This window comes from Lentzea sp. JNUCC 0626 (assembly GCF_043632865.1).
Taxonomy (GTDB): Bacteria; Actinomycetota; Actinomycetes; order Mycobacteriales; family Pseudonocardiaceae; genus Lentzea.
Map to the genome: position 1 here is coordinate 4,945,001 of NZ_CP171635.1, position 56,751 is coordinate 5,001,751.

56 protein-coding genes and 1 pseudogene (2 of these 57 only partly in view) are annotated in these 56,751 nt (G+C 69.2%); 29 read left to right on the forward strand and 28 right to left on the reverse strand.

Annotated features, from left to right (window positions below; genetic code table 11):
- The 5 genes from JNUCC0626_RS21820 to JNUCC0626_RS21840 all read right to left on the reverse strand — a co-directional run.
- Positions 1-19 carry the 5' end (the start) of a response regulator transcription factor gene (locus JNUCC0626_RS21820; protein ID WP_285647383.1) on the reverse strand. 665 nt of this gene lie to the left of the window's left edge, so only the first 19 of its 684 coding nucleotides appear in the window; the start codon lies at positions 17-19; the stop codon falls past the left edge of the window.
- Between the two features lie 63 nt (positions 20-82).
- Positions 83-724 (reverse strand): slipin family protein, encoded by a 642-nt coding sequence (locus JNUCC0626_RS21825; protein WP_394621631.1) that lies wholly within the window; start codon positions 722-724, stop codon positions 83-85.
- Between the two features lie 230 nt (positions 725-954).
- Positions 955-2,859 (reverse strand): 1-deoxy-D-xylulose-5-phosphate synthase, encoded by a 1,905-nt coding sequence (gene dxs, locus JNUCC0626_RS21830; RefSeq protein ID WP_394621632.1) that lies wholly within the window; start codon positions 2,857-2,859, stop codon positions 955-957.
- 62 nt (positions 2,860-2,921) lie between these two features.
- Positions 2,922-4,127 carry a class I SAM-dependent RNA methyltransferase gene (locus JNUCC0626_RS21835; RefSeq protein WP_394621633.1) on the reverse strand — a complete coding sequence of 402 codons (1,206 nt, stop codon included), beginning with the start codon at positions 4,125-4,127 and terminating at the stop codon, positions 2,922-2,924.
- Positions 4,124-6,109 carry an APC family permease gene (locus JNUCC0626_RS21840; protein ID WP_394621634.1) on the reverse strand — a complete coding sequence of 662 codons (1,986 nt, stop codon included), beginning with the start codon at positions 6,107-6,109 and terminating at the stop codon, positions 4,124-4,126. The genes JNUCC0626_RS21835 and JNUCC0626_RS21840 overlap by 4 nt, the downstream gene beginning before the upstream one ends.
- A gap of 82 nt (positions 6,110-6,191) precedes the next feature.
- Between JNUCC0626_RS21840 and JNUCC0626_RS21845 the strand changes: the two genes are divergently transcribed.
- From JNUCC0626_RS21845 to JNUCC0626_RS21865, 5 genes and pseudogenes are all read left to right on the forward strand, one after another.
- The gene (locus tag JNUCC0626_RS21845; RefSeq protein ID WP_394621635.1) at positions 6,192-6,854 is read left to right on the forward strand and encodes a potassium channel family protein; all 663 of its coding nucleotides are present in this window, start codon (positions 6,192-6,194) and stop codon (positions 6,852-6,854) included.
- Complete coding sequence (locus JNUCC0626_RS21850; protein WP_394621636.1) at positions 6,854-7,510, forward strand: potassium channel family protein; 657 nt, start codon at positions 6,854-6,856, stop codon at positions 7,508-7,510. Before JNUCC0626_RS21845 ends, JNUCC0626_RS21850 begins: the two co-directional genes overlap by 1 nt.
- An 85-nt stretch (positions 7,511-7,595) precedes the next feature.
- Entirely contained in the window at positions 7,596-10,139 is a 2,544-nt protein-coding gene (locus tag JNUCC0626_RS21855) for an AAA family ATPase (protein WP_394621637.1), read from the forward strand.
- Positions 10,140-10,143: 4 nt separating this feature from the next.
- A pseudogene (locus JNUCC0626_RS21860) lies at positions 10,144-10,491 on the forward strand (ATP-binding protein); the annotation flags it as partial.
- Between the two features lie 267 nt (positions 10,492-10,758).
- On the forward strand, positions 10,759-12,732 hold the full coding sequence (locus JNUCC0626_RS21865) for a helix-turn-helix transcriptional regulator (RefSeq protein ID WP_394622074.1): 1,974 nt from the start codon (positions 10,759-10,761) through the stop codon (positions 12,730-12,732).
- 55 nt (positions 12,733-12,787) lie between these two features.
- On the opposite strand, the gene JNUCC0626_RS21870 is transcribed toward JNUCC0626_RS21865, so the two are convergent.
- Entirely contained in the window at positions 12,788-13,552 is a 765-nt protein-coding gene (locus JNUCC0626_RS21870) for a DUF3159 domain-containing protein (protein WP_394621638.1), read from the reverse strand.
- The gene (locus JNUCC0626_RS21875) at positions 13,549-13,929 is read right to left on the reverse strand and encodes an OB-fold nucleic acid binding domain-containing protein (protein WP_030474780.1); all 381 of its coding nucleotides are present in this window, start codon (positions 13,927-13,929) and stop codon (positions 13,549-13,551) included. Before JNUCC0626_RS21875 ends, JNUCC0626_RS21870 begins: the two co-directional genes overlap by 4 nt.
- A 69-nt stretch (positions 13,930-13,998) precedes the next feature.
- Between JNUCC0626_RS21875 and JNUCC0626_RS21880 the strand changes: the two genes are divergently transcribed.
- Positions 13,999-14,658 carry an alpha/beta fold hydrolase gene (locus tag JNUCC0626_RS21880; protein ID WP_394621639.1) on the forward strand — a complete coding sequence of 220 codons (660 nt, stop codon included), beginning with the start codon at positions 13,999-14,001 and terminating at the stop codon, positions 14,656-14,658.
- On the opposite strand, the gene JNUCC0626_RS21885 is transcribed toward JNUCC0626_RS21880, so the two are convergent.
- Together JNUCC0626_RS21885 and dut are read right to left on the reverse strand one after the other, a co-directional pair.
- Positions 14,655-15,269 (reverse strand): DUF3710 domain-containing protein, encoded by a 615-nt coding sequence (locus JNUCC0626_RS21885; protein ID WP_394621640.1) that lies wholly within the window; start codon positions 15,267-15,269, stop codon positions 14,655-14,657. The two genes, JNUCC0626_RS21880 and JNUCC0626_RS21885, sit on opposite strands and share 4 nt — an antisense overlap.
- Positions 15,270-15,273: 4 nt before the next feature.
- On the reverse strand, positions 15,274-15,747 hold the full coding sequence (dut, locus tag JNUCC0626_RS21890) for a dUTP diphosphatase (RefSeq protein WP_382444324.1): 474 nt from the start codon (positions 15,745-15,747) through the stop codon (positions 15,274-15,276).
- Positions 15,748-15,771: 24 nt separating this feature from the next.
- Here dut and JNUCC0626_RS21895 point away from each other — a divergent pair, with 24 nt between their 5' ends.
- The gene (locus tag JNUCC0626_RS21895; protein WP_394621641.1) at positions 15,772-16,233 is read left to right on the forward strand and encodes a DUF3093 domain-containing protein; all 462 of its coding nucleotides are present in this window, start codon (positions 15,772-15,774) and stop codon (positions 16,231-16,233) included.
- Between the two features lie 124 nt (positions 16,234-16,357).
- Here the strand turns inward: JNUCC0626_RS21895 and JNUCC0626_RS21900 are convergent, their stop codons facing one another.
- Positions 16,358-16,657 carry a DUF4193 domain-containing protein gene (locus JNUCC0626_RS21900; protein ID WP_030474775.1) on the reverse strand — a complete coding sequence of 100 codons (300 nt, stop codon included), beginning with the start codon at positions 16,655-16,657 and terminating at the stop codon, positions 16,358-16,360.
- A gap of 422 nt (positions 16,658-17,079) precedes the next feature.
- Between JNUCC0626_RS21900 and cei the strand changes: the two genes are divergently transcribed.
- Both cei and JNUCC0626_RS21910 read left to right on the forward strand, forming a co-directional pair.
- A complete protein-coding gene (cei, locus tag JNUCC0626_RS21905) occupies positions 17,080-17,796 on the forward strand; it encodes an envelope integrity protein Cei (RefSeq protein WP_394621642.1) in 717 nt (238 codons plus the stop codon).
- 42 nt (positions 17,797-17,838) lie between these two features.
- On the forward strand, positions 17,839-18,375 hold the full coding sequence (locus tag JNUCC0626_RS21910; protein ID WP_394621643.1) for a hypothetical protein: 537 nt from the start codon (positions 17,839-17,841) through the stop codon (positions 18,373-18,375).
- A 119-nt stretch (positions 18,376-18,494) separates the two neighbouring features.
- Here the strand turns inward: JNUCC0626_RS21910 and JNUCC0626_RS21915 are convergent, their stop codons facing one another.
- Positions 18,495-19,289: an inositol monophosphatase family protein gene (locus JNUCC0626_RS21915; protein ID WP_394621644.1), complete on the reverse strand. Its 795-nt coding sequence runs from the start codon at positions 19,287-19,289 to the stop codon at positions 18,495-18,497.
- 116 nt (positions 19,290-19,405) lie between these two features.
- On the opposite strand from JNUCC0626_RS21915, the gene ppgK reads away from it, so the two are divergent.
- From ppgK to JNUCC0626_RS21935, 4 genes are all read left to right on the forward strand, one after another.
- Positions 19,406-20,167 carry a polyphosphate--glucose phosphotransferase gene (gene ppgK, locus JNUCC0626_RS21920; RefSeq protein WP_382444329.1) on the forward strand — a complete coding sequence of 254 codons (762 nt, stop codon included), beginning with the start codon at positions 19,406-19,408 and terminating at the stop codon, positions 20,165-20,167.
- A gap of 219 nt (positions 20,168-20,386) precedes the next feature.
- Positions 20,387-21,697 carry an RNA polymerase sigma factor gene (locus tag JNUCC0626_RS21925; RefSeq protein ID WP_394621645.1) on the forward strand — a complete coding sequence of 437 codons (1,311 nt, stop codon included), beginning with the start codon at positions 20,387-20,389 and terminating at the stop codon, positions 21,695-21,697.
- A gap of 148 nt (positions 21,698-21,845) precedes the next feature.
- Positions 21,846-22,388 (forward strand): helix-turn-helix domain-containing protein, encoded by a 543-nt coding sequence (locus JNUCC0626_RS21930; RefSeq protein WP_394621646.1) that lies wholly within the window; start codon positions 21,846-21,848, stop codon positions 22,386-22,388.
- 427 nt (positions 22,389-22,815) lie between these two features.
- Complete coding sequence (locus JNUCC0626_RS21935; RefSeq protein WP_231642793.1) at positions 22,816-22,995, forward strand: DUF7455 domain-containing protein; 180 nt, start codon at positions 22,816-22,818, stop codon at positions 22,993-22,995.
- A gap of 82 nt (positions 22,996-23,077) precedes the next feature.
- Here the strand turns inward: JNUCC0626_RS21935 and JNUCC0626_RS21940 are convergent, their stop codons facing one another.
- The 4 genes from JNUCC0626_RS21940 to JNUCC0626_RS21955 form a co-directional block, all read right to left on the reverse strand.
- On the reverse strand, positions 23,078-24,232 hold the full coding sequence (locus tag JNUCC0626_RS21940) for an ROK family protein (protein ID WP_394621647.1): 1,155 nt from the start codon (positions 24,230-24,232) through the stop codon (positions 23,078-23,080).
- A gap of 4 nt (positions 24,233-24,236) precedes the next feature.
- Positions 24,237-25,664, reverse strand: coding sequence for a sugar ABC transporter permease (locus JNUCC0626_RS21945; RefSeq protein WP_394621648.1), 1,428 nt, complete (start codon positions 25,662-25,664; stop codon positions 24,237-24,239).
- Positions 25,665-25,687: 23 nt separating this feature from the next.
- The gene (locus JNUCC0626_RS21950; protein WP_394621649.1) at positions 25,688-26,461 is read right to left on the reverse strand and encodes an ATP-binding cassette domain-containing protein; all 774 of its coding nucleotides are present in this window, start codon (positions 26,459-26,461) and stop codon (positions 25,688-25,690) included.
- Between the two features lie 76 nt (positions 26,462-26,537).
- Positions 26,538-27,665, reverse strand: coding sequence for a sugar ABC transporter substrate-binding protein (locus JNUCC0626_RS21955; protein ID WP_394621650.1), 1,128 nt, complete (start codon positions 27,663-27,665; stop codon positions 26,538-26,540).
- Between the two features lie 247 nt (positions 27,666-27,912).
- Here JNUCC0626_RS21955 and JNUCC0626_RS21960 point away from each other — a divergent pair, with 247 nt between their 5' ends.
- Entirely contained in the window at positions 27,913-28,713 is an 801-nt protein-coding gene (locus tag JNUCC0626_RS21960) for a class I SAM-dependent methyltransferase (protein ID WP_394621651.1), read from the forward strand.
- Between the two features lie 17 nt (positions 28,714-28,730).
- Here JNUCC0626_RS21960 and JNUCC0626_RS21965 read toward each other — a convergent pair whose 3' ends face one another.
- Positions 28,731-30,416, reverse strand: coding sequence for a DEAD/DEAH box helicase (locus JNUCC0626_RS21965; RefSeq protein ID WP_394621652.1), 1,686 nt, complete (start codon positions 30,414-30,416; stop codon positions 28,731-28,733).
- A 153-nt stretch (positions 30,417-30,569) separates the two neighbouring features.
- On the opposite strand from JNUCC0626_RS21965, the gene JNUCC0626_RS21970 reads away from it, so the two are divergent.
- The gene (locus tag JNUCC0626_RS21970) at positions 30,570-31,679 is read left to right on the forward strand and encodes a YihY/virulence factor BrkB family protein (RefSeq protein WP_394621653.1); all 1,110 of its coding nucleotides are present in this window, start codon (positions 30,570-30,572) and stop codon (positions 31,677-31,679) included.
- A 117-nt stretch (positions 31,680-31,796) separates the two neighbouring features.
- On the opposite strand, the gene JNUCC0626_RS21975 is transcribed toward JNUCC0626_RS21970, so the two are convergent.
- Complete coding sequence (locus tag JNUCC0626_RS21975) at positions 31,797-32,045, reverse strand: DUF3039 domain-containing protein (protein ID WP_355302211.1); 249 nt, start codon at positions 32,043-32,045, stop codon at positions 31,797-31,799.
- Positions 32,046-32,076: 31 nt separating this feature from the next.
- Between JNUCC0626_RS21975 and JNUCC0626_RS21980 the strand changes: the two genes are divergently transcribed.
- Positions 32,077-32,967 carry a pseudouridine-5'-phosphate glycosidase gene (locus JNUCC0626_RS21980; RefSeq protein WP_394621654.1) on the forward strand — a complete coding sequence of 297 codons (891 nt, stop codon included), beginning with the start codon at positions 32,077-32,079 and terminating at the stop codon, positions 32,965-32,967.
- On the forward strand, positions 32,964-33,842 hold the full coding sequence (locus JNUCC0626_RS21985; RefSeq protein WP_394621655.1) for a carbohydrate kinase family protein: 879 nt from the start codon (positions 32,964-32,966) through the stop codon (positions 33,840-33,842). Before JNUCC0626_RS21980 ends, JNUCC0626_RS21985 begins: the two co-directional genes overlap by 4 nt.
- Positions 33,843-33,893: 51 nt before the next feature.
- On the opposite strand, the gene JNUCC0626_RS21990 is transcribed toward JNUCC0626_RS21985, so the two are convergent.
- Positions 33,894-34,208, reverse strand: coding sequence for a DUF3099 domain-containing protein (locus JNUCC0626_RS21990; protein WP_394621656.1), 315 nt, complete (start codon positions 34,206-34,208; stop codon positions 33,894-33,896).
- Between the two features lie 76 nt (positions 34,209-34,284).
- Here JNUCC0626_RS21990 and JNUCC0626_RS21995 point away from each other — a divergent pair, with 76 nt between their 5' ends.
- The 6 genes from JNUCC0626_RS21995 (at position 34,285) to JNUCC0626_RS22020 (ending at position 41,465) form a co-directional block, all read left to right on the forward strand.
- Positions 34,285-35,769 carry a PucR family transcriptional regulator gene (locus JNUCC0626_RS21995; RefSeq protein ID WP_394621657.1) on the forward strand — a complete coding sequence of 495 codons (1,485 nt, stop codon included), beginning with the start codon at positions 34,285-34,287 and terminating at the stop codon, positions 35,767-35,769.
- 213 nt (positions 35,770-35,982) lie between these two features.
- On the forward strand, positions 35,983-37,455 hold the full coding sequence (locus tag JNUCC0626_RS22000) for a DUF7059 domain-containing protein (RefSeq protein ID WP_394621658.1): 1,473 nt from the start codon (positions 35,983-35,985) through the stop codon (positions 37,453-37,455).
- The gene (gene dtd / locus JNUCC0626_RS22005; protein WP_394621659.1) at positions 37,452-37,877 is read left to right on the forward strand and encodes a D-aminoacyl-tRNA deacylase; all 426 of its coding nucleotides are present in this window, start codon (positions 37,452-37,454) and stop codon (positions 37,875-37,877) included. The genes JNUCC0626_RS22000 and dtd overlap by 4 nt, the downstream gene beginning before the upstream one ends.
- A 250-nt stretch (positions 37,878-38,127) precedes the next feature.
- Positions 38,128-39,117, forward strand: a complete 990-nt coding sequence (locus JNUCC0626_RS22010) for a sigma-70 family RNA polymerase sigma factor (protein ID WP_394621660.1) — start codon at positions 38,128-38,130, stop codon at positions 39,115-39,117.
- Positions 39,118-39,356: 239 nt separating this feature from the next.
- Positions 39,357-41,021, forward strand: coding sequence for a fumarate hydratase (locus JNUCC0626_RS22015; RefSeq protein ID WP_394621661.1), 1,665 nt, complete (start codon positions 39,357-39,359; stop codon positions 41,019-41,021).
- 87 nt (positions 41,022-41,108) lie between these two features.
- The gene (locus JNUCC0626_RS22020) at positions 41,109-41,465 is read left to right on the forward strand and encodes a glyoxalase (protein WP_394621662.1); all 357 of its coding nucleotides are present in this window, start codon (positions 41,109-41,111) and stop codon (positions 41,463-41,465) included.
- A 6-nt stretch (positions 41,466-41,471) separates the two neighbouring features.
- Here the strand turns inward: JNUCC0626_RS22020 and JNUCC0626_RS22025 are convergent, their stop codons facing one another.
- The 8 genes from JNUCC0626_RS22025 to JNUCC0626_RS22060 form a co-directional block, all read right to left on the reverse strand.
- A complete protein-coding gene (locus JNUCC0626_RS22025) occupies positions 41,472-42,008 on the reverse strand; it encodes a hypothetical protein (RefSeq protein WP_394621663.1) in 537 nt (178 codons plus the stop codon).
- A 148-nt stretch (positions 42,009-42,156) separates the two neighbouring features.
- Complete coding sequence (locus JNUCC0626_RS22030; protein ID WP_394621664.1) at positions 42,157-42,447, reverse strand: hypothetical protein; 291 nt, start codon at positions 42,445-42,447, stop codon at positions 42,157-42,159.
- Positions 42,448-42,713: 266 nt separating this feature from the next.
- Positions 42,714-43,841: a hypothetical protein gene (locus JNUCC0626_RS22035; protein WP_394621665.1), complete on the reverse strand. Its 1,128-nt coding sequence runs from the start codon at positions 43,839-43,841 to the stop codon at positions 42,714-42,716.
- Positions 43,838-45,097 carry a glucarate dehydratase family protein gene (locus JNUCC0626_RS22040; RefSeq protein ID WP_394621666.1) on the reverse strand — a complete coding sequence of 420 codons (1,260 nt, stop codon included), beginning with the start codon at positions 45,095-45,097 and terminating at the stop codon, positions 43,838-43,840. The genes JNUCC0626_RS22035 and JNUCC0626_RS22040 overlap by 4 nt, the downstream gene beginning before the upstream one ends.
- A 13-nt stretch (positions 45,098-45,110) precedes the next feature.
- Positions 45,111-46,013, reverse strand: coding sequence for a 5-dehydro-4-deoxyglucarate dehydratase (locus JNUCC0626_RS22045; protein WP_394621667.1), 903 nt, complete (start codon positions 46,011-46,013; stop codon positions 45,111-45,113).
- Between the two features lie 8 nt (positions 46,014-46,021).
- Positions 46,022-46,903 (reverse strand): carbohydrate ABC transporter permease, encoded by an 882-nt coding sequence (locus JNUCC0626_RS22050; protein WP_394621668.1) that lies wholly within the window; start codon positions 46,901-46,903, stop codon positions 46,022-46,024.
- Entirely contained in the window at positions 46,900-47,790 is an 891-nt protein-coding gene (locus tag JNUCC0626_RS22055; protein WP_394621669.1) for a carbohydrate ABC transporter permease, read from the reverse strand. Before JNUCC0626_RS22055 ends, JNUCC0626_RS22050 begins: the two co-directional genes overlap by 4 nt.
- 77 nt (positions 47,791-47,867) lie before the next feature.
- On the reverse strand, positions 47,868-49,190 hold the full coding sequence (locus tag JNUCC0626_RS22060; RefSeq protein WP_394621670.1) for an ABC transporter substrate-binding protein: 1,323 nt from the start codon (positions 49,188-49,190) through the stop codon (positions 47,868-47,870).
- A 126-nt stretch (positions 49,191-49,316) separates the two neighbouring features.
- Between JNUCC0626_RS22060 and JNUCC0626_RS22065 the strand changes: the two genes are divergently transcribed.
- The 4 genes from JNUCC0626_RS22065 (at position 49,317) to JNUCC0626_RS22080 (ending at position 53,553) form a co-directional block, all read left to right on the forward strand.
- Positions 49,317-50,105 carry an IclR family transcriptional regulator gene (locus tag JNUCC0626_RS22065; RefSeq protein WP_394621671.1) on the forward strand — a complete coding sequence of 263 codons (789 nt, stop codon included), beginning with the start codon at positions 49,317-49,319 and terminating at the stop codon, positions 50,103-50,105.
- Positions 50,106-50,145: 40 nt separating this feature from the next.
- Positions 50,146-50,973 (forward strand): NAD-dependent epimerase/dehydratase family protein, encoded by an 828-nt coding sequence (locus JNUCC0626_RS22070; RefSeq protein WP_394621672.1) that lies wholly within the window; start codon positions 50,146-50,148, stop codon positions 50,971-50,973.
- A complete protein-coding gene (locus tag JNUCC0626_RS22075) occupies positions 50,970-52,472 on the forward strand; it encodes an aldehyde dehydrogenase (NADP(+)) (protein ID WP_394621673.1) in 1,503 nt (500 codons plus the stop codon). The genes JNUCC0626_RS22070 and JNUCC0626_RS22075 overlap by 4 nt, the downstream gene beginning before the upstream one ends.
- 286 nt (positions 52,473-52,758) lie before the next feature.
- Complete coding sequence (locus JNUCC0626_RS22080; protein WP_394621674.1) at positions 52,759-53,553, forward strand: radical SAM protein; 795 nt, start codon at positions 52,759-52,761, stop codon at positions 53,551-53,553.
- On the opposite strand, the gene cpt is transcribed toward JNUCC0626_RS22080, so the two are convergent.
- Together cpt and JNUCC0626_RS22090 are read right to left on the reverse strand one after the other, a co-directional pair.
- Positions 53,550-54,098, reverse strand: a complete 549-nt coding sequence (gene cpt / locus JNUCC0626_RS22085; protein ID WP_394621675.1) for a chloramphenicol phosphotransferase CPT — start codon at positions 54,096-54,098, stop codon at positions 53,550-53,552. The two genes, JNUCC0626_RS22080 and cpt, sit on opposite strands and share 4 nt — an antisense overlap.
- 39 nt (positions 54,099-54,137) lie before the next feature.
- Complete coding sequence (locus tag JNUCC0626_RS22090) at positions 54,138-55,457, reverse strand: flavin-containing monooxygenase (protein ID WP_394621676.1); 1,320 nt, start codon at positions 55,455-55,457, stop codon at positions 54,138-54,140.
- Positions 55,458-55,566: 109 nt separating this feature from the next.
- Here JNUCC0626_RS22090 and JNUCC0626_RS22095 point away from each other — a divergent pair, with 109 nt between their 5' ends.
- Both JNUCC0626_RS22095 and JNUCC0626_RS22100 read left to right on the forward strand, forming a co-directional pair.
- Entirely contained in the window at positions 55,567-56,535 is a 969-nt protein-coding gene (locus JNUCC0626_RS22095) for an ATP-binding cassette domain-containing protein (protein ID WP_394621677.1), read from the forward strand.
- Positions 56,532-56,751, forward strand: partial view of an ABC transporter permease gene (locus JNUCC0626_RS22100; RefSeq protein WP_394621678.1) — the start only. 581 nt of this gene lie beyond the right edge of the window; the window shows 220 of its 801 coding nt (coding positions 1-220); it begins with the start codon at positions 56,532-56,534; its stop codon lies beyond the right edge, outside the window. Before JNUCC0626_RS22095 ends, JNUCC0626_RS22100 begins: the two co-directional genes overlap by 4 nt.

The window sequence follows — 56,751 nt, forward strand, 5'->3', positions numbered from 1 at the left end:
CGACTACCAAAATCCGCACGACGTCAAAGGTGCCACACGCACCTGAGAAAGCACTTAACGACACCTTCACAAGCGCTGTCGGTCACGACTTGCGCGCGGGCCGATCGACGACGACGGTCGTGGCGGACTGGAGCGCGCGCAGTTCCAGCAACGCCGGGTGCTCCTCGGCCAGGCGTGCCGCGTTGAGCAACGACCGCAGCGCCGCCGTCTCCCCACGGGCCCGCTCCAGCGCCGCACGTCCTTCGGACGCCGCCACCAGCTCGGCGAGTGCGGCCCGGCGCAGCTCACCCGGCATGACGACGTCGCGCACCGCCACCTCGGACACGGAAATGCCGAGCTCAGCGGCCCGCGCACCGACGGCGGCCAGCACCTCGGCCGAGATGGCCTCACGCTCGGGATCGACGGCGGTGTGTGCGCGCGTGACCACCGCACCGCGCAGTGCGAGCTGCACGGCCGTGTAGAGCTCAGCTTCAGGAGCGGCTGATTCGACGATGAACTTGGTCGCGGACGACACCGCCCACCGGACCACGACCGTCACACGCACGAGGATGCCGTTAGCGGTCGGCACGTCCTGTGCGGCCGGGGTCATCGTGCGCGGGCGGATGTCGACGTGGTGCAGGACAGTGCGCATCGGCACCCGATGACGTCCGGGGCCGAGCTCCCCCACCAGCACGCCGCGGTAGAACCGGACACCGCGTTCCCACGGGTACAACGTCTTCTTCATCGTCTCCACCCCCTCGCCCGGACAGGCCACGACCCCGGCAGGCGAGGCGGGGAACGGGAGTCCACAAGGGACTCGCAGAGCTCCCCGCCCCCGTGTGCGGCCGGGGTCGTGGCGTCAGGGTTCGAACCTGGTCTTTACAGAACCAACGCGCTCGCCCGATGTGCGGGACCCGGTCAGGAAGACCTGCCGGGCCGCAGGCGCGAACGCTCTCGAGGGCAGAGGTTAGCCGACTACTTCTCCACCGGCGCCTGGATTTCGACGGGCAGGCACTCCAGGCGAGCCGCCCACTCCGTCACGCGCCGTGCGACGTCCTGCGCGGTGATGCCGCACAACGCCAGCACCTCTCCTCGCGAGCCGTGGTCGTGGAACTGCTGCGGCAACGCGATGTCGCGCAACGGCACGTCGATGTCGGCGTCGCGCAACGCGGCCGCGAACGACGACCCGAAGCCACCGTGGCGGCCACCGTCCTCGACGGTCACGACGAGCTTGTGCGACGCGGCCATCTCCACGAGGTCCACGGACATCGGGTAGATCCACCGCGGGTCGACGACCGTCACGCCGATGCCCTGGTCCTCGAGCCGTTGCGCGGCCTCGACACCAAGTTCACCCAACGCGCCGACGGTCACCAACAGCACGTCGGAACCCGACCGCCGAAGAACGTCCACGGACCCGACGCGCTCCAACGCGGGCAGGTCCGGTCCGACCGCCGCCTTGGGGTAGCGGATCACCGTGGGCGCGTCCGAGATCGCCACTGCCTCGCGCAGTTCCTCGGTCAACGTGCCCGCGTCGCGCGGTGCGGCGACGTGGATGCCGGGGACGACACCGCAGATGGACATGTCCCACATGCCGTGGTGCGACGCGCCGTCCGGGCCGGTGACGCCCGAGCGGTCCAGCACGATCGTGACGCCCTGCTTGTGCAGCGCGACGTCCATGAGCAGCTGGTCGAACGCCCGGTTGAGGAACGTCGCGTAGACGGCGACGACCGGGTGCAGGCCGCCGATGGCGAGACCGGCGGCGGACGTCATCGCGTGCTGCTCGGCGATGCCGACGTCGTAGAAGCGCTCCGGGAACGCCTTGGCGAACGCGTCGAGGCCGGTCGGGCCCTGCATCGCGGCGGTGATCGCCACGACGTCGGACCGTTCGCGGCCGATCTCCACGAGCGAGTCGGAGAAGACGTGCGTCCACGTGCGTCCGGCGGGCTTCACGTCCTCACCGGTGATCGGGTCGATGACGCCGGTGGCGTGCATCTGGTCGGCCTGGTGGTTCTCGGCCGGCGCGAACCCCATGCCCTTGCGGGTGACGGCGTGCACGATCACCGGGCCGCCGAAGGACTTCGCGCGCTGCAAAGCAGACTCGAGCGTCGCCATGTCGTGGCCGTCGACCGGGCCGATGTACTTGAGGCCGAGGTCCTCGAACATCGCCTGCGGCGCCAGCGCGTCCTTGATGCCGCGCTTGGCGGCGTGCAGGGCGGCGTACAGCGGCTTGCCGAAGAACGGCGTCTGCTGCAGCGCGCTCTTGCCCTTCTCCAGCACCCGCTCGTAGCCGGGGCGCAGGCGCAACGACGACAGGTGGTCGGCGAGACCACCGATCGTCGGCGAGTAGGAGCGGCCGTTGTCGTTGACGACGATCACGACCGGACGGTTCTTGTCCGACGCGATGTTGTTCAACGCCTCCCAGCACATACCGCCGGTCAGCGCGCCATCTCCGACGACGGCGACCACGTGGCCGTGCGCGCCGTTGATCTGCTTCGCCTTAGCGAGACCGTCCGCGTAGGACAGCGCCGTCGAGGCGTGCGAGCTCTCCTGCACGTCGTGCTCGGACTCCGACCGCGACGGGTAGCCCGACATGCCGTCCTTCTGACGGAGCCGGTCGAAGCCGTCGCGACGGCCCGTGACGATCTTGTGGACGTACGACTGGTGACCGGTGTCGAACACGATCGGGTCCTGCGGCGAGTCGAAGACCCGGTGCAGCGCCACGGTCAGCTCGACGACCCCCAGGTTCGGGCCCAGGTGCCCGCCCGTCTTGGACACCTTGTCGACCAGAAAACGACGGATCTCCTCACACAGCCGCGACAGCTGCGCCTCGTCCATCCGTTTCAGATCAGCTGGTCCGTGCACGGACTCCAGCAGGGTCACCACGCCCACCTCACTCCTGAAGACTTCGGCTCAGTCTACGGAGACGCCACTGAGACGCCTTGTCAGCCGGTCTCAGGAACGAGCAGCGCGATGCACTCCATGTGGTGGGTCATCGGGAACGCGTCGAAGGCCCGGAGATCGGCGAGCCGGTACCCCTGAACTGTGAATTCGGCCAGGTCGCGGGCCAGTGCGGCCGGGTCGCAGGCGACGTAGACGACCCGTTCCGGACGGCGCCGTGCGACTTCAGCCACAACGACCTTGCCCGCCCCCTTGCGAGGGGGGTCGAGCACCACGACGTGAGGGTCCTCAACGGGCAGACGACGCCCTACGGCGCGTTCGACCTTGTCCACCACGAACTCGACCTGGGACATGCGGCGGAGGTTGCGCCGACCGTCTTCCACCGCGCCTGGAAACGACTCCACGACCAGCACGGAACCGGTCTCGCCGACCTGCCGTGCGAGCACCGAAGCGAAGAGGCCCGCACCGCCGTAGAGGTCCCACGCGCGTTGACCGGGTTGCGCCGCCGCCCACTCCCCCACGACCGTCGCGAACGTGTCCGCGGCGGCGGGGTGGACCTGCCAGAAGCCGTCCGCGGAAATTCGCCACTTTCGGTTGGCGGCGGTCTCGACGGCCGTACCGGTTCCGGCGCGGCGCGCGGTGTGTCGGCCGCGCACCTCACCCACATGACGGTTGCCGTCACCGTCCTGGACGATCGTGAGCTCCTGGGCCCGCCACGTTCGGTCGGTCACGGCCTCGACCATGCCCGGCCGGGAGATCACACAGTGGTCGATCGGGATCACATCGTGGGAACGGGTGCCGCGGAAACCCGGTCGTCCGTCGCGGTCGACGGCCATCCGGATGCGGGTCCGCCACTCCAGCGGACCGCCCGGCAGCGCCTCGACGACGACGTCCCGGTCGATCTTCGCCAGGCGGGTCAGCTGCTCGCGGACGACCTGGGCCTTGAACTCCCGTTGCGCGTCCCACGACACGTGCTGGAAGTCGCAGCCGCCGCACATGCCGGGGCCGCTGAACGGGCACGGTGCCTCGACCCGGTCCGGCGACGGCTCCAGGATCTCGATGGCGTCCGCACGGCAGAACGACCCGCCGTTGTCCTCGTACACCGACGCCACGACGCGCTCGCCGGGCAGTGCGTGGCGCACGAACAGAACGCGCCCCTCGTGCCGTGCGACGAAGTGCCCGCCGTGCGCGACGGGTCCTACCTCGACCTCGACCTTGCGGCCGGTCCAGTCTTCTTTGACAGTGCTCATCGGTCGTCAAGTCCCCTTCGGACAGCGCCGGGCGCGATGACGTCCTTGTCCTTGACCTTGACCGAAGACTCGAGCTGCCACGGCACGCTCGTCACCATCACACCCGGCTGGAACAGCAGCCTTCCCTTGAGCCGCAACGCGCTCTGGTTGTGCAGCAGTTGCTCCCACCAGTGGCCGACGACGTACTCGGGGATGAACACCGTAACAACGTCGCGCGGGTTGTCCGTCCTGACTCTCTTGACGTAGTCGAGAACGGGCTTGGTGATCTCCCGATAGGGGGACTCGATGACCTTGAGCGGGATCTTGAAGTTCTCCTTCTCCCACTCGGCGACGAGCTTGCGGGTGTCGCCGTCGTCGACGTTGACCGTCACAGCTTCCAGGACGTCCGGCCGGGTGGCCTTCGCGTAGGACAACGCGCGCAGCGTCGGCATGTGCAGTTTGGACACGAGCACCATCGCGTGGTTGCGCGCGGGCATGGTCCGTACGCGCTCCTGCTTGCGGAGCTCCTCCGCGACCGTGTCGTAGTGCTTCCTGATAGCGGTCATCAACGCGTAGATGGCGGCCATCGCGGCGATGGCGATCCACGCGCCCTTGGTGAACTTCGTGATGAGCACGATGATCAGCACGGTCGCGGTCAGCGCCAGACCGAACGTGTTGATGGCCTGCGAGCGCCGCATCCGGGTGCGCGCCTGGGCGTCGGTCTCGCTCTTGAGTAGCCGCTGCCAGTGCTTGATCATGCCGAGCTGGCTCAGCGTGAACGACACGAAAACGCCGACGATGTAGAGCTGGATGAGCCGCGTCACCTCGGCGTCGAACGCGATCACCAGCACGACCGCGAACCCGGCGAGGAACAGGATGCCGTTGGAGAACGCGAGCCGGTCGCCGCGCGTGTGCAACTGGCGCGGCAGGTAGCGGTCCTGGGCGAGGATCGAGCCGAGCACCGGGAAGCCGTTGAACGCGGTGTTGGCGGCGAGCACGAGGATGAGCGCGGTGACGCCGGCGATGAAGTAGAAGCCGGGCGGGAAGTTGTCGAACACGGCGTGCGCGATCTGCGCGACCATCGTCTTCTGCTCGTAGCCGTCGGGCGCGTTGGAGATCTGGTCCTTGGGGAACTCGGCCATCCGCACGTCGGTCAGCTGGGCGAGGATGATCAGGCCCATCAGCATGACCACCGAGATGGTGCCCATCAGCAGCAGCGTCGTGGCCGCGTTGCGTGACTTCGGCTTGCGGAAAGCGGGCACACCGTTGCTGATGGCCTCCACGCCCGTGAGTGCCGCACAGCCCGAAGAGAACGCACGCAGGACGAGGAACACGAACGCGAGGCCCATCAGGTGGTCCGACTCGGCGTGGATCTCCAGGCCGGAGCTCTCCGCGCGCATGTCGTCGCCCAGCACGAACCCGCGGAACAGGCCCCAGCCGATCAGGCCGAAGACGCCGATCATGAACGCGTAGACGGGGACGGCGAACGCGCTGCCGGACTCGCGGATGCCGCGCAGGTTCACCGCCGTCAGCAGCACGATGGCCGCGACCGCGAACTCCGCCTTGTGCGTCGCGACGAACGGGATCGCGGACCCGATGTTCGCCGCCGCCGCCGAGATCGACACCGCGACCGTGAGGATGTAGTCGACGAGCAGGGCGCTCGCCACCGTGAGCCCCGCTCTGCGCCCGAGGTTGACCGTCGCGACCTCGTAGTCGCCGCCGCCGGACGGGTACGCGTGCACGTTCTGGCGGTAGCTGGCCACCACGGTGAGCATGACCACGACGACCGCGACACCCACCCACGGCGCCATTGCATAGGCGCTCAAGCCGGCCACCGACAGCATCAGGAAAATCTCTTCCGGCGCGTACGCGACCGACGACATGGCGTCGGAGGCGAAGACCGGCAAGGCGATGCGTTTGGGCAGCAGGGTGTGAGCGAGGCGATCGCTGCGGAACGGCCGTCCGACCAGGAGGCGTTTGGCGGCGGTGGCGAGCTTGGACACGGCCAGAGCGTAAGGGGTCCGCTCACCGGGACGGGCTAATGCTCGGTAGGTTCTGCGCAAGGTTCGCCTGAGGAGGCATGTCGTGCACGTGGTGATCATGGGCTGTGGCCGGGTGGGGGCGTCCCTGGCCAGGGCTCTGGAGCGACTCGACCACCAGGTCGCCGTGATCGACAAGGACGCGCAGTCGTTCCGCAGGCTGGGCAGCGACTTCCACGGACAGCAGGTCGTCGGCAACGGTTTCGACCGCAATGTCCTGATCGAGGCCGGAATCGAGCGCGCGGGCGCGTTCGCGGCGGTCTCCAGCGGCGACAACTCGAACATCATCTCGGCGCGGGTCGCGCGGGAGACGTTCGGTGTCGAGCACGTCGTCGCGCGCATCTACGACCACAAGCGCGCGGCCGTGTACGAGCGCCTGGGCATTCCGACGGTGGCGACGGTGCCGTGGTCGACCGACAGGTTCCTGCGGATGCTGCTGCCCGAGGGCGCGTCGACGGCGTGGCGCGACCCGTCCGGCACGGTGGCGGTGCTGCCGATCGAGGTCGCCGAAGAGTGGGTCGGGCGGCCGATGCGCGAGCTCGAGGAGGCGATCGGCGCGCGCGTGGCGTTCGTGATGCGGTTCGGCACGGGGGTGCTGCCGGACGCGAAGACCATGGTGCAGGCCGACGACACCATCTACGTGGCGGCGCTGTCCGGCACGATCACCGACGTCGCCGCCGCGGCGTTGCAGGCACCGGAGGAGAGCTGATGCGGGTCGCGATCGCTGGTGCGGGAGCGGTGGGGCGGTCCATCGCGCAGGAGCTCGTCTCGGACGGGCACCAGGTCATGCTGATCGAACGGGACCGGGCGCACTTCGACCCGAACTCCGTGGAGCAGGCCGAGTGGGTGCAGGCCGACGCGTGCGAATTGTCCTCTTTGGAGGACGCGGGCATGCACCTGTGCGACGTGGTGATCGCCGCGACCGGTGACGACAAGGTCAACCTCGTGGTGTCGCTGCTGGCGAAGACGGAGTTCGCGGTCCGTCGCGTCATCGCGCGCGTGAACGACCCCACGAACGAATGGCTGTTCACCGAGTCGTGGGGTGTCGACGTGGCCGTGTCGACGCCACGGCTGTTGGCCGCCATGGTCGAGGAGTCCGTGACGATCGGTGACGTCGTGCGGTTGCTGACGTTGCGGCAGGGGCAGGCGAACCTCGTGGAGATCACGCTCGACGAGGCGACGCCGTTCGCGGGCCGGGCGGTGTCGGAGCTGACGCTGCCGCGCGACGCCGCGCTGGTGACGATCCTGCGCGGCGGGCGGGTCATCGTGCCGCAGCCGGACGACACCCTCGAAGGTGGCGACGAGCTGCTGTTCGTGACGACGGCCGCGGTCGAGCAGGAGATCAAGACCGCGCTCGGGTATTAGCCGGATCGGGTGGTTGCCGCCGCGATGACCTCACGGCGGCACCTTTGTCCGGTATCTGCGGAACGGATGCGGGCACTTACCACCCGTGAGCGATCAGCTGCCCCTGGTCGGGCGCGAGAGAGAGTTGCGGACCGCGCTGCGGGCGTTGGCCGTGGATGGCGCCGTACTGCTGTCCGGCCCTCCCGGCGTGGGGAAGACACGGCTGGCCGCCGAGGCGCTGCTGGCCGTGCCGCATCCGGTCGTGCGTTGTTATGCCACGGTCGCGACATCGCGTATTCCACTCGGTGCGTTCGCATCGCTCGTGCCTTCGGATCTGCCTTCCGCTCGGGGGCTGCTGCCGTCGTCGTCTGTGCGGGCGGCGGCTGAGCATCTCTCTCGTGGCGGGCAACGGGTGTTGTCGGTCGATGACGCCCATCTGCTCGACGACGCGTCGTTGTTGGTGTTGCAACACCTTGTGCGCCATCGGCTGATGCGGGTCATGTGCACCGCACGGCCGTGTTGGGGCATCGAGGGACTGACCGTCGTCGCGGTCGAGGCGCTGGACCAGGAACGGGCGGACGCGTTGCTCGCGGCCGCGCTGGGCGGGCCCGCGGACGCCTCGACGCGGCACCTGGTGTGGGCGAACAGCCAGGGCAATCCGTTGTACCTCAAGGAACTCGTGGCGGCCGGACGGCACTCGGGCGCGTTGACCGAGACCGAGGGCGGGTGGAGCTGGACCGGGCCGCTGGAGCTGTCCGGGCGGCTCGCCGAGCTCGTGGACCTGACGCTGGGACGGCTCGCGGAGCCGCAGCGACGGGCGCTGGAGCTGCTGGCGTACGGGGAACCGCTGGAACCGTCGTTGATGCCCGTGCCGCGGGATTTGGTGGACATGGGGTTCGTGCGAGTCGGTGACGACGGACGCGCGCGCGTTGCGCATCCCTTGTACAGCGCGCGCCTGCGGGCCACTTGTCCGACGTTGCGTGCACGGGCGCACAGGCGTTTGTTGGCGGACAGGCTCGAAACCGCCGGTGTGGAACGACCTGGTGATGCGGTGCGCCTCGCGACGTGGCGGCTCGACAGCGGGACGGCGGACTCACCGGACGTTCTGGCGCGTGCGGCCGAACATGCACTGTCCGCACAGGACTGGGAGCTCGCCGAACGACTCTCGCGTGCGGCCGTTGCCCGTGGGATGACACCGCGCGTTGGGCTCGTGCTGGGTCTTGTGCTGATGTACCAACGACAGTGCGATGAAGCCGAGTCCGTGTTCGCGTCGGCCATGGCGTCGTGCGCCGACATGGCGACGTTGATTCAGGTCGGCTGTGCGCGCTCGTTCAACCTGTTCTTCGGTGTGGGTGACGACGTCGCCGCTGTGGCCGTGCTGGATCAGGTGGCCGAACGGGAGCTGCCCGCCGAGCTCGAGCAGGCGGTGTTGTTCTTCTCGCTGATGTTCGCGCTGGAGGCGGCACCGGTGCGGATCGCGCGGCTGGGCGGGGAACTGCTGGTCGCCGAGGGCGGCTGGGCGGAGACGGCGGGACGGCAGGTGCTGGCGTTCGCGGACCAGTTCGCCGGGTGCTACCCCGAGGCGATCGCGCGGGTGCGGGAGAACGAGCCGGCGGTGCTGGCGGCGGCCGGGCGGTTCCCGACGCTGGTCGCGGCGGCGCGGGGTGTGCGCAACGAGAGCATGCTGCGCGGCGGTGACCTGGTGCAGGCCGAGAAGCGGGCGGCGCGGGCGCTGGCCGAGGTGATCGAGGAGAGCCGCTGGTCGGTGACGCAGGTGCCGCCGCGGGTGCTGCTGAGCCAGAGCGCCCGGATGCGCGGGAAGGCCGCGGCCGCCGTGCGCATCACGGCCGAGGGCGTGACCGAACCAGGGACGGTCCCGATGATGTGGGACGTGCTGCTGCTGGCCGAGTTCGCGGCCGGAGCGGCGCTGCACGGGCAGTCTGATCGCGCGTTCCGTGCGTTGGCGCGCGCCGAAGCCGGGTTGCGGCCCTCGTGGCGTATCGCGGAGTTCGCCGTGGGAGCCGCACGGTCGTGGGTGCTCGCGGGAGCCGGGCGGGTCAACGAAGCCATGCAGGCCGCGTTGAGCAACGCCGCGTTGGCCGGGGAGCACGGCGCGCACGCGGACGAGATCGTGTCGCTGCACGACGCCGCACGGTTCGGTGCGGATACATCGCCGCGTTTGCTGGAACTCGCCAAGACTCGGCGTGACGCTCTGACGACCGCGTACGCCTCGCACGCTCAGGCGCGCGCGTTGCGTGACCCGGCGGGGCTGGAGGAGGTGGCGGCGGCGTTCTTGGCGTGCGGCGTCACGTTGTACGCGGCCGAGGCTCTCGCGGAGGCCAGCAGGCTGTCGCGGTTGCACGACCGGCCTCGGGACGCGGATCGCCTGGAGAAGAAGGCGTCGGCGCTCATGGAGTCGTTCGACGGCGCGAGCACGCCCGGTCTGGCGGTGACGAGCACGTTGGTCGCGTTGACACCGCGTCAGCTGGAGATCGCACGTCTGGCCGTGGCGGGGCTGACGAACGTGGAGATCGCCGCACGGCTCGCCATCGCCAAACGCACCGTGGACAACCACCTGCACACGACGTACGCCGCCGTCGGTGTGACCGGACGGGGTGGCTTGCGCGCGTTGTTCGGCCTCGGGGCGTAAATCGATGTGCGCGGTGAGCCGGGACTTGGGCACACTGCGAGACGTGTGGCCGTTCGTGGGCAGGGCGCGGGAACTCGAGGACGTGGTGTCCGCGCTGACGTCCGAGTCCGGCGCGGCGCTCGTCGGGCCCGCCGGTGTGGGCAAGACCCGGCTCACGGACGAGGTCGTCACACGGCTCGAACGCACCGGCGTGGTGGTGCGGCGCTGCTATGCGACCGTGGCGACGTCATCCATTCCGTTCGGTGCCATGGCCGCCATGCTGCCTGCCGACCTGCGCACGGCGAATCCGCTCGGTCGCGCCGTGGAGCACCTGGTGGCGTTGCCACGGCCGTTGGTGATCGTGGTGGATGACGCGCATCTGCTCGATGATGCCTCCATTGCGTTGCTGCACCACGTGATCCGGCATGGGCACGCACGCGTTCTGGTGACCTCACGCCCTGGCGAACACACCGAGCTGTGGCAGGAGGGTCTGCTGCGCCGGGTGACGGTGGGCGACCTGTCCCGCGGCGAGTCCGACCTGCTCCTCGAACGCGCCCTGGGCGGGCCGGTAGACACGCGGTCCGCGTCGGTGCTGTGGTCGGCCAGCGCCGGAAACCCGTTATATCTGAGGGAACTCGTCGTGTCTGGACGCGCCGTGGGGTCGTTGCGCGCCGACGACGGCATCTGGTCGTGGCACGGCGCGATCGAACTCGACGGCCGCCTCGCCGAACTCGTGCGGTCGAACCTGGGCCGCCTCGATCCCGCGCACCGGCACGCGTTGGAACTCCTCGCCTACTCCGAACCCGTCGAGCTCGACCTGCTGGCGCCGCTGGTTCAGGAAGAAGCGTTGGACGACCTCGAAACGCGCGGTTTGATCCGTGTCGCGTCATCGGATCGTCGCGCGGTCGTGCGCCTAGGACACCCTCTCTACGGCAGCCTGCTCCGTGCCACATGCCCGACGTTGCGCGCGCGAGCCCACCAACGCGCGTTGGCCACCGCTCTCGAGGAAACCGGCGGCCGCCGCCGCGAAGACCTCATGCGCATCGCCACCTGGCGGCTCGACAGCGGTGCGCCGACCTCGGTCGACCTGCTGGTCGCGGCCGCCGAGCAGGCATGGGCCGCCCAGGACGTGACACTCGCCGAACGCCTCTGCCGTGGCGCCGTGGCGGCAGGCGGCCTGAACCGCGTGGGTCACGTGTTCGGTCAGGTCCTGATGCACGGCCGGGCGCCGTCCGAGGCCGAGGCGATCCTCGCCGACGTGATGTCCGGCCCGTTGTCCGCCGAGGACCTGAGCCGCCTCGGCGCCACCCGTGCGATGAACCTGCACTTCGGTCTGGGCGACATCGAGTTGGCCGACGCCGTCCTCGGCAGCGTCGATGTTCCTTCCCTGCCCACCGATCTGCGTGACTGGCTGCGGGTTGTGCGCGTCATCTCCGCTGCGCAGCACTCCCACGTGACGTCGGTGCTCGAACGCACCCATCAGCCCGTGGCGCCCCATCTGTCCGTCCACATGCAACGCACCAGGGCGCTCTGCCTCCTGCACGCGGGCCGCTACAGCGAGGTGCTGCACGAAATCGACGTCTACTCGTCTGCGGCTGAACCCGACGACGGGGCTTTGCGCATGCGCAGCTTCGCCTTGGCGTTCGCCGGGCACCTCGCCGAGGCTGAGGCGTTGGCGCTGACGATGCACACCCGCTCGTTCGACGAACTCGCCTTCACCGGCGCGACGTCCCTCTACAGCGTGTTGTCCTTCTGCGCGCGCATGCGAGGCAACGGCTCCCAAGCGCTCCGCCTGGCCCGCGAGGGCACCCCGAAACCTGGCCCCGGTGCCGTCACGCCGCCGTTGATCTTCGACGCCATCGCCCTGGCCAACCTGGCCTTCGCCGCCGCCCTCACCGGCGACACCGCCCTCGCCCAGGACTCCCTGGCCCGAGCCGAGACCGCCCGCCGACCGGCGTGGCGCCTGGCCGGGCTCACCGTGTCCTTGGCCCGTTCGTGGGTCCTGGCCGCAACGGGCGACCTCCCCGCCGCCACCGCTGCGGCTCTCGGTGCCGCCGACGAGTGCGCCTCGCTCGGCGCCCACGGCAGCGAAGCCATGGCCCTGCACGACGCGGCCCGCCTGGGCGCCGACACCTCCCGGCGCCTGACCGACCTAACGTCCACCATGACCGACCCGCTCACCAGTGCCTACGCGGCGCACGCCACCGCACTGGCCGAAGCCTCCCCGGCGCTCCTGGAGTCCACCGCGACCGCCTTCCACCGGCTCGGCGCGACCCTGCACGCCGCCGAGGCCCTGGCCGCCGCCACCCGTCTGCACCGAACCCAGGGCAACCCGCGCGCCGCCTCCCAGACATCCGCCCGCCAGGCGTTGCTGACCCGCGACTTCGACGCCGCGCACACCCCGGCCCTGCGCACCGACGACCCGTGCCGGACCCGGCTGACCCGGCGGCAGACCGAGGTCGCCCGGCTGGCCACGTCCGGGCTCACCAACCAGCAGATCGCCGCGCAGCTCCACACGTCCAAGCGCACCGTCGACAACCACCTGCACGCGATCTACGGCGTTCTCGGCGTGACGGGCCGCGACGCGTTGCGCGCGATCCTCGGCCCGCCCTGAAACGACCACGGCCGGCGCCCCGAAGCGGGGTGCCGGCCGTGTGGCGTGGTGCGGGTCAGTCTCTGGACTTGTCGCGGGACTCGGCGTCGACGACGCGCTTGAGTTCGTCCATGTCCGGGGTGAGCAGGTCGTCCGCCGTGCGGGCGAGCACCTCGTTCTCCTCGGCCTCCTTGGCGACCTTGGCCTCGGCGGCCTCCTCGGCCGCCTTGAGGCGCTTGTCGGCGCGGCGGACCGCCCAGACCGTCGCCAGCAGGGCGATGGCCATCAGCGGGTAGCCCATGCCGAGGCGGGCCACGGCGAGCCAGCCGACCTGGTCCTCGTCGTAGAGCCAGCGCTGCACGACGAAGCGGGCGAAGAAGACCAGGGCCCACACGAACGTCGCGATGTCGTAGTCGCGGACCGTGGCCTTGTCTTCGCGCCACGAGCGGTCTCTGCCGTTGAGGAACGTCCAGATCACGCCGGCGAGCGGCCAGCGCAGGATGATCGACAGCAGGAACGCGCTGCCGTACACGACGCTCTGCCAGATGCCGAAGAGGAAGAAACCCTTCGCCTCGCCCGTCTTGTAGGCGATGAAGGCCGCGATGCCGACGCCGAAGACGGCGGAGATCGCGGGCTGGATGGTCCCCTTGCGCACGGCCAGGATGACGCCGATGACGACGGCGGCGGCGAGGGAGCTGATGATCGCGGCCATGAGGTTCTTGGTCGCGAAGTTGATGATCACGAAGACGAGCACGGGCAGCGACGAGTAGAGCATTCCGCTCACGCCGCCCATCTGCTCGAGGACGGTGGGCTGCTTTTCTTCGGTCTCAGCTGAGGTCATGAAGCGTTCTGCAACTCGTAATAGGGGTTGTAGAGCACCTTGCGCCCGTCGCGCACGGCGATGCGGCCCCGAGCCTTGATCGTCCGACCAGGCTCGATTCCCGCGATGCGACGGCGGCCGAGCCAGACGAGGGTGACGCCCTCGGTGCCGTCGTAGAGCTCCGCTTCCAGGGTGGCGGCCGCGTCCCGGGGGCAGAGCTCCACGCTGCGGAGCCTTCCGAGGACGGTGACCTCCTCACCGGACTTGCAGTCGCAGGCCTTCACCGCGCCGACGGCCTCCGCTTTTCGCGACAGGTCGTCCGCGTCGAGCTCGGTCACGTCACTGGTCAAGCGACGTACCAAGCGGCGCCAATAGCCGCTCATCCCCGACTCCTGCATTGCTCTGGTGGCCCCGTGGTGTGGGCCGTCTGACAGTGAGGGTACGCACGGGCGACGACAATCCTCGGCGTGCCTGCCGAGACCGTCGTCCTGCTGCCCGGAACCGCCTCCGACGAGGTGTTCGTCCGGTCTGTCTTCACCGAGCCGTTGTCGCAGGTCGGTGCCGTTCTCCACGCCCCAACCGTTCGCACACTCAGTGAACGGTTGACGGCGCTCGAAAATGCCCCGGCAGGCCACCCGATCGTGGTGGGTGGTGTCTCGCTGGGCGCGCATGTGGCGGCGCGGTGGGCGGCGCACAACCCGGAGCGGTGCGCGGGGCTCGTGCTGGCGTTGCCGGCGTGGATCGGCGCACCCGAGGACGCACCCGCCGCGCAGGCCGCGAAGGCAAGTGCCGAGATCGTCCGGACCCGAGGCCTGGCAACGGCTCTGGCCGGCACGACCGGGTGGTTGCACGACGAGTTGTCGCGGGCCTGGCACAACTACGGCGACCAGCTCGTGCCGCACTTCGAGGAAGCCGCCGAGTCGCTCGCGCCGACGCTCGAGGAGTTGAAGTCGCTGGACGTGCCGACCGGGATCCTCGGGTGCACCGACGATCCGGTGCACCCGATCGAGATCGCCCGGCAGTGGGCGGAGGCGATGCCCCGCGCCGTGCTCCTCACGACCACGCTGGACGCCTACCCGCACGCGCTCGGGCGTGCGGTGGAGGCGTGGCAGCAGGCGAAGCTCTAGCCCTGCTGCTGGATGTGCCGGGCGATCGCCTCGGGCAGTTCGACCGGCAGCGGGGTGCGGGGCGGCATGGGCTGCTCGCCGCGCACGACCACGGTGCCGCGCAGCATTTCGCGCAACGCCGCGGAGTTCTGCTCGAAGTGCTCCTCGGGACCGGCCGCGACGCCGCGCAGCATCCAGCGCGGGCCGTCGACGCCGACGAAGAGGATCTGCACGCCCTGGTTGCGCGCGGTGATCTCCTCGCCCCACTCGCCGTTCTCGCGGTTGATGCGGGCGCCGTCCTCCTTGAGGCCGTCGATCAGCTCGGCGCCGACCTCCCGCCACAGGCCGCCGGACTTCGGCGCGGCGAACGCGCTGACCGTCAGCTGGCCGACCGAGGTGAGGACGTGCACGGCGCGCACGGAGCCGTTCTGCTGGTCCATCTCGACCTGCAGCTGGGCCTCGTCCGGCATCGGCAGCTGCACCGATCCCAGGTCGAGCCGCTGCACGTCGTCGTGGGGCGCGACCGTGGAGTCCCACGGGCCGTCGACCTCGTCGAACGACTCGTCGTGCTCCTGACCGGTGTCGACGGCCCCTGAGGAGTGACGACCGCGCTTGCGGCGCCTTCCGAACATGCCCCTACCCCTCCGCATTCGTACGGGCGAGCACCACGTGCCCGCCGGTCGAGCCATAGCCTCCCGCACCGCGCTCCGTCTCCGGGAGCTCGGTGACCTCGCGGAACACCGCGTGCTCGACGCGTTGCACGACGAGCTGGGCGATCCGGTCGCCGCGTGACAGCGCGATCGGCTCACGAAGATCATGGTTCACGAGACAAACGCGGATCTCACCGCGGTAGCCGGAATCGATCGTCCCGGGAGTGTTCACCACGCTCAGGCCGACCCTCGCCGCGAGGCCCGACCGCGGGTGGACGAACCCCGCGAACCCGTCCGGCAGCGCGATCGCGACACCGGTGCCGACCACGGCGCGCTCGCCTGGTGGAATGACCACGTCCGACGTGGTGACCAGATCAGCGCCCGCGTCGCCATGACGGGCGTAGGCGGGCACGGGAACCCCCGGATCGAGCCGGGTCAGCAACACCTCGACGCTGGACACGGCGGCCGAGATTACCCTGACGACGTGAGTGAGACTGCCGTGACCGCCACTACGACCTTCCGCGAGCGCCTGTACGTGACGTGGTGGATCTGGCCCCTGCCGCTGCTCGCGGCCGCGTTGCTGGCCGCCGAGGTGCACATGGGCTTCCCCGGCGTCCGGTCCTGGCTGCCGTACGTGATCCTGCTGCCCCTGACCGCCGTGCTCATCGCGAAGATGGGGTCCACGAAGGTCGAGGTGGCGGACGGCGAACTGCGCGCCGGTGACGCGCACATCCCGCTGGGGCTGCTCGGCGAGGTCGAGATCATCTCCGCCGAGGACCGCCGCCGGACCATGGGTCGCGACCTCGACCCGGCGGCGTTCGTCGTGCACCGGGGCTGGGTCAAGCCGCTCGTGCGGGTGCACGTGAACGACCCGAAGGACCCGACCCCCTACTGGGTGATCAGCACCCGGCGGCCCGAAGAGCTCGCCGCCGCGATCAAGTCCTGAAACACAACTGGGCGCCACCCGTGAGGGTGAGCGCCCAGTTCTTTCGGCGGACTTCGCTGATCTGTTGACGCCCTGCGGTCAGGGCGCTGGTTTCAGACGCTGGTCAGGTGCCGTGCGTCGAACATCAGGCGCAGTCGCGGCAGATGTACGTGCCGCCGTTGTCCTCGGCGAGCCTGCTGCGGTGGTGCACCAGGAAGCACTTCGAGCACGTGAACTCGTCGGCCTGCTTCGGCAGGACCTTGAACGTGAGCTCCTCGCCGGACAGATCGGCGCCGGGCAGCTCGAAGTTCTCAGCGCTCGCGTCCTCGTCGACGTCGACGACGCCGGACTGCGTCTCGTTCCGCCGGGCTTTCAACTCCTCGAGGGAGTCCTCAGCGAGTTCGTCCGCCTCGCTGCGACGCGGCGCGTCGTAGTCGGTCGCCATCTTCTTCACCCCTGCGGTCTACGGAGACTGTTCGTGTCGCTGGTTAACGCTCCAGCGACCTCATTTGTGCCCCACGTCAAGGTGACGTAGGTCTCTCACACCCGTCGGTCGTGCCAACCCCCTTGACGTGACCATCGGCTTGATCGACATGTGTGCGGAGCGCGCAGAGGGTAGCTCACTGCCCGGATGACTCAACATCGGGTTACCCCTTACCGACCGGACGGGTGACACAACCTTTGTACGCTGGACCGATACCCTGTGCGGGTGCGTGTGCGCCTGGGCGTGCAACCTGACGCCAGGCCGGTACCGTCTTGACTGTGAGCAATCAGGTCGGTGCGTTCGGTCACGCCCGTCGGGGCGCGCGTCAGCCGGGCAGGGCCTAGGCTGACCTCAGGGGACGGATCACGGGGAGGGCTTCGAACGTGGGATCCGCATCGGGAAGCTTGACGCCTTACAAGAGGCGTCGGCCCGTGCCCGCGCTCGTCCTGTTCGCGGTGCTGTTGGTCAGTTCCGTGTTCGTGTGGGTGAAGGTGCTCGGCAACGCGAGTGACGTGGACGCGGCCATCAAGTGCAACACGCCGGGCAACGTCGTGAGTTCGGAGAGCGCCCCGGTCGATCCGGCCGCGCCCCCGACGCCGCCGCCTCCGGCGCTCGGCACGGTCCTGGAGCACGACGCGCTGGACCGCACGAACCCGGTGCCGGTCGGCGACGTGAACTTCAAGGTCGTCAACGCCTCGACGCAGCGCAACCACGCCAAGGCCGTCGCGACGATGTTCACCGAACTCGGTCTCAAGCAGGCGGCCGATCCGGGCAACGACCTGATCTACCCGGCGGGCGACATGACCTGCCGCGGCCAGATCCGCTTCGGTGCGCCGGGAGCCTCGGCCGCGCGGACGCTCTCGCTGCTCGAACCGTGCCTGGAGCTCGTGCGCGACGACCGCCAGGACGCCACCGTGGACATCGCGATCGGCAAGAAGTTCGACGAGGTCAAGCCCAACAGCAACGCCCGCAAGGTGCTCGACCAGCTGTCCGAGTGGGCGGCGCAGCAGCCGGACCAGCAGGGGGGTCAGGTCGCCGCGGCCACTCCCCCGTCGATCAACCCCGACAACCTGGCCGGCGCCCGCGAAGTGACCTGCTGATTTCCTGCTGGTTCGTCCGGTTCGCCCGCTATCTTTCCCCTCATGGGGGTAGATCTTCGCGCTGAAGAGCGCGTTCTGTGGCAAGGGAATCCGACGAGACGCGCGGTGTTCGTGCGCGAGGACCGGCGCTGGACGCGCTTCAGCCTCAAGTTCGAGGGCGTCAAGATCGGGCTGCTCGCGGCGTCGATCGTCGCCGGTCAGGGGTGGGCCGACTTCTTCTCCGGCTGGCCCGCGGCGCTGGGCACGTTGGCCGTGCTCGCCGCTCTGGACCTGCTCTTCTACTTCGTCGAGCCGTTCGCGTGGCGCCGGTTCACACTGCACCGCACGACCTACTACGTGACCGACCAACGCGTCGTGTCCACGCCGGGCCGCCGATCGCGGTCGACCGACCTGACCGAGATCGGCCCGCTGACGTTCACCGAGGAGCCCGACGGCTCCGGCTACGTCCACCTCGGCGGCCGCGTCCTGCCCGACGGGTTCGGCAACCGGACCGTCGGTGAGCTGTTCCACGTCGCGGACGTGCACGAGGTCGTCACCCTGCTGTCCACCCTCACTGGACAGCCCGCAAGTCAACGTTGATTCGTCAACGTCGACGTTGACGAATCAACCCGTGATGGATCGAGTCAACCTCGGGTGGACCGAATCAAGTCCGGGTTGATCCGGTCCACATTGGGTTGATCCGGTCCACACAGGGTTGATCAGACCTTGCCGAATCCGCTCTCCGTCAACGCGCGGTACATCTCGTCGGCGACGCCGGGGGTGCACGCGAACGTCGCGTCCTCCCCCAGTTCCGGCGACGAGCCCGGCAACCGGACGACCGCGCCGGCCTCCGCGGCGATCAGCCCGCCCGCGGCCCAGTCCCACCGCCCGAGCCCGTGCTCGGCGTACGCGTCGAGCCGCCCCGACGCCACCGAGCACAGGTCCAGTGATGCCGCTCCGGCCCGGCGCAGGTCGCGCACACGGGTGGCCATGCCGGCCCAGGCGTCGGCCTGACGCTGCCGCCGCTCGGGCCGATAGGCGAACCCGTAGCCCAGCAAGGACAGCGACAGGTCTGTGGTGGTGGACACGCGCAACGGCGTGCCGTCGAGGAACGCGCCATGGCCGCGTGCGGCGGTCCACATGCGTCCGGTGGCGGGTTCGAACACGGCGCCCGCGACGGACTCGCCGTCGAGTTGCGCTGCGATCGACACCGAGTACCAGGGGATTCCGTAGAGGTAGTTGACGGTGCCGTCGATGGGGTCGACGACCCAGGTCAGCCCCTCGACGACGTCGCCGCCCTCCTCCTCACCGAGCACGGGCTCGCCCGGACGCAACTCGGACAGACGCGTCCGTACGAGTTGTTCCGAGGCTCGGTCGGCGGCGGTCACGACGTCGGTCGAGGTGCTCTTGGTGTCGAACGAGACCACGGCGGAGGCACGCATGCGCTGAACAAGAGCACCCGCTTCCCGTCCGATGGCCGTCGCGATGTCGACGAGTGGCCGGGGATCGAACACGACCGGTTCCCTCCTGTGTCACTAGCACGGGACTATCGGACGACGTCAGGCTAATGTCTGCGCACCACGCAGTACTGAATCGAAGCAAGCAGGATCGAGTAGGAAGGACCACGGGGATGGGCATCACCCGCGGGTTCGGTGTGGACATCGGCGGCTCCGGCGTCAAGGGCGGCCTGGTCGACCTCGAAGCAGGAGCACTGGACGGCGAACGCATGCGGATCCCCACGCCCCAGCCCTCGACACCGCAGGCGGTGGCCGAGGTGGTCGCGGAGATCGTCGAGAAGTTCCAGTGGGAGGGCCCCGTCGGGATCACGCTGCCGTGCGTGGTCAAGCACGGTGTGGCCCTGAGCGCCGCGAACGTCGACAAGGGCTGGATCGACTGCGACGCCCAGACGTTGTTCGCCGAGCGTCTCAAGCGCAAGCCCGAGGACATCGTCGTGATGAACGACGCGGACGCGGCCGGCATCGCGGAGATGTCGTTCGGCGCCGGGGTGGGCAAGAACGGGACCGTGGTGCTGCTGACGTTCGGGACGGGCATCGGCAGCGCGGTGTTCCTCGACGGCAAGCTGGTGCCGAACACCGAGTTCGGGCACCTGCAGGTCGACGGGCACGACGCGGAGACGCGCGCGGCCGCCTCCGTGAAGGAGGAGAAGGACCTGTCCTGGGAGGAGTGGACGCCCAGGGTCACGCGGTACATGAACGTGCTCGAGGACCTCATCTGGCCCGACCTGTTCATCGCCGGAGGCGGCGTGAGCAAGAAGGCGCACAAGTGGTTGCCATTGCTCAAGGTTCGCACCGAAGTGGTTGCCGCCGCACTGAAGAACGACGCGGGCATCGTCGGTGCCGCGTGGGCGGCCGCGCACGGCGTCCGGCCCTAGTGAGCGTTCGACACCGAATCGTGTCCGACTCGATCTAGCTGGGAAAACGCAGGTGAGAGCGCCTCGAAGCACCTCGGGGCGCAACACCCGGTCACCGACGTCGTTACAATGGAACGCACACCCGCCAAGCAAGATCGGCGGGGAGATCCCCTGAACTCTGGCGACCGAGGTTTCGCGCCCTCTGGTCCGCCTTTGAACGACCGTCGCGAAAGGGCGTACGTGGCAGCCGCAGAAACCGCAACCCGACGCTCCAGCTCCGCCGCAGGCGCCGCCAAGACGACCAAGGCGACGGCGGCCGGCGAGGCCGAGGAGAAGCCGAAGCGCAAGACGACCGCTGCGGCAGCGAAGAAGCCCGCCGCCGCCAAGGCCCCGCGCAAGACGGCCGGCAAGGCCGATCCTGCCGCGAAGGGCACCGGCAAGCCCGGTGAAGAGCCCGAGGACATGGAGGGCGCTCCCGGAGCCGAGGACCTGGAGGACGTCGAGATCGTCGACGAGCCGGTCGTCGACGAGCCAGAGGCGGCAGAGGACCCCAAGAACGAGGGTGACTTCGTCTGGGACGAGGAGGAGTCCGAGGCCCTGCGCCAGGCGCGCAAGGACGCGGAACTCACCGCCTCGGCCGACTCGGTCCGCGCCTACCTCAAGCAGATCGGCAAGGTCGCCCTCCTCAACGCCGAGGAGGAGGTGGAGCTCGCCAAGCGCATCGAGGCGGGTCTCTACGCCGCCGAGCGCGTCCGCCGTTCCGAGGAGGAGGCGGAGAAGCTCACGCCGCAGCTGCGTCGTGACCTCCGCTGGATCGTCCGCGACGGCGAGCGGGCCAAGAACCACCTGCTCGAGGCGAACCTCCGTCTCGTCGTGTCGCTCGCCAAGCGCTACACGGGCCGTGGCATGGCGTTCCTGGACCTGATCCAGGAGGGCAACCTCGGTCTGATCCGCGCGGTCGAGAAGTTCGACTACACCAAGGGCTACAAGTTCTCGACGTACGCCACCTGGTGGATCCGTCAGGCGATCACCCGCGCGATGGCCGACCAGGCCCGCACCATCCGCATCCCGGTGCACATGGTCGAGGTCATCAACAAGCTCGGTCGCATCCAGCGCGAACTGCTCCAGGACCTGGGCCGCGAGCCCACCCCGGAGGAGCTCGCCAAGGAAATGGACATCACGCCCGAGAAGGTGCTGGAGATCCAGCAGTACGCGCGTGAGCCCATCTCGCTGGACCAGACGATCGGCGACGAGGGCGACAGCCAGCTCGGCGACTTCATCGAGGACTCCGAGGCCGTCGTCGCGGTCGACGCCGTCTCGTTCACGTTGCTGCAGGACCAGCTGCAGTCCGTGCTCGCGACGCTGTCCGAGCGCGAGGCGGGCGTCGTCCGGCTGCGCTTCGGTCTCACCGACGGCCAGCCGCGCACGCTGGACGAGATCGGTCAGGTCTACGGCGTCACGCGTGAGCGCATCCGCCAGATCGAGTCCAAGACGATGTCGAAGCTGCGTCACCCGTCGCGTTCGCAGGTTCTGCGCGACTACCTCGACTAGGTCTTACCGAGTCATACGCACGCGGCCCCGCACCGGTTCGGTGCGGGGCCGCTGTGTTTCGAAAATTGAGTACCCCTGTACTCATGTGCTCCCAGGCAAGCCCACGCCAGCATCGGTTCCGTACAACGGAACGAGGGGGACTGGGGACATGGGCAGGTCTGTGCTCGAAGGGGCTTTCTCGCTGCTGGACAGGCTGATGGACGAGGGTGAGCTCGGGTTGTCCCAGCTCGCCGAGCGCTGCGAGATGCCGAAGACGACGGTGCACCGCCTCCTGGAGCAGCTGGAACTGCTGGGGGCGGTGGAGAACGTGCGCGGCCGGTACCGGGTGGGCGCGCAGATGTTCCGGTACGGGCAGGCGTGGGAACCGGCGCCGGGGATCCTGGCGATCGCGCGGCAGCCGTTGCGGGCGTTGTCGGCGACGATCAGGACGTCGGCGATCCTCGCGGTGCCGCGGCGCGACCGGGTGCTGGTGGCGGCGGCGAGCCTGGTGCGGGCCGAGGACGTGCCCCGGTTGCGGCCGGGCGCGACGGTGCCGGCGGGCATGGAGTTCGTGAGCGCCCCGGTGCGCGCGCCGGGAAGCAGCGTCATCGGCACGGTGTCCGCGGTGCTCGACCACGGCCGCAGCGCCACGGCTCTCCAGGACGCCGTGGGGCATGCCGCCCGGGCGATCAGCACCGCCCTCGCGAGCTGATCGACCGGGCACGGAACGTGGCCGAACGGTCCACGATCGGGACTTTGATCACGGTTCCGCGTCCGAATCGTGGGACGTTCGTGACCTGTTCGCGGAGGGCGGACAAGGGCAACCGATATCACACTCTCGGTGGCACGCAACCGACCGGATGGCCCGAACACACTGCTCCACCAGCGGGTTTCCGATTGCGGACAGTGCGCGTCAAGACGGTGAACCGGTGGAAAACCCAGGTGTGATCCTGCTGCGAGCGGGTATTTCGGAGAGTGACGCGAGTCGCCACGTACACGGGAACACTGACTATCGCCGAAACGTCTGTCAGAGTGGAGCCAGCGAGCACCGCGCACCTCCCAGGGGCGCTGTGGTCGCAGCTTGGTAAGAGGGCACCGGAACACCTCAGTTCCGTTGCCGGGACGGAGGGAGATTCATCATGACCGCAGCACTCACCCGCCCCGAGTTGACCGCTGCCGACCGCTGCGACCGCTGCGGGGCTGCTGCCCAGGTTCGCGCCTTGCTCCCGTCCGGGGGCGAGCTGCTGTTCTGCGGGCACCACGCTCGCGCGCACAGTGAGAAGTTGCGCGAACTCGCTGCTGAGATTCAGCAGGGCTGACTTCCACCCCACCTAGCCGCTCGGGGCGGAGATCCGGATGGATCTCCGCCCCCTTCGCATTTCCAGGCGTTTCCGCCAGCGGCTAGATGGCGTCGAGCACCGGCTCGAAGGCCAGTTCGGCGGCTCCGACGAGCTTCGCGTCGCGCCCGAGCGGTGACGTCACGACCTGGGTTCCGCCGAGCGCACGGGACACCAGGCTGCGCTTCTGCACCGACGAACTGACCGAGTCGACCACGGACGCGGGCAGCGCCGTGTAGAGGTCGCCGAGCACGACGAGCTCCGGGCCGAGGACGTTGACGATGTTCGAGAGCCCCAGCGAGAGCCAGCCGGCGAACTCGTCGAGCACCGCCGGATCGTCCAGCGCCCGCAACGCCGCGACGACGGCACCGCGCGGCGCGTCGTCGGGCAGGCCGAGCGCCCGGCACAGCGCCGGTTCGCCCACCTCGGTCTCCCAGCAGCCGTCACAGCCGCAGTAGCAGCGGCGGCCGTTCGGGTTGACGACCATGTGCCCGAGTTCGCCGACGTAGCCGCCGGAGCCGCGCAACGGCTGCTCGGCGAGGATCACTCCCCCGCCGACGCCGACGTCCGCGGAGATGTAGACCATGTCCGAGGAGCCTCTGGCCGCGCCGCGCACGTGCTCCGCGAGCGCGCCCAGTTCGGCGTCGTTGCCGACCTGGACCGGCAGTTTCAGCACCGCTTCCAGGCGTTTGCCGAGCGCGACCCCGGTCCAGTGCAGGTTGGGCGCCTCGTGGACGTGCCCGTCGGCGCGGCGGACCACGCCGGGCACCGAGACGCCCACCCCGACGGCGGTGACGTCGAGGTCGTCGGCCATGAGGCGCGCCGACTCGACGATGTGCGTGATGACCTCACCCGGATCACGCGTCCGGTGCAGGTTCCAGCTGTCCCGGCCGAGGATCTCGCCGCCGAGTCCGACGAACCCCATGGCCACGTGCTCCACCCGCACGTCGATCGCGATGACGACCGCGGCGTGCGGCTGGGGCAGGACCAGCAAGGAGGGGCGGCCCGCTCCGCTGCGCAGAGCGGGCACGCGTTCGGCGACCACACCGGCTTCGGCGAGGCCGTCCACCAGGGCCTTGATCGTGCTGCGGTTGAGCCCGAGCTCAGCCGCGAGCGACGCCCTGGTGGACGGACCGTCGACGTGCAGGCGGCGCAGCAACGCCGTCCTGTTGTGCCTGCGGATCTCGTCGGGACGGGTGCCGGACGTGGGTCCCGTCACCGGGTCAGCGAGCCGCGGTCGCCGCTCGGCGGCGGGACAGCGCGTCGACGCTCGCGGCGAGCAGCAGGACCAGACCGGTCACCATGAACACGACGGCGGAGGGCTGCTTGAGCAGGCCCATGCCGTTCGCGATGACCGCCAGCACCGCACCACCGATGACGGCGTCCCGCAGCCGGCCCTTGCCGCCGAACAGCGACGTACCACCGATGACGGCCGCACCGACCGACATCAGCAGCGTGTTGCCGCCACCGGCGTTGGGGTCGACCGAGCCGACCTTCGAGGAGTAGACGATGGCGCCGATCGCGGCCGCCGAGGAGGCGATCACGAAGACGCTCATGCGGATCTTCTCCACGTTGATGCCGGCGCGGCGCGCGGCTTCCTTGTTGCCGCCGACCGCGTAGAGGTGACGGCCGTAGCTGGTGCGGTCGAGCACGAACGTGCCGATCACCAGCAGCACGAGCACCAGCGGCACGACGTACGGCACGCCCGCGATCACCACGAGGGTGCTCTGCGACCGGTTCTGCGTCAGCGCGAACGTGGCGACCGCGGCGAGCAGCGCGAGGCCGCCGATCTTGGCGAGGATCAGCGCCGTCGGCTGGGCCACGAGGCCCTTGCGCAGCCGGGTGAAGTGCCGGTTGAGCACGACGGCCGCGTAGCCGCCGACCGCCAGCAGACACAGGATCCACGACCCGGCGGTGCCGATGTTGCCGTTGGCGACCTGGAAGATCGTGTCGTCGCGCAGGCCGAGCGTGCCGCCGGTGCCGATGAACTGCAGCACGACACCGCTCCACACGAGGAACAGCGCCAGGGTCACGACGAACGACGGGATGCCGACCTTCGCGACCAGGTAGCCGGTGATGCAGCCGATCGACGCGCCGACGCAGATCGCGAGCAGCATGCCGATCCACGCGTTCGCGGGCACCCCGAGCAGGGCGATGACCAGCGCGATGCCGGACAGCACGGCACCGGTCCACAGCTTCATCAGCAGCGAGAGGCCGACCGCGAGGACCAGCCAGCCGCAGAAGACGTAGAAGACGCCGTCGCCCATGCCACCGAGCAGGTTGCCGCCGTGGATCAGGTCCAGCGCCATGACCGAGGCGGTCACACCGGACGCGGTACCGGCGGACAGGTCGATCTCGCCGAGCAGCAGCACGAACACCAGGCCCATCGCGATGATGGTGATGCTGGCGCCCTGCTGGAGCAGGTTCGCGAGGTTGCCGAGGGTGAAGAACGAGTCGGACAACGAGCTGAACACGATGAGCAGCACGATCAGTCCGAGCAGAGCGGGCAGTGAGCCGAGCTCGCCGCCGCGGACGCTGGACCAGTAGTCCCGGATCGCTTCGCTGGTGGAGCGGGAGGTCGTGTCGATGCCGAAGTCGGAGATGGCGCCCTGCGGGGCCTCCGCCTCGTGCGTTTCGGTGGTGTCGGTCATGCTGCTCGCCTCTTCGGTACTCATCAGATCGTCGCCGCCTCGGCGCGCGCGATGCCCAGGTCACCGGAACGGCCGGCGGTGATCAGCTCGACCACCTGTCCGTGCGTGACGTCCTTGGTCGACACGACGGCGGCCATGCGTCCCAGGTAGAGGCACGCGATCTTGTCGGCGACCTCGAAGACGTCGTTCATGTTGTGGCTGATCAGGACGACGCCCAGGCCCTGCTCCGCGAGGCGGCGGACCAGGTCGAGGACCTGGCGCGTCTGCGCGACGCCGAGTGCGGCGGTGGGTTCGTCGAGCAGCACGACCTTGCTGTTCCACAGCACGGCCTTGGCGATCGCCACGGTCTGGCGCTGACCGCCGGACAGCGACGACACCGGCGTGCGCACCGACTTGACCGTGCGCACCGACAGCGACGCGAGCGTCTTGCGCGCCGCCTGCTCCATGTCGGTCTCGTCGAGCAGACCACCCTTGGTGCGCTCGCGGCCGAGGAACATGTTCTGGACGATGTCGAGGTTGTCGGCCAGCGCGAGGTCCTGGTAGACGACCTCGATCCCGAGTTCCGCGGCTTCGCGCGGGCCCTTGATGTGCACCTGCTGGCCCTCGAACAGGACCTCACCCGAGTCGGTCGGGTGGATGCCCGCGATGCACTTGACCAGCGTCGACTTGCCCGCGCCGTTGTCGCCGACGAGGGCTGTGACCTCACCGGGGTTCACGTCGAGGTCGATGTCGTGCAGGACGTGCACGGGACCGAAGCTCTTGTTGATGCCGCGCAGCTCGAGAATCGGCTCGCTCACTGGGATTTCCTCCGTGGTTACACGTGGCGAGAGGCGGGGTGCGACAGCGCGCACCCCGCCCTCGTCACGAGCGGTCCTACTTGATGCCGAGCTCGGTGCAGGCAGCCTGGGTGGCGGCCACGCAGATCTCCGACGCCTTCACGAAGCCGGCGTCCACGACGACCTTGACCTTGTCGCGGGTGATCATCTGCGAGGTGAGGAGAACGGACTTCACGTCGCGGTTCGCCTTGGTGTCCTTGGTGACGCCGGAGGCCAGCTTGTCAGCACCCGCGGTGTCGCCCTTGGCGAGGAAACCGGCCAGCTTGGCAGCCGCCTCGGCCTCTTCCTTGATCGGCTTGAAGACCGTCATGTACTGGTCCTTGAGCAGCACGGCCTGCAGGCCGTCCGGGGTCGCGTCCTGACCCGTGACCGGCACCTTGCCGTTGAGGCCGACCTTCTTCAGCACGGTGATGATCGCGCCGGCGAGGCCGTCGTTCGCGGCGACGACGCCGTCCACCTTGCCGCCGTTGCCGGTCAGGATCTGCTCGAAGACCTGACCACCCTTCTGGTTGTCCCAGTCGTCGATCGGCTGCGACTGGACGAGCTTGAGCTTGCCCGAGTCGTACAGCGGCTTGAGGATCTTCTTCTGGCCGTCCGCGAAGAGCGTGGCGTTGTTGTCCGTCGGCGCGCCCTCGATCTCGATGACGTTGGCGCCCTGCGGGGCTTCCTTGAGCGCGTCGGCCAGACCCTGGCCCTGCAGCTCGCCGACCTTCACGTTGTCGAACGACACGTAGTAGGACGAGGTGCCACCGGTGTTCAGGCGGTCGTAGTCGATGACCTGGATGCCCTGGGCCTGGGCCTTCTTGGCGACGGACGCGCCGACCTCGGCGTTGGGCGTCGCGATGATCAGGACCTTGACGCCGTTGTTGATCATGCCGTCGGCGAGGGTGCTGAACTTCTGGACGTCACCCTGGGCGTTCTGGATGTCGGGGTCGAGACCCTCGGCCTTCAGAGCGGCCTCGAGGAGGGGCTTGTCGAAGCTCTCCCAGCGGGCGGAGGTCTTGGTCTCGGGCAGGATCACGCCGACCTTCGCGCCCGAGCCGCTGCCAGCAGAGTTCGATTCAGTGCTTCCTCCGGTGCCGGAGGACGAGTTGGCGCCGCATGCCGAGACCGCCAGGGCGAGGCCCGCGGTAACGGCGATGGAAGCGAGAGTCTTGCTGCGCATCCGCCAGTCCCTTTCACTGCGCTGTGTCACAGAGAATGTTGTGGCGCACAACGTATGCCCGACATATGCGTGACCGGAACCACACTGGATCGATTAAGTCGCAACGATGCGGTAACCCTGGCGAAATTTGGTCACCGAGAGTCGTGAGAGCGTTACCACCGCGCTACGGATTACAACGGCGCCATATCGGTCGCCGACCTCGGTGGACTCTCACCGGTCATCTCCCGGACACCCCTAGGTTGGGTGCATGACCATCGACGAGGAAGCCCCAAAAGGAGTGACTGCAAGGCTGGCGAACTCCTTCGGTGCCGAAGCGGCTCGCTACGACCGCACCCGTCCGGCCTACCCGGGCTCGTTGATCGACAAACTGGTCGCCGCCTCTCCCGGGACGCGCGTGGCCGAGGTCGGTTGCGGCACGGGCGTGTTGTCCCGGCAGTTGCTGGCGGCGGGCCTGGACGTCGTCGGCGTCGAGCACGACGAGCGGATGGCGGCGTTCGCCCGCACGACCGGCGTGGACGTCGAGGTGGCGAAGTTCGAGGCCTGGGATCCGGCCGGGCGCGAGTTCGACGCCGTCGTCGCCGGGCAGTCGTGGCACTGGGTGGACGCCGAGGCCGGACCGGTGCACGCCGCGCGGGTGCTGCGGCCGGGCGGGGTGTTCGTCGGGTTGTGGCACGTGTTCGGGACACCCGAGGCGATCGCCGACGCGTTCGTCGCGGCGTACGACAAGGTGGCTCCGCAGATGACCCACCGCGTCGGCCACTCCTACCGCGAGGCGTACGACTCATATCAGGCCGGGTGCGTGCGCACGGCCGACGCGCTCGTCGCCACCGGGGCGTTCGGCGCGGTCGAGTACTGGGAGGCGCACTGGGAACGCGACTACACGACCGCCGAGTACCTCGACCTCATGCTCACCATGAGCCCGATGGCCATGATCAGCCCCGAGCAGATCACCGAACTCCTCGACGACGTCGGCGTCGCGATCGACGCGCTCGGCGGGTCGTTCACCACGCGCTACTCGACACTGGCCGTCGCCGTCACCCGCAACTGATATATCGGATATCGCTCTTACCAGGAGCGGAGGGTCGCGATCCGCTCTTCGAGCTGTTCGATCGTGGCCATCGCGGTCGGCGGGCCGCCGCAGTACTCGCGCAATGAGTTGTGGATCTTGCCGTGCGGCTTCTTCGTGCGGTGGTGGTGCATCGCGACGAGGGTGTTGAGCTCCTTGCGCAACGACGCGAGGCGTTCCTGCACGCCCACGGGCCGTGCCTCGCGCACCGCCACCTCGGGCTTCGGGCGTTTGGCGGCGAGCGCCATCTGCTCCTCCTGCCGTTGCAGCAGCAGGGTGCGCACCTGGTCGGGTTCGAGCAGGCCGGGCAGGCCGAGGTACTCCTGCTCCTCCTCCGAACCCGCCTGGGTCGGCGCGCCGAACGACGAGCCGTCGAAGATCACCTGGTCGAGCTCGGCGGTCGTGCCCAGGGCCGTGAAGGCGCGTTCGTCCTCGCCCGGCTCGTCCTTGGCCTGGTTGGCCGCGGCCATGAGTTCGTCGTCCCAGCCGTCCTTCTCGCGGTGCGGCTTGCCGAGGACGTGGTCGCGTTCGGCTTCCAGTTCCGACGCGAGCTGGAGCAGCACCGGCACCGACGGCAGGAACACCGTCGCGGTCTCGCCGGGCTTGCGGTTGCGCACGAAGCGACCGACGGCCTGCGCGAAGAACAACGGGGTCGACGACGACGTCGCGTACACGCCGACGGCGAGCCGCGGCACGTCGACGCCCTCGGACACCATCCGGACGGCGATCATCCAGCGTTCGGTCGTCGCGGCGAACTCGGCGATCTTGCCGGACGCCTTCGGGTCGTCCGAGAGCACCAGCGTGGGGATCTGGCCGGTGACGCGCTCGAGGACCTGCGCGTAGGCCTTCGCGACGGTCTGGTCGGTGGCGATCACCAGGCCGCCGGCGTCGGGCAGGCCGTTCTCGCGCTTCTGCGTGAGCCGCTTGTCCGCGGCGCGCAGCACGGACGCCATCCAGTCGCCGGCCGGGTCGAGGGCGGTGCGCCAGGCCCGTGCGGTCTGCTCCTGGGTCAGCGGTTCGCCCAGCCGTGCGGTGTACTCCTCGCCCGCGCTGGTCCGCCACGACGCCTCACCCGAGTACGCGAGGAACAGCACGGGCCGGACCACGCCGTCGGCCAACGCGTCGGAGTAGCCGTAGGTGTGGTCGGCCTTGGACGTCTTGAAGCCGCCGTTGCTCTCCTCGTACTGCACGAACGGGATCGGCGAGTCGTCGGAGCGGAACGGCGTGCCGGTGAGGCAAAGGCGGCGCACGGCGGGCGTGAACGCCTCGCGGATCGCGTCACCCCACGACTTGGCGTCACCGCCGTGGTGCACCTCGTCGAGCAGCACGAGCGTCTTGCGGTTCTCGGTGCGCACGCGGTGCAACGTCGGATGGGCGGCCACCTGCGCGTACGTGACGGCCACGCCGTGGTAGTCGCGGGAGGTCATCGCGTTGGTGTTGCGGAAGTTCGAGTCGATGTGGATGCCCTGCTCGGCGGCGGCCTTCGCCCACTGATGCTTGAGGTGCTCGGTGGGCGTGACGATCGTGACGGCCTCGATCGTGCGGTCGGCGAGCAGTTCGGCGGCGACGCGCAGCCCGAACGTCGTCTTACCTGCGCCGGGCGTCGCGACGGCGAGGAAGTCCTGCGGCTTGGCGGCGAGGTACTTGGTCAGCGCACGCCGCTGCCAGGCTCGCAGCGGTCGCATTGCTGCCGGCGTTGCTGCTGGCGCTGTCACAGGCGTGTTTCTCCTCATTTGCGCAGGTCAGACATAGCAATACCCTCAGGCGGACCGCGGCCGAGGGCAGTGCGACTCTACCTGTTCCGGGCGTCGATGCCGCGAAACGTGGCCCCATGCACCATGCTTGTCACTGCGATGGGTTCGCCTTCCGACAACGACGCACCACGCAGGTCCGGCCGAAAGGGGCCGCTGCGTCTACTCGCGCGCACGCTGTCGAAGGCGTGGCAGGGCAACATCTTCTCAGAAGCCGCCGAGGCCGCGTTCTGGCAGACGCTGTCGTTCCCGCCACTGCTGCTCGGCGTGCTCGGCTCGATGGGCTGGCTCGGCACCTGGTTCGGCGACGAGGTCGTCAAAGCAGTCCAGGAGAGGATCATCGGGTTCACCCGGACGATCTTCAGCGCGGACGTCGTGAACGGCGTGATCCAGCCCACCGTCGCGGAGATCCTCTCGACCGGCAAGGGCGAGATCGTCTCCATCGGTTTCCTGATCTCGCTGTGGGCGGGATCGTCGGCCATGTCGTCGTTCGTCGACGCGATCACCGTGGCGCACGGGCAGTACGGCGTGCGCAACGAGCTGTGGCAGCGCATCTTCGCGTTGCTGCTCTACATGGTGTCGCTGGTGGCGCTGATCATCGGCCTGCCGGTGCTCGCGCTCGGGCCGGACGTGCTGCCGGAGTTCTTCCCGGCGTCGTGGCAGCCCTACATCTCGACGTGGGTCGGCCGGTTCTACTACCCCGGCGTGGCGCTGCTGCTCGTGCTGTCGCTGTCGCTGCTCTACAAGGTGGCGCTGCCGCGGCGGCTGCCGTACCACCGCGTGCTGCCGGGTGCGATCCTCGCGATGGCGGTGTTCATCCTGTCGTCGATCGGCCTGCGCCTGTACATCCAGTGGATCACCACCACCGGCTACACCTACGGCGCGCTGGCGACGCCGATCGCGTTCCTGCTGTTCGTGTTCTTCATCGGCCTGGCGATCACGATCGGCGCGTACTTCAACAGCGCCATCCAGGACATGTGGCCCGCCCGGATGACCCGCCGGCAGCGCCGCCGCTGGCGCAGGCTGGAACTGGAGCGCGCGGCGTCCCGCATCCGCGAGGAGAGCGCGCGGCCCAAGCCCGAGGCCGGGAACAACAACGGCTACACGGCGCCGTCGCCCGCCGACACGCAGCTGACCTCGCCGTTGCCGCTCCAGAAGCAGTCACCCGAGGCCGAGGGCGAACGACAGCGCGGGTAGCCGAAGCCCCCGCTATGTGCGCCACCGGGCTGCCTGGGGATGCGGCTGAACGCAGCAGCGCCCGGTGCCTCGAGGTCGATTCGAGGCACCGGGCGCTGCGGATGAAGTTGCGGGGTCTTACTCGTCGCCGCCGGGAGGCAGGTTCTCGTAGATCTTCTTGCAGTCCGGGCACACCGGCGAACCGGGCTTCGGCGACCGCGTGACCGGGAAGACCTCGCCGCACAGCGCGACCACGTGCGTGCCCATCACGGCGCTCTCGGCGATCTTCGCCTTGCGCACGTAGTGGAACATCTTCGGGGTGTCGTCCGAAGACTGGTCGGTCTCATCCGGCCGTACGTCGACCTCGGGGAGAGTCTGGGTGCTCACGCGCCCAGGGTACCTGGGATGATGTCCCCTCGTGACCACGCTGCACATCGCCGATGAAGTTGCCGCCGCCCTGGACGAGAACCGTCCCGTCGTCGCTCTCGAGAGCACCATCCTGTCCCACGGCCTGCCCGCGCCGCGCAATCTCGTGGTCGCCGCACGCCTGGAGAAGGTCGTCCGGGAGGCGGGTGCCGTGCCCGCGACGATCGCCGTGCTCGACGGCGTGCCGCACATCGGTCTCACCGAGGCCGAGCTCGACCGCGTCTGCAACGCGGGCGACCTGCTGAAGCTGTCCCTGCGCGACCTCGGCCCCGCCTACGCGCTGGGCCGCAGCGGCGCGACGACCGTGGCCTCGACCGCCGCGCTCGCCCACCAGGCGGGCATCCGGGTCTTCGGCACCGGCGGCCTCGGTGGAGTGCACCGGGGCGCGCGGGACACGTGGGACGTGTCCGCCGACCTCGACGTGATGGCCACGACGCCGGTTCTGACCGTCTGCTCGGGCGTGAAGTCGATCCTGGACATGGGCGCGACGCTCGAGGTCCTGGAGACCCGGTCGGTGCCCGTCGTCGGCTACCGCACGTCCCGTTTCCCGGCCTTCTACCGTCGTGAGTCGGAGTTCGACGTGCCGTGGCGCGTCGAGAACGCCGCCGAGGCCGCCGCCGTGTTCGCCGCGGGCGGGCGCGGGATGCTGCTGGTCAACCCCATTCCCGCGGCCTTCGAGATGGACGCCGACCTGCACGACCGGCTGCTCGCCGAGGGGTTGCAGAAGCTCGTCGACCAAGACGTGCGCGGCAAGGACGTCACCCCCGTGCTGCTGGAGCACTTCCACACCGCGTCCGCCGGTGTGAGCCTCGACGCCAACGAGGAACTGGTCGTGAGCAACGTCTCCGTGGCCGCCGCCGTCGCCGTGGAGCTCGCGAAGTGAGGCCAGTCGTGGTGGTCGGTGACGCGGGCCTCGACGTGGTGGCCCGCCACACCGGCCCCATCGCCCACGGCGGCGACGTGCGGGCGAAGGTCACCATCGAACCGGGCGGGGCCGGCGCCAACACCGCGGTCTGGCTCGCCGCCTGCGGTGCGTCGCCGGTCCTGGTGGCCCGCGTCGGCGCCGACTCGGCGGGCCGTCAGGTGCACGCCGAACTGACCACGGCGGGCGTGCAGTGCGCGTTCGCCGTCGACCCCGAGCTCGCCACCTGCTGCGTCGTGGTCCTGGTCGACGAGAACGGCCAGCGCTCGATGCTGCCCGACCGGGGCGCGAACGCCCGGTTCTCCCCCGCCGACCTCGACCCGGGCCTGCTCGCCGCTGCGAACGGCCACCTGCACCTGTCCGGGTACGTGCTGCTGGACGCGACCTCCCGGCCCGCCGGGCTGGCCGTGCTGGCGGCGGCACGCGCGGCGGGGTGGACGACGTCGGTGGACCCGCAGGCCGCCGTGCTGATCCACTCGGCCGACGCGTTCCTGGAGGACGTGCGCGACGTCGACTTCCTGCTGCCCAACGCCGACGAGTTGCTCGCCCTGACCGGGTCGTCCGAGCCCGCGTCGGCGAAGGCGCTGCTCTCGCACGTCGGGGCCGTCGTGGTGACGTCGGGACCGGACGGCGCGACGTGGGTCGACGCCGACGAGCTCGTCTCGGTCCCCGCTGAAGTCACTGAGTGCGTCGACTCGACGGGTGCCGGGGACGCGTTCGACGCGGGGTTCCTCGCGGCGTGGCTGGCCGGTGGGTCGAAGCGGGACGCGCTGCTCGGCGGGGTTCGGGCGGGATCACGGGCCGTCGGCGTCGTCGGCGCCCAGCCACCCCGCTGACCTCGTTGTTCTTCCACCGATATATCAGTTGACCAACTGATATATCGGTGTTCAGCCGTCGATGACGGTGGTGTTCTTCGGCGCGATGGCGCGGCGCTCCACCTCGTGGCGGTTGACCTTCTCGGTCTTGCGCGGCGGCCGGTCGTTCGCGATCAGCACGGCCATCCACGGCAGTGGCACCGACAGCACGATGAAGAACAGAGCAAGCCACCAGGTGTGCGCGAACAGAGCCGCGAGGATGAGGCACGGGAAGCGCAGACTCATCATGATCGCGTACTTCTTGCGCCGGGCGGCGTGCTGCTCTTCGTAGGACGGGGCCGCCTCGGTGATCAACACCGGGGTGTCGTTCCGGTCGGGACTGCTCACGACACCACCTCCACTCCTTCATCGTCGCACGTCCGAGTGACGCCCGGGACAGCCGGTCGGCGGTTAACATCCGCGGGTGGTCGCCCTTGATCGCCTCGTGGACGTGCTCGGCAGTCTGGGCACGCATCTGGCCTGCGCGCCGAAGGGTCGCGACGCCGAACTCCGCGGGGTTGCCCTGCACGACCCGGCCGAAAACACCCCGGCCACCGCGGGCGACGTGTTGCTCGGACTCGGCACCCCTTCGGTCGCGGCGGCGGTGCGGCTGGTGTCGTCGACGGCGGCGTCGGCGGTGGTGCTGCACGGCAAGCCGCCGCTGGACGAACGGGTGATCGCGGCGGCGAAGAAGTCCGGTGCGGCCGTGCTGCTCGTCGACCCGTCGGTGCCGTGGAGCCAACTGGCGAACGTCACGCAGACGCTGGTCAACGGCGGCACGCGCACCGGCGACCTGTTCGGGCTCGCGGACGTGATCGCGGGCGTCGTGGGCGGGCCGGTGACGATCGAGGACCAGCAGTCCCGCGTCCTGGCCTACTCCTACCGGCAGGAGGACGTCGACCCCGTCCGCGTGCAGACCATCCTCGGGCGGCGGGTGCCCGAGGAGGCGCGGCGAGCGCTGGACGAGTTCGGCGTGTTCACGCACCTGGCGTCGTCGGACGAACCGATCTTCGTGCCCAAGCTGACCGACCAGCTGGGCAACCGGCTCGTCGCGGCCGTGCGGGCCGGGCGGGAGCTGCTCGGGTCGGTGTGGGTCGAGGTGACCGGGCCGGTGGACGCGGCGAGGTCGGCCGCGTTGGTCGACGGCGCGCGCACGGCGGCGCTGCACCTGTTGCGGTCGCGGGCGTCGACGGACCTCGAACGCCAGGCCGAGGCCGACCTCGTCATCCGGCTGCTCGACCAGCCCGAGTCCGCCGACGTCGCCCGGCTCGGGCTGCCGTCGGCCGACCTGCGGGTGATCGCCGTCCAAGCCCACGCCGGCGAGGGCGAGCACGGCGCCGCGGTGCTCGCGTTCCAGCGGGCGACGGCCGGGTTCGGCTGGTCGCGGCCGGGCCGCAGCGCGTTGTTCGGCAACGTCCTCTACACCGTCATCCCCGCCGCCGACGACGCCGTCGCCTGGGTGCGTTCACTGGTGCGAGAGCTTCCAGCGGAGGCAACGGTCCTCGCGGGCATCGGCAGCCCGGCCGAGGCGGCCCAGCTGCCGACGTCACGGCAGGAAGCCGACGAATGCCTCGCGCTCTCCACCGGCGCACCGGTCGTGTACGACGACGCGTGGGCTCAGGTGTTGCTGCACCGGCTCGCCGCCGTCGCGGAGGCCGGCAGGCTCCCGACCCGCGGGCCGATATCCAACATATTGCGGTTCGACGCGGAGAACGGGACGCAGTACGCGGCGACGTTGCGGGCCTGGCTCGCGAACCAGGGGGACGTGCGGGCGGCGGCGAAGGAGCTCGGCGTGCACCCCAACACGTTGCGCTACCGCATGCAGAAGATGGCCGAGGTGACGCCGCTCCCCCTCGACGACGCCGACCAGCGGCTCGCGATGGCCATCGCCCTCCAGATCACGCGCTGACCCGTCCTGCCGGACATGCGCCGTCAACGTGCACTCAAGTCCACGTTGACTCAGTCAACATGCACTCAAGCCTAGGTGTACTGAGTCAACATGCGCTCAAGTCAATGTTGACTCAGTCAATATGCGCTCAAGCCCACGTGTACTCAGTCAACGTGCACTCACGTCACCATGCACTCGGTCAACGTGCGCTGAGTCCGCGCTGAACCAGGCGGCGTGAAAGCATCTCCTCCCGTGCACCCCGATCTTTCTGCTGACCTGTGCGCCCGTCTGCGCGAAGCCTTCCTGAACGCCGGCTACACCGCCGACGGCGTCGTCGACGCCCTCGGCCCGCAGGCCCACGCCGCGCTCGGCCGCGGTGAACCGGAGCCCGCCCGCCGCGCGAGCAAGGACGCCGGGTCGCTCGGCACGTTGATCCGCCTGTTCCTGCTCGGCGACGAGGAGCCGGAGAAGGACGTCCGCGCCGCCCTCGCCGGTGTCGACATCGACGACGCCGTCCGCAACGAAATCCTCACGAAAGATCTGAGGGCAGGCCTCGACGTCCGGCCGTACGAAGACAACTGGTGGGTCATCGCCGACCTCGACTCCGACCTGCGCGGCGCCGCCGTGCCCGAGGACCACGTGCTCGGCGTCGGTCACGCGTCGATCAGTCTCGCCCGCGCCACCAAGCGCACGCCCGTCGGCACGCTGCTCGACCTCGGCACCGGCTGCGGCGTCCAGGCCCTGCACGCCAGCACGCACGCCGAGCGCATCACCGCCACCGACCTGTCCGAGCGCGCGCTGCGGCTCGCCCAGGGCACGTTCCGGATGAACGAACTCGACGTCGAGACGCTGCAGGGCGAGTGGTTCGGCCCGGTCCGCAACCGGCGGTTCGACCAGGTCGTCTGCAACCCGCCGTTCGTCGTCGGCCCGCCCCGCGTCGACTTCGTCTACCGCGACTCCGGGCTCGGCGGCGACGACGCGTCGGCGCTGGTCATCCGGCAGCTGCCGGCGTTCCTCAACGAGGGCGGTGTCGGCCAGCTGCTCGCGTCCTGGGTGCACCGCAAGGGCGAGGACTGGGAGGAGCGCGTCTCGAGCTGGCTGCCCCGCGGCGGCATCGACGCGTGGTTCGTGCAACGCGACATCGCCGAGCCCGCGCTGTACGTCGGCACGTGGCTCAAGGACGCGGGCGTCGACCCGCGCAGCCCCGAGGGCAGGCAGAAGGCCGCCGCGTGGCTCGACTGGTTCGAGGAGAACGACGTCCAGGGCGTCGGCTTCGGCTACGTGACGCTGCGCCGCACCGACGAGATGCACTCCCAGGTCATCTGCGAAGACCTGCGCCACGCCTACGACGACCCGCTGGGCCCGGAGGCGGCGCGCTGGCTCGACAACGTCGCGTGGCTCCGCGCGAACCCCGATCTGCTCGGGCAGCGGTTCCGGGTCGCCGACACCGTCCTGCTCGAGGAGGTCTCCGAGCCGGGTGACGAGGGCTGGCGCAAGGTCGTCGCGCGGCTGCACCGCACCGACGGGCCGGGCTGGCAGCACGAGGTCGACGAGGCGACGGCCAAGCTGGTCGCCGGCTGCAACGGCGCGTTGCCGCTGGAGGACCTGCTCGCTCTCCTGGAGTTCGCTTACGGAGAAATCGACGCGGAAGCGGCCTTGCCGATCGTTCGTGATCTCATCCGGCACGGAATGTTGATTCCCGCGTGAAAGCGGTTGTGGCGCGCGTCACAGAGGCGAGTGTCGAAGTCGAAGGGAAGATCGTCGGCGCGATCGACGAGCCCGGATTGCTGGTGCTTCTGGGCGTCCACCACGACGACACACCCGAACTGGCGGCCAAAATGGCGCAGAAGCTGCACGGGTTGCGCATCCTCGACGACGAGCAGTCGTGCGAGTCGACCGGTGCTCCGCTGCTGGTCGTCAGCCAGTTCACCCTCTACGGGGACACTCGCAAGGGCCGCCGTCCGTCCTGGACGGCGGCCGCCCGGCCCGAGCACGCGGAACCGTTGGTGAACGCCGTCGTGCAGGAACTACGCCAAAAGGGCGCCCGCGTCGAAACGGGACGATTCAGGGCCGAGATGAAGGTACGGAGCGTGAACGACGGTCCGTTCACGGTGATCGTAGAGCTCTGACTAAAGGGTTCTCAGGCAGTTCTCAGATTAGTCGCGCAACCGCTGTGACAGCGGTGACGTCTTCAGGTCATGGAAGTCGGGAACGAATTCGGAATCGCGTTCGTTACCCAGGTATCAGCCAGCTAGCGATGGGATCCCGAGCGGGCCCGCCGCAACCGGCAACCAGGGCGCAGCGCCGCGCCGCCTTGACCGCCACGCGCGACTGTCCTCACCGACAGCAGCGTCGCCCGCACCAGGGGGAGGGAGATCCATGACCGTCACGAGGATCTCCGACCGTGAAGTCGGAGAGAACACGCCCACCGTCGTCGAGCACGAACTCGACGCGCAGGGACCAGCAGCCGACCTCGTTCGAGTCTACCTGAACGGAATCGGCAAGACCGCGCTCCTCACCGCCGAGGAGGAGGTGGAGCTCGCCAAGCGCATCGAGGCAGGTGTGTTCGCGCAGCACGTCCTCGAGACGGCCAAGCGACTCACGCCCACCCGCCGCGACGAGATGGGGGAACTCGTCCGCGACGGCCGCCGCGCCAAGGACCACCTGCTCAAGGCGAACCTGCGACTCGTCGTGTCGCTGGCCAAGCGCTACACCGGCCGGGGCATGCCGCTGCTGGACCTGATCCAGGAAGGCAACCTGGGCCTGATCCGCGCGGTCGAGAAGTTCGACTACACCAAGGGCTTCAAGTTCTCGACGTACGCGACGTGGTGGATCCGCCAGGCGATCACCCGCGGCATGGCTGACCAGGGCCGCACCATCCGCCTCCCCGTCCACCTCGTCGAGCAGGTGAACAAGCTCGCGCGGATCAAGCGCGACCTGCACCAGACGCTCGGCCGCGAGGCGACGAACGAGGAGCTGGCGAAGGAAGCGGGCCTGAACGTCGACAAGGTCGCCGACCTGCTCGACCACGCCCGTGACCCGGTATCGCTCGACATGCCGGTCGGCACGGAGGAGGACGCGCCCCTCGGTGACTTCATCGAGGACTCGGACGCCACCGACGCCGAGAGCGCTGTCATCTCGGGCCTGCTGCAGGACGACCTGCGCCGCGTGCTCGCGACGCTGGAACCGCGCGAGCAGGCCGTGATCCGGCTGCGCTACGGCCTGGAGGACGGCCAGCCGCGCACGCTGGACCAGATCGGCAAGCGGTTCGGCCTGTCGCGCGAGCGGGTGCGTCAGATCGAGCGCGAGGTCATGTCGAAGCTCCGGCAGGGCGAGCGGGCGGCGAAGCTGCGGGCCTACGCCTCGTAAGTCACCCGTCCGGCAGTATTGACTTGTGACTCAACTCACGGCACGGTCGGGCGTTACCAGAGCCACGCGGTGCCCGCCGTGAGTCGGGTTTCGCACGCGAAGGAAGGTCGGGGCGGCCGGGGGCCGCCCCGGCCTTCCTGTGTTTCAGCCGCCGTAGCGAAGAACACGGTGGACGCGAGCCAGAACGTCCCTTTGGTGGCGGTACGGTTTTCTGATCCGAACTGCACACCGTTGGAGTTGTGTACCCCGTGCCCACCACATTCGAGTACACCGACGTCCTCCCGCTCGCGAAGGACACCGAGACCGAGTACCGCCTCGTCACCTCCGACGGGGTCAAGCTCATCGAGGCCGGTGACCGCAAGTTCCTGGAGATCGCGCCCGAGACGCTGACGCTGCTCGCGAAGGAAGCGATCCGGGACATCCAGCACCTGCTGCGCCCGTCGCACCTCGCCCAGCTGCGCAAGATCATCGACGACCCCGAGGCGTCCGGCAACGACCGCTTCGTCGCGATGGACCTGCTGCGCAACGCCGCCATCGCGTCCGGCGGCGTGCTGCCGATGTGCCAGGACACCGGCACCGCGATCATCATGGGCAAGCGCTCCGAGACCGTCCTGACCGGCGGCGACGACGAGAAGGCGCTCGCCCGCGGCGTCTTCGAGGCCTACCAGGAGCTCAACCTGCGTTATTCGCAGATGGCTCCCGTGACGTTCTGGGACGAGAAGAACACCGGCACGAACCTGCCCGCGCAGATCGAGGTGTTCCACAAGCCCGGCCAGGAGCCCGTCTACGAGTTCCTGTTCATGGCCAAGGGCGGCGGCAGCGCCAACAAGACGTTCCTCTACCAGGAGACGAAGGCGGTGCTGAACCCGAAGCGCCTCGCGTCGTTCCTGGACGAGAAGCTGCGTTCGCTCGGCACCGCGGCCTGCCCGCCGTACCACCTCGCGGTCGTCGTCGGCGGTCTGTCGGCCGAGCAGAACCTCAAGGTCGCGAAGCTCGCCTCGGCCCGCTACCTCGACGACCTGCCCACCGAGGGCTCGGCATCGGGCCACGCGTTCCGCGACCGGGACCTCGAGGAGCAGGTCCTCGAACTCACCCGCAACTTCGGCATCGGCGCCCAGTTCGGCGGCAAGTACTTCTGCCACGACGTGCGCGTCATCCGCCTCCCCCGCCACGGCGCGTCCCTGCCGGTCGGCATCGCGGTCTCCTGCTCGGCCGACCGCCAGGCCAAGGCCCGCATCACCGCCGACGGCGTGTTCCTGGAGCAGATGGAACGCGACCCCGCGCAGTTCCTGCCCGAGATCGAGGGCGAGGACCTGTCCGACGAGGTCGTCAACATCGACCTCACCCGCCCGATGTCGGAGATCCGCGACATCCTCACCCAGCTCCCGGTGAAGACCCGCGTCTCCCTCACCGGCCCACTGGTCGTGGCCCGCGACATCGCGCACGCCAAGATCAAGGAACGCCTCGACGCCGGCGAGGACATGCCGCAGTACATGAAGGACCACCCGGTCTACTACGCCGGTCCGGCCAAGACCCCCGAGGGCTACGCCTCCGGCTCGTTCGGCCCGACGACGGCCGGCCGCATGGACTCCTACGTGGAGCAGTTCCAGGCCGCGGGCGGCTCGATGGTCATGCTCGCCAAGGGCAACCGCTCCAAGCAGGTGACCAACGCCTGCTCCACGCACGGCGGCTTCTACCTGGGCTCGATCGGCGGCCCGGCCGCCCGCCTGGCCCAGGACTGCATCCGCAAGGTCGAGGTCCTCGAGTACCCCGAACTCGGCATGGAAGCCGTCTGGAAGATCGAGGTCGAAGACTTCCCGGCGTTCGTGGTCGTCGACGACAAGGGCAACGACTTCTTCGCCGAAACCTCGACCCCGACCCTGCAGATCAGCTTCCGTCGCTGATCTGCGGGCGTTAGACCTTCTAACGGCCGCGAAACCCCCGATCTAACAGTACGGTTGTACCGCATACTGTCGATCGGGGGTTTCGTCGTGATTCACCACGTCCAGGTCGCCTGCCCCGCAGGCACCGAGAACGACCAGCGCGCCTTCTACACGGGCGTGCTCGGCTGGCCGGAACTACCCAAGCCACCCCTGCTCGCCGCCCGCGGCGGGTGCTGGTTCGCCGTGCCCGGCGGCGGTGAGGTGCACGTCGGCGTCGAGGCCGACTTCCGCCCCGCCCGCAAGGCGCACCCGGCGTTCGTCGTCGACGTGACCCGGGTGGCCGAGGCGGTGGCGGCAGCAGGTCACCCCGTCGTCTGGGCCGACCCGGCGGAGATCCCCGGCCGCCTCCGCTTCCACACGTTCGACGGCGTCGGCAACCGAATCGAGTTCCTGGCCGACGCCTGAACGGCGCTAGGCGGATTCCTCGCGGGCTTCGAGCACCAGGCGGCGGTTGCCCAGCGGTGCGTCCAGGCGGACGGTCAGGGGGACCTGGCGGACCTCCTGCGTGCACATGGTGCCGGGAGGCTGCTTGGTGATGGTGACCAGCGTGATCTGGACGACGTCGGCGGACTGGCCGGTGATTTCGGCCCTCGCCTCCTTGCAGCCGCCGCCCACCCCGAAGACCTCGATGTCGCGGCCGTCGCCGAAGACGTAGGCCTCGTCGCGGTAGGTGTCTGACAACGATGTCGTGTCGACCTTCTCCTTCGCCACGGGCGTGACGTTGGGGGGTACGACGGGCTTCTCCTCCGAGATGGAGACCGGAGGCTGCACGGGGGCGGTCGGGTTGGTGCCGGACGAACCCGGCGTGCCGCTCGAGCCCGGTGCGTTCGTGCTCGTGCCCGTGGGCGAGGTGCCCGACGAACTGGAGCCGGGCGCGCCCGAGTCCGTGCCGGACGAGCAGCCGACGAGCACGACGGCGAGAGCTACGGCAGCGACGGCGTTTCTCATGCGCACCATCCTCGCAAAGCAGGACACAAAGTCCCGGTAAATGTCTCGTGGTTTTGTCTTGGCGGTTCTGTCTTGTTAGAGGGTCTAGCGAAAGTAAGAGGTACCCGGCCGACGGGGCAGGTGCCGGCCGGGCACCGGGGAGGGAGGTCTACTTCTGGTCCTGCCGCGACGTCAGCACGACGGTGCGCTCGGCCAGGGGCTCGGACAGCTGCACGGTGAGCGGAGGGAAGCGAATGTCCATTGTGCACATCTGCTTCGTGAGCGGCGTCGTCTCCAGGAGCTCGATCTTCACGGTGGAAGCGTTCTGCTCCAGCACGGACGCGCTCGCCTTGCCGCAGCCGCCCTCCTGGGCGACGACGCCGACGGTCTTCCCGTCGCCGACGGTCCACACGGTGCGCGGGTAGTCCGGCGTCAGACCGTTGGCGTCGAGCTTGGTCACGGGTGTGCCGTCCGGCGGGACTTCACCGGGTGCGACGTTGGGCGGCGCCTCGGACGACGGGTCCGAAGGCGCGGTGGCGGTCGGTAGCTCGGGACCGCCACCCGCTCCAGGGCTTGCGTTCTGCGCACTGCCACAGGCCGAGATGACGAGCAGCAGGACGCCAGTGCCAACTACGGTTCCTATGTGCCTCATGGTCAGAGGACGGAACCACCGTCACAACGGGTTGCAGGCACTTCTCTTCACAGTTACCGGCTAACGCCGACGCGTCACCGGCTAACGGCGGTTACAGCCTCTCGCAAAGCTGACAGCCTGGCCGCGGATGCGAGACCCCCGTGGTAGAGGTGGAACTCCTCCACGCCGGCGTCGACGTACGCGAGCCACTCCTTCGACAGCGCGGCACCGTCGGCGGGCTTCGGCGGCAACCCCAGGACGTACGCGGCGATCCGCGTGTCCGGGGCGGCGGCGCGCAGGGCCTCGATGCCGGGCACGGCGACGTCCGGTCCCGGCCAGCACATCGTCGTCAGCACGTCGACGTCCGCGCCGACGCCACCCGCGACGGTCGCGAACGGTCCGGTCCCCCACGGGTCCGCCGTCGCGTGCAGGCCGACCCGGATGGAAGGCGCCACCGCACGGATCTCGGAGACCAACCGCTGTCGCAACGACCGCACCACCCCGGTGCGCACGGCCTGAACGTCCTCCGCGAGCGCACCCAACGCTTCCTCAACGTTGGGTGCACCGCGATCGACCCCGGCCCGGACCGCTTCACGCAGGGCATCCGGGTCGGCGTACAGGGCGGTGCAGGCCGAGCAGAAGCAGAGCGACAACAGCTTCTGCTGCACCGCGTTCCAGTCGGTGCCGTCGGTCTTCTCGTGGTGCCCGCCGTGGAAGAACCCCAGCGGCCCGGCGGCCTCCAGGATGATCCCGTCGGGCGCACCGAGCTCCAGCACCTCGGACACCAGCACCGACGTGTACTCGACGACGTCGGGCTGCGCCGTGCACAACGCGTACGGGTAGCGATCCCCGAACGCGTTCACCACGGTCAGGTCCGGGTGCAGGTCGCCCAGCCTCGAACTGTGCGTCAGCACCGTCCACGCGTACACCGGAAGTCCCGCCGCACGAACGAGATCCGCCGCCTCGCCGAACGAGTTCGAACCGTCCACCCAGGACGGTTCGGCCGGCACCAGACGGCCGTACTTCGAGGCGCGCACCGGCAGGTAGAACGCCGCGTGCCGCGCGTCCACTAAACGATGCGACGGGTGCAACGGCGTCGCGGCCCGCACCGTGTGGTACGACGCGGCAAGGGCGATCGCGTCGACACCGAGGTCCTGGTACCGCGCGACGGCCTCAGGGTCTCCGATCAGGTCCCACGGGTAGGCGTGGACAACCGACTTCACCACCGGGGACGCTTCCTCTCGTAGCTCGGGTCGAACTTCTGCATGTAGCCCGTGTCGTCACGAGCCGTGATGCCACAACGCACGTAGTTCTCCGCCATGCGCGCCACCGCGTCGCGGTCCAGCGACACCCCGAGACCCGGCGTGACGGGAACCGGCACCACACCATCCACAAAGGACAGCACACCGGGTTCGACGACCTCGTCGGCCGCGTTCCACGGGTAGTGCGTGTCGCAGGCGTAGTTCAGGTTCGGCGTCGCGGCGGCCAGGTGCGTCATCGCGGCCAGCGAGATGCCGAGGTGGGAGTTCGAGTGCATCGACAGCCCGATGCCGAACGTCTGGCAGATCATCCCCAGCTGCCGGGACCGCTGCAGACCGCCCCAGTAGTGGTGATCCGACAGCAACACCTGCACGGCGTCCTGCTCGACCGACGGCCGCAGGTGCTCGAACGCGACCACGCACATGTTGGTGGCCAACGGCATCGGCGCCTTCGCGGCGACCTCCGCCATCCCGGAGATCTCCGGCGTCGGGTCCTCCAGGTACTCCAGCACGCCGTCGAGTTCGGCGGCGACGCGCAGCGACGTCTCGACCGACCAGGCGGCGTTCGGGTCGAGCCGCAGCGGGTGGTCCGGGAACGCCTCGCGCAGCGCGCGGATCGCCTCGATCTCCTGCTCCGGCGGGAAGACGCCGCCCTTGAGCTTGATCGACCCGAACCCGTACTGCGAGATCATCTTCGACGCCTGCGCCACGATCCCGGCGGGGTCCACGGCCTCGCCCCACTCGTCGGGCTCGGCGCCGGGGTGCCCGTCCCACTTGTAGAACAGGTAGGCGGAGTACGGCACCGCGTCCCGCACCTTGCCACCCAGCAGATCGTGCACCGGACGCCCCAGGGCCTTGCCCTGGATGTCCAGGCACGCCACCTCGAACGGCGAGTACACGCGGTCGACGGTGCTCTCGGCCGTGATCTTCCCGGTCAGCCCGTGCTTGTCCGGCCCGGCCTTGCCACCGAGCACGGCGGCGACTCGCGCGTGCATCTCGTTCAACGCGAAGACGTCAAGGCCGATCAGGGAGTCCACAACGGACCGCGAGCGCTCCAGGTGCCCGAGGTCGCCGTAGGTCTCCCCCAGCCCCGAGATGCCTTCGTCGGTGTGCACCTCGACGATCGTGCGCAGCGCCCACGGCTCGTGCACGCCGGCCGAGTTGAGCAGCGGCGGGTCCCGGAACGCGATCGGTGTCAGAACAATCTCGGTGATCTTCATTCCGACCGCCCTCTCAGCTCAGCAGTGCCTTACCAGCGGCGATGATCTTGTCCAGCGCGGCCAGGTGCTCGTCGGCCGGGTCGACGAGCGGCGGGCGCACGCCCCCGACGTCGAGGCCGTTCGCGCGCACCGCGGCCTTCACCAGAGCGACCGCGTAGCCGGGAACCTTGTCCCGCAGCTCGACCAGCGGCTTGTAGAACTCGTAGAGGAACCGGTTCACCAGCTCGGTGTCACCGGCCTGTACAGCGTTGTAAAAACCGATCGAGATCTCCGGCGCGAAGCAGAACACCGCCGACGAGTAGAGCTCGACCCCGATCGCGCGGTACGCGAGCTGCGTCATCTCCGCGGTCGGCAGGCCGTTGAAGAACTGGAACGGCTTGTCAACGTTGGCACGGACGGACAGCACGATCCGCTGCATCTGGTCGAGGTCGCCCAGGCCGTCCTTGAAGCCGATGACGTTCGGGATCGAGGCGACCTCGACGGCGGTCTCCGGCGTGAACCGCGCGTTGTTGCGCTGGTACACGATGACCGGCAGCTCGGACGCCCCGGCGGCCTCCGCGACGTAGCGCACGAGACCCGCGGGCGGGTTCGTCACCAGGTACGGCGGCAGCAGCAGGATGCCCTGCGCGCCGGCGCGTTCCGCCGCCCGCACGAACTCCTTGGTCTGCGCGATCGACCCACCCGCGCCGGCGAACACCGGCACCTTGCCCGCGGTCGCCTCGACCGCGACGGCGACGGTCCGTTCGAACTCCTCCAGCCCCAGGGCGTGGAACTCGCCGGTGCCGCACGCGGCGAACACCGCGCCCGGCCCGGCGGAGACACCGTGCTTGACGTGCTCGGCGAGCACGTCGTACGCGATGTTCCCCTCGCTGTCGAACGGGGTCACCGGAAAGAACAGCACACCATCGAGTTGCATAACCAGACTCATCCCTTGATCGCTCCGGTGGTGATCCCACGCAGGAAGGACTTCTGCAGCGACAGGTACACGACGAGGCTCGGTACCAGCGCCAGCAACGCACCGGCCAGCACGATGCCCGTTCCGACCATGTCGTCGGAGCGGAGCGCGAGAAGTGCGACCGTGAGCGTGTAATCGGAGGGGTCAGCGGCGACGATCAGGGGGAGCAGGTACTGCTCCCAAATCATGTTGAAGCCGAACACGGCGATCACGCCGAGCGCGGGTTTGCACAGCGGGAGGATGATCTGCGCGAAGAGACGCAGCTCCCCGGCACCGTCCACTTTGGCCGCTTCCTCCAGCTCGTTGGGGATCTCCTTCATGAACTCCGTCATGACGAAGATGGAGAATCCCCAAGCCCCCAGCGGGAGGATGACGCCCAGCAGGGTGCCCTTGAGACTCACGTGCACCAGCGGTAGGTCTCCGATCACCAGCGACAGCGGGATCGCGATGACCTCCTCCGGCAACATCATCGTGGCGAGAATGACCAGCAGTGCGATGGCCTGACCGCGGAACTTCTTGCGCGCCAACGCGTACGCGGCGAAAACGCTCACCGCCAGCTGCAACAGCAGCGCACCACCCGCGATGATCAGCGAGTTCATCAGGTAGTGCCAGATCTTGTTCTCCGCCGCCACCTGGAAGTTGATCAGCGACGGGTTGTCCGGGATGACCGACAGCTTGGTCGGGTCCGGGTTGTGGTCGAACGCTCCGGAGAAGATCACCAGCAACGGCCCGCAGAAAAGGATTACAGCGAGGGCCGAGAAGAGGAACCTGATGCCCTTGCTGACCCACGCGTCCGGGCGGGCGGACCAGCCGATGGCACTGTCGAAGCGGCTTGAGTTCACGGTGCTCATCGCGCTTCCCTCCTGCGGCGGTACCACTGCACGCTGACCGTCAGAATCAAGGTAACCAGGAACAACAACACCGAACCAGCCGACGCGAGTCCGGCTTCGGACTGCTCGAACGCCGTGGTGTACACGCGGGTCATCCAGACGTCGGTCGATCCCGCGGGACCACCGCCGGTCAGGACGTACACCTCGGTGAAGACGCGCAGGCCGCGGATCGCCGCCAGCGTCAGCAGAATGGTGATGACCGGCCGCAACGCCGGCAGCGTGACGTTCCAGATCCGTTGCGGCGTCGTGGCTCCGTCGATCGCGGCCGCCTCGTACTGCTGGCGGTCGATGCCGGCGAGGCCCGCGAGGATCAGCACCATGTCGTACGGCGCGTGCTTCCAGATGCCGACGAACATGACCGACACCAGCGAGGTGTCCGTGCTGTGGATGTACTCCCACGGTCCGAGGCCGACCCACGAGATCAGCTCGTTGAGGAAGCCCTCGGGTGCCGGGTAGAAGAACAGCCGCCAGATCTCACCGATGACCGCGGTGGCCGCCACGACGGGCAGGAACACCGCGGACCGCACGAACCACAGCGACTTGGTGTGGCCTTCCAGCAGCAACGCCAGGAAGAAGCCGATGACCATCGCGCCGATCGTCTGACCGCCGGCCAGCACGAGGGTGTGCCAGCTGGCGGTCAGGAACTTCTCGTCCTGCAGGATCGTCGCGTAGTTCTTGAAGCCGACGAAGATGTCCCCGAGGAACGGCCGGACCTCGAACAACGAGAGCCGGATGCCCTCGGCCATCGGGATGAACTTGAAGACCAGGAAGATCAGCGCGGCCGGGAGGAGGAAGAGCCACGGGATGAAGGTGGCTCCCGTGAGGCGGCGCCGGCGGCGCCGCCTCACGGGGTGGGTTTCGACGGCACCGCCGCCACTAGCCGTCGAGCCCACGTCTCGGGTTTCGCCGAGTGACTGAACAGAGGTCACTTCGACGCCTTCTGGTTTTCGAGTTCCTTCTTGAGGGCTTCCGCGAGGGTCTTCAGCTCAGCCGAGGAGTCCGCGGGGCACTTCGCGAAGATGGAGTTGAGGGTCTCCGAGGTCTTCTGCCGGAACGGCGCGAAGTTCGGGACGCTGGGGAACGGCCGCGCCTCGCTCGCGTACACGCCCGCCACGGTCGCCCAGCGCGGGTCCTTGTACGTCGCGTTGACGTCGACGGTCTTGTTGACGGGGAGCCGCACGACCGGCTGCGGGTCGCCCTTCATGCCGGCCTGCTGCGCCTCGGGCGTGATCAGGTACTCGGCGAGCTTCTTCTGGTCGGCGGTCTTCGCGGAGCCGGCCATCTGGTAGATGTTCTCGCCCTCACCGAGCACGGTGGCGCCGGCCGGTCCCTTGGGGGACGCGACGACCTCGTACTTGTCCTTGCCGATCGACTTGTCGAAGCGGCCGATCATGTACGGGCCGGTGAGGTAGATGCCGCTCTTGCCGGACTCGAACAGCGGGTGCGCGTCGTTCGTGCCGAGGGTCAGCGAGCCGGGCTGCATGACCTTGTCTTCACAGAAGAGCTTGCGCAGCCGTTCGACGGCCTTGGTGGACTCCGGCGAGTCGATGCCGACGCGGAACTTGCCGTCGCCCTCGTCCTCGAGGATGTCGCCGCCGCCCTGCCAGATGTAGCTCGCGGCCCACCAGCCGAGGTAGCCGCGGTCGGTCGTGCCGGGCACGAGCATGCCGTAGGTGTCGTTCTGCCCGTTGCCGTCGGGGTCGTTGAAGGTGAACGCCTTCGCGAGGTCGTCGAGCTCCTCCCACGTGGTGGGGACGGGCTTGCCGAGCTTCTCGCGCCAGTCCTTGCGGATCAGCGTGACCATCGCCTGGGTGGAGTACGGGATGGCGTAGAACTTGCCGTCCGCGCCCTTCCCGTTGTTCCAGGCGCGGTCGACGATGTCGGCGGCACCCGCGACGTCGTCCCTGTTGACCTCGGTCGTCCAGCCCTGCTTGACGAAGTTGCCGAGCGAACCCGTGTCGGTGATGACGACGTCGGGGAGGTCCTTCGAGGCGGCGCGCTGCTGCACCTGCTTGTCGAAGTCGTTGAAGATCGGCTTGTAGTCGACCTGCACACCGGTCTTCTCGGTGAACGACTTGAAGATCTTCTCGTAGACCTTCGCGGTTGCCTCGGTAGAGCGGGTCCACACCTCTAGAGGCTTGTTCGGGTCTTTGTTCGACGCGGCCGTCGTGCCACCACCGCCGCCGCACCCGGCGAGCAGCGCGGCCACGCCCAGCGTGGCAAGTGTTGTGGCAGTTCTACGGCGCATCGTCGGAGCCCTTCGTGTTCAGATATGTGAACGTGGGTCGTACTTGTGAACCTGGGACAGGACTGTAAGAATCAGCACAGCAACGTGTCAAGGGAAAGTTTCTTCCCTGTTTCGAGGAGGCTGCAGGTGGCGACGCCGATCGACAAGGGCACGACTCGTCCCGGTGCGGTGAAGTCCGCCGACCGCACGGTCGAGCTGCTCGAGGTGCTGTCCGCCTCGGACCGCAGGCTCACGCTCACGGAACTGCACCGCGAGCTCAGCTATCCGAAGTCCAGCCTCTACATGCTGTTGCAGACGCTGGTGGCGCGTGGCTGGGTGGAGGTCGACTCCGACCGCGGCACGTACGGCATCGGCGTGCGCGCGCTGCTCGTCGGTACGTCCTATTTGGACCACGACCCCGTTGTGCGGGCGGCGATCCGCGTGATGGAGCAGGTGCGTCAGGACATCAACGAGACGGTTCACCTTGCCCGTTTGGACGGTGCGGACGTCGTCTACCTGGCGAGCCGCGAGTCCGAGCACCACCTGCGCGTCGTCTCGCGCGTCGGCCGCCGACTGCCCGCGCACTCGACGTCACTGGGCAAGGCCGTGCTGTCGACGCGCACGCCGGAGGACGTCGATCTGATCCTGCCGACCGAGCTGGCGCCGCTGACGCCGAACACCGTGACCGACCGGGCGGCGCTGCACGAGCAGCTCGCCGGGTTCCGCAACGTCGGCTACGCCCACGAACGCGAGGAGAACACGCCCGGGCTGGGCTGCTTCGCGGTGGCGTTGCCGTACCGCAATCCCGTGCTGGACGCCATGAGCTGCTCGGTTCCGCTGGGCAGGCTCACGCCCGAGCACGAACGGCAGGTCGTCGGAGCGCTGCTCGACGCCGCGCGGACGATCACCGAACTGCTGCGGCAGTTCGGCCGTTGACGTTGTGCCGAAACCTGAACAAGACGGAGGGTTCCATCCCGTGACCGCACGCATCCTGATCACCGGCGCCGGCGGCGGGGTGGGCACGCTCATGCGCACCCGTCTCGCGGCGCAGGGCCGTGTCCTGCGGCTGCTGGACATCGCGGAGCTGCCCGCGGCCGCCGACGGCGAGAACGTCGAGCTCGTCGAGGCGTCGGTGACCGACATGGCCGCGATGGAGGCGGCGATGAAGGACGTCGACGCGGTGATCCACCTCGGCGGCCACAGTCTGGAAGAGTCGTGGGACAAGATCCTGCGGGTCAACATCGACGGCACGCACACGGTGCTGGAGGCCGCGCGGCGCTCCGGGGTCCGCCGGGTCGTGCTGGCGAGCTCGAACCACGCGGTCGGCTACGTCGAACGCGCGGACGGCGAGGCGGGCGACTACGCGTTCCCGCGCCCGGACACGTACTACGGAGTGTCCAAAGTGGCCTTGGAGGCGCTGGGGTCGCTGTACGCCGACCGCTACGGCCTGGACGTGATCGCGATCCGCATCGGGTCGTGCTTCGAGAAGCCGCGCGACGTGCGGATGCTCTCGACGTGGATGTCCCCCGACGACGGCGCGCGCCTGTTCGAGGCGTGCCTTTCCGTCGAGTCGCCCGGATTCCGGATCGTCTGGGGGGTGTCGGACAACAAGCGCGGCTGGTTCTCTCTGGACGAGGCGCGCGCGATCGGGTACGAGCCGCAGGACGACTCCGAGGAGTACGCGGCCGCCGTGCTGGAGCAGCACGGCGGTGAGCTCGACCCCTCGTCGCCCGCGGCGAGGTTCGTTGGCGGGGCCTGGTGCGGCCCCGATTTCGACACGGCAGTCAAGGAGGCAGGGCGTTGAGCCACGTCGTTCAGGGATACAACCCGCGCACCGGTGAGCCGTTCGGCTCGGCGGTCGCCAAGACGCCTGACAGCGAGGTGGATCGGATCGCCTCGGCCGCGGCCGTCGCGTTCACGGCGTGGTCGGCGGTTCCGGCGGCGGACCGCGCCGTCGTGCTGGAGAAGGTCGCGGACGCGATCGACGCCGAGTCGGCGTTGCTGATCGAGACGGCGGACGGCGAGACGGCGCTGGGCGTGCCGCGGCTGACGACCGAGCTGAAGCGCACGACGAACCAGCTGCGGCTGTTCGCGGAGGTGCTGCGCGAGGGCAGCTACGTCGAGGCCACTTTGGACACGGCGAACCCGGACATCATCCCGCCGCGGCCGGTGCTGCGGCGCGTGCTCCGTCCACTCGGGACGGTCGCGGTGTTCTCCGCGTCGAACTTCCCGTTCGCGTTCTCGGTGGCCGGTGGTGACACCGCGTCCGCGCTGGCGTCGGGCTGTTCCGTCGTGGTGAAGGCGCACTCGGCGCACCCGTCGACGTCGCGGGAGACCGCGCGGGTCGTCGTGGACGCGCTGCGCGAGGCCGGTGCGCCGGAGGGCGTGTTCGGGATCGTGTACGGCACCGAGTCCGGTGTCGCGCTGGTGAAGCACTCCGCGGTGCGCGCGGTCGGGTTCACCGGGTCGACCGGCGGCGGGCGGGCGTTGTTCGACCTGGCGCAGGGCCGGCCGGACCCCATCCCGTTCTACGGCGAGCTGGGCAGCGTGAACCCGACGGTGATCCTGCCGGGCGCGGCGACGCCGGACATCGCGGCCGGGTTCGCCGCGTCGCTGGTGATGGGCGTCGGGCAGTTCTGCACGAACCCCGGCCTGGTGTTCGCGCCCGAGTCGATCGTGTCCGCGCTGGGCGAGGCCGTCGCGGCGTCGTCGGGTGGCGCGATGCTGAACGAGCGGATGTGCGACTCCTACAAGGCGGGCACGGACGCGCTGGCCGCGTCGGACCTGGTGTCCGTGGTGTCCACGGGGACCCGGCCGGACGAGGCGTGGGCGGTGGCGCCGCTGCTGTTCAGCACGTCGGTCGGGGTGTTCGAGGAGAACCTGGAGAAGCTGACCGAGGAGCACTTCGGCCCGGCGGCTCTGATCGTCACCTACTCGTCGCCGTCGGAACTGCACTCGGTGCTCGCGAAGCTGCCGGGCACGCTGACCGGCACGGTGCACGCGGCCGAGTCCGACCACGCCGAGGCCGGCGAGGTCGCCGAGATCCTGCGGCACGTGGCGGGCCGGTTGATCTTCAACGCCTGGCCGACCGGGGTCGCGGTGGCGTGGGGCCAGCACCACGGTGGTCCGTGGCCCGCGACGACGAACCCGCTGCACACGTCGGTGGGTGCCACGTCGATCCGGCGCTGGATCGCGCCGGTGACCTATCAGTCGTGGCCGGACGCGTTGCTGCCGGTCGAGCTGCAGGACGCGAACCCGCTGGGCATTCCGCGGCGGGTGGACGGCGTGCTCGGCACGCACTGATTCGTCTCCGAGACGGGGTCGCCGGCTTCTCGCCGGCGGCCCCGTTTCTGTTTGCGCGCTCCCTCTCCAGTCCCGTGGAAGCGGTATCGCGGGCGTGCCTAATGAGACGGTCGGGACCGGACGATTACTCGGTTATAACCAATACGCCGAGGTCTTCGGCCTATTCGTGTCGGCGACATGTCATCCCCTCAACAGCAGACCGATGTCTGGGTGAATTCGACAGGTCTTTTTGCGACGAGCCGGGGCAAGATGGGTTATCGCACGGCTACGTCCAGGGGAGCGGGACATGACCGACCTGCGTTTCGCATGGTTTGAGATCACCGGAAAATGCCAGCTGAGCTGCACCCACTGCTACGCGGACTCCGGGCCGCGTGGCGACTCGGGGAGACTCGGAACCGCCGATTGGTTCCGCGCCGTCGACGCCGTCGCGGCACTCGGCGCGAAATCGGTTCAGTTCATCGGGGGCGAGCCCACATTGCACCCGGATTTGCCGCACTTCATCGACCGCGCGCTGACCGCGGGACTCGAGGTCGAGGTGTTCAGCAATCTCGTGCACATCGGCCCGCGCCTGTGGGAGTCCTTCTCCCGTCCCGGCGTGCGCCTGGCGACCAGTTACTACTCCGCCACGCCGACCCGCCACGAGTCGGTCACGCGCCGCCGGGGCAGCCACGCCCGGACCCGCGCCAACATCGCCGAGGCGGTGAGCCGGGACATCCCGCTGCGCGCGGGCGTGATCGACGTCGGCTCCCCCGCGCCCGTCCAGGCCGCCGTCGCCGACCTGAGGTCGCTCGGCGTCGTGTCGATCGGCACGGACCGCCAACGCGCCGTGGGCCGGGGCGCAAACGCTTTCGCCCTGGATCAGCTGTGCGGCCGGTGCGGCGACGGCGCCGTCGCGATCGCCCCGTCCGGCGACGTCTGGCCGTGCGTCTTCGCCCGCCGCATCAGCCTCGGCAATATATTGGATACTGATCTGGCGACGATCCTGTCGAAGTCCACGTTCCGGCCGCCGGTGCCGACGGGGGCGTCGTGCTGGCCCCAGGGCGGCGGTTCCTGCGCGCCGAACGACGACCCGCCGCGTTAGAAGTGGTGCCCGGCCGCCGCGGCGATCACCCTCGCGCATTCGACGGCCTCGGCCCGCGCGCTGTCGACCTCGACGTCGTACGTCATCCCCCGGTGCACCAGCTCGGCCTGCGCCTCGGCCATCCCGGCGACCCGGTCGCCCCGCGCGAGTTCGCGCCCGGCGGCGACGGCGGCGTCACACCGCACCCCGGCCCACACGACGTCGAGTCCGTCGAGCGCGGACTCCCACCGCTTCCTCGACTCCACCCCACCGAGGAACACGTCGTCGACGATCACCCGTGCCCCGGCGCGCACCATCGCCGCGACGCCCGTCATCCACGCGTCCTCCAGCAGCCGGAACTCGGCCCCGACGCTGACCTCGCCGTCCCCGCCGAACCCGATCCCCTCGGATCCGAGCCGCAACCGAGCCGGCATCACGTCGATCAGCGTGTCGACCCCGACCGCGAGCCACGCCTCAGGCAGCACCGCCTGAAGACATCGCGCGATCCCCGACTTGCCGGAACTGGACCCACCGTTGAGCACGATCACCTGAGCAGTCGACGACACGCCCCGACCGTACCCAGTCGTGTCCACCGTGAATCCGGATCAGCGCCTCGCCGCGCTCGCCCGCCGTTCCGCCTCCAGTTCACGCCGGTACCCGAGGAAGTCGACCTCCAGGGTGTGCCGCGACGACTTCACGTACCGCCGCCGCAGCCGTTCCCGGTAGGTGGTGATCTCGGCCTTCATCTCCGGCACCGGCGGCAGCGCCCCGCGTCCGGAGATCAGGTCGGCGACCCACTCGGCCTGCGCCTCGGCCAGCGGCATGATCGCGCCGAGCGGCTGGATCAGCCCGAGGAAGTACAGCCCGGGGTGTGCCGGATCGACGACACGGCGGTACAGCGCCACGTCGTTGCCCGCGTCCGACACCGCAGGGAACTCCGCGACATCCAGGAACGGGAACTCCACCTTGTAACCGGTGCAGTAGACGATCACGTCGACGTCCTCGCGCGACCCGTCCGCGAAGACGACACCGGACCCGTCGAGGCGCGTCAGGTTCGGCTTCACGGTGATGTCGCCGTGCCCGAGCCGGGTCAGCAGGTCGTCGGACACCGTCGGGTGCGCCGCGAGGATCCCGTGCGACGGCTCCTGCAACCCGTAGTCCGACAGCCGCCCGCGCGCCAGCCGCAGCATCGCCCGCAGGGACAACGCCTGGAGCCATCCCGGCGCGAATCGGGCCAGCGGCGAGGTCGTCAGATGGTCGGTCGGCATGCCGAACAGGTATTTCGGCATGATGTGCGCGCCCCGGCGCATGGCGAGAAAAGTCCGGGCGGACACCCGCGACGTCTCGACCGCGATGTCGCACGCCGAATTGCCGATGCCGAGAACCAGCACCTTCTTGCCGGCGAATCGTTCCGGCGTCTTGTAGAAGTGCGCGTGGGTCTGTTCGCCGTCGAACGAGCCGGGAAACGCGGGTTCGGGCATCCGCGGCGACCAGTGGTGCCCGTTCGCGACGATTACTGAACGATAGGCACCCGAAACCTCCTCGCCGCTGTCGCGATCGCGGGCCGTCACCGAATATCCATCGGGCACGACGGAAACGGACGTCACCTCGGTGCGGAACCGGATGCGGTCGCGGAACCCGTGGTGCTTGACGAAGTCGTCGAAGTACTCGGCGATCTGGAAGTGCGACGGATAAGCGGGCAGATGCGCGGGCATCGGGAAGGACTTGTACTCCATCATCTGCCGCGACGTGTTGATGTGGAGGGAGCGATAGGCCGACGACATGCCGTTGTCGTTGAGGTAGCGCCAGTTGCCGCCGATCTCGGACCCGGCCTCGAGGCAGTCGTACTCGATGCCGCGAGCGCTGAGGACCTGACATGCGGCGATGCCGGACGAGCCCGCCCCGATGACGCACACGCGTTCCATGCGACCGAAGTATTTTCACGTTCCGGTCCGCTGTCAATCACCACACCGAGGTCCCGACGCGGGCCAAAATCGGACGAAATTGTCAGACCCGGCGGCCATGACGGCCCGCATGACAGACGCGATCGTGGCCGAAGGCCTGATCAAACGGTACGGATCGGTCGTCGCGCTCGACGGCCTGGACCTCAGAGTCCCCGAGGGCACCATCATGGGACTGCTGGGTCCCAACGGCGCCGGCAAGACGACGGCCGTGCGCGTGTTCACCACCCTGCTCGAAGCCGACGAGGGCACGGCGAGCGTCGACGGGCTCGACGTCCGCAGGCAGGCCCAGGAGCTGCGCGGCCGGATCGGGTTGTCCGGCCAGTACGCGGCCGTCGACGACAACCTCACCGGGTTCGAGAACCTCGACATGGTCGGCAGGCTCTACCACCTGGGCCGCGCCCGAAGCCGGGAGCGGGCCCGCGAACTGCTCACCAGGTTCGACCTGGAGGACGCCGCGGACCGTCCGGTGAAGGGCTACTCGGGCGGCATGCGACGCCGCCTCGACCTCGCGGGCGCGCTGGTCGCGAGTCCGTCGGTGCTGTTCCTCGACGAACCGACGACGGGCCTCGACCCGCGGTCCCGCCTCGGCATGTGGGACGTGATCGAGGAACTCGTCCAGGGCGGCACCACCCTGCTGCTCACCACGCAGTACCTGGAGGAGGCCGACCGGCTCGCCGACCAGATCGCCGTCATCGACCGCGGCAAGGTCATCGCCGAGGGCACCGCGGACCAGCTGAAGGACCAGGTCGGCGGCGAACGCCTCGAACTGTCCGTCGCCTCGCCCGACGCGCTCGTGGCCGCGAAGTCCGCGCTCGCCGACCTCGCCGTCGGCCAGATCGAGTCGGACGACCGCCAGCAGCACCTGCTCGTGCCGGTCACGGGCGGCTCCGCGGTGCTGATGGAGGCGATCCGGCGGCTCGACGCCGAGTCGGTGAAGGTCCTCGACATCGGACTGCGCCGGCCGACGCTCGACGACGTGTTCCTGACCCTGACCGGCCACCACCCAGGAGACGTCACCGAAGGCGAGGACGAGAAGTGAAGCTGTGGCAAGCGCTCGCGGACGGCGGGGTCGTCGCCAAGCGCAACCTCATCAAGATCAAACGCGTGCCGGACCTGCTGGTGTTCTCCACGGCGGCACCGATCATGTTCGTGCTGCTGTTCGCCTACGTGTTCGGCGGCTCGATCCAGATCCCCGGCATGGACTACCGCGAGTTCCTGATGGCGGGCATCTTCGCGCAGACGGTGCTGTTCGGCG

Bases quoted from the DNA above. Each gene is read 5' to 3' on its own strand.
- JNUCC0626_RS22010 (WP_394621660.1), top strand. From the start codon at position 38,128: ATGACCGTCACGAGGATCTCCGACCGTGAAGTCGGAGAGAACACGCCC.
- JNUCC0626_RS21885 (WP_394621640.1), bottom strand. From the start codon at position 15,269: ATGTTCGGAAGGCGCCGCAAGCGCGGTCGTCACTCCTCAGGGGCCGTC.
- JNUCC0626_RS22045 (WP_394621667.1), bottom strand. From the start codon at position 46,013: ATGCAACTCGATGGTGTGCTGTTCTTTCCGGTGACCCCGTTCGACAGC.
- JNUCC0626_RS21835 (WP_394621633.1), bottom strand. From the start codon at position 4,127: ATGAGCACTGTCAAAGAAGACTGGACCGGCCGCAAGGTCGAGGTCGAG.
- JNUCC0626_RS22050 (WP_394621668.1), bottom strand. From the start codon at position 46,903: ATGAGCACCGTGAACTCAAGCCGCTTCGACAGTGCCATCGGCTGGTCC.
- JNUCC0626_RS21900 (WP_030474775.1), bottom strand. From the start codon at position 16,657: ATGGCGACCGACTACGACGCGCCGCGTCGCAGCGAGGCGGACGAACTC.
- JNUCC0626_RS22095 (WP_394621677.1), top strand. From the start codon at position 55,567: ATGACAGACGCGATCGTGGCCGAAGGCCTGATCAAACGGTACGGATCG.
- JNUCC0626_RS21955 (WP_394621650.1), bottom strand. From the start codon at position 27,665: ATGCGCAGCAAGACTCTCGCTTCCATCGCCGTTACCGCGGGCCTCGCC.
- JNUCC0626_RS21935 (WP_231642793.1), top strand. From the start codon at position 22,816: ATGACCGCAGCACTCACCCGCCCCGAGTTGACCGCTGCCGACCGCTGC.
- JNUCC0626_RS21850 (WP_394621636.1), top strand. From the start codon at position 6,854: ATGCGGGTCGCGATCGCTGGTGCGGGAGCGGTGGGGCGGTCCATCGCG.
- JNUCC0626_RS21930 (WP_394621646.1), top strand. From the start codon at position 21,846: ATGGGCAGGTCTGTGCTCGAAGGGGCTTTCTCGCTGCTGGACAGGCTG.
- JNUCC0626_RS22060 (WP_394621670.1), bottom strand. From the start codon at position 49,190: ATGCGCCGTAGAACTGCCACAACACTTGCCACGCTGGGCGTGGCCGCG.
- JNUCC0626_RS21945 (WP_394621648.1), bottom strand. From the start codon at position 25,664: ATGACCGACACCACCGAAACGCACGAGGCGGAGGCCCCGCAGGGCGCC.
- JNUCC0626_RS21875 (WP_030474780.1), bottom strand. From the start codon at position 13,929: ATGCAGGAGTCGGGGATGAGCGGCTATTGGCGCCGCTTGGTACGTCGC.
- JNUCC0626_RS21910 (WP_394621643.1), top strand. From the start codon at position 17,839: ATGGGGGTAGATCTTCGCGCTGAAGAGCGCGTTCTGTGGCAAGGGAAT.
- JNUCC0626_RS22025 (WP_394621663.1), bottom strand. From the start codon at position 42,008: ATGAGAAACGCCGTCGCTGCCGTAGCTCTCGCCGTCGTGCTCGTCGGC.
- JNUCC0626_RS22080 (WP_394621674.1), top strand. From the start codon at position 52,759: ATGACCGACCTGCGTTTCGCATGGTTTGAGATCACCGGAAAATGCCAG.
- JNUCC0626_RS21870 (WP_394621638.1), bottom strand. From the start codon at position 13,552: ATGACCTCAGCTGAGACCGAAGAAAAGCAGCCCACCGTCCTCGAGCAG.
- JNUCC0626_RS22090 (WP_394621676.1), bottom strand. From the start codon at position 55,457: ATGGAACGCGTGTGCGTCATCGGGGCGGGCTCGTCCGGCATCGCCGCA.
- ppgK (WP_382444329.1), top strand. From the start codon at position 19,406: ATGGGCATCACCCGCGGGTTCGGTGTGGACATCGGCGGCTCCGGCGTC.
- JNUCC0626_RS21960 (WP_394621651.1), top strand. From the start codon at position 27,913: ATGACCATCGACGAGGAAGCCCCAAAAGGAGTGACTGCAAGGCTGGCG.
- JNUCC0626_RS21965 (WP_394621652.1), bottom strand. From the start codon at position 30,416: ATGCGACCGCTGCGAGCCTGGCAGCGGCGTGCGCTGACCAAGTACCTC.
- JNUCC0626_RS21825 (WP_394621631.1), bottom strand. From the start codon at position 724: ATGAAGAAGACGTTGTACCCGTGGGAACGCGGTGTCCGGTTCTACCGC.
- JNUCC0626_RS21970 (WP_394621653.1), top strand. From the start codon at position 30,570: ATGCTTGTCACTGCGATGGGTTCGCCTTCCGACAACGACGCACCACGC.
- JNUCC0626_RS22040 (WP_394621666.1), bottom strand. From the start codon at position 45,097: ATGAAGATCACCGAGATTGTTCTGACACCGATCGCGTTCCGGGACCCG.